The sequence below is a fragment of the Streptomyces sp. NPDC040610 genome (assembly GCF_055594065.1).
Map to the genome: position 1 here is coordinate 276,372 of NZ_JBVIXA010000001.1, position 55,994 is coordinate 332,365.

51 protein-coding genes and 2 pseudogenes (1 of these 53 only partly in view) are annotated in these 55,994 nt (G+C 72.2%); 40 read left to right on the forward strand and 13 right to left on the reverse strand.

Annotated elements, in window-relative coordinates; all coding sequences use genetic code 11:
- The 9 genes and pseudogenes from ACZ6AA_RS01420 to truA form a co-directional block, all read left to right on the forward strand.
- Window positions 1-95, forward strand: a pseudogene (locus ACZ6AA_RS01420) (type I methionyl aminopeptidase); the annotation flags it as partial.
- 92 nt (window positions 96-187) lie between these two features.
- A pseudogene (locus ACZ6AA_RS01425) lies at window positions 188-346 on the forward strand (type I methionyl aminopeptidase); the annotation flags it as partial.
- 221 nt (window positions 347-567) lie between these two features.
- Window positions 568-789 carry a translation initiation factor IF-1 gene (infA, locus tag ACZ6AA_RS01430; protein ID WP_003948620.1) on the forward strand — a complete coding sequence of 74 codons (222 nt, stop codon included), beginning with the start codon at window positions 568-570 and terminating at the stop codon, window positions 787-789.
- A gap of 59 nt (window positions 790-848) precedes the next feature.
- Window positions 849-962, forward strand: a complete 114-nt coding sequence (rpmJ, locus tag ACZ6AA_RS01435; protein ID WP_003948619.1) for a 50S ribosomal protein L36 — start codon at window positions 849-851, stop codon at window positions 960-962.
- Window positions 963-1,183: 221 nt separating this feature from the next.
- Window positions 1,184-1,564 (forward strand): 30S ribosomal protein S13, encoded by a 381-nt coding sequence (gene rpsM, locus ACZ6AA_RS01440; RefSeq protein WP_030359010.1) that lies wholly within the window; start codon window positions 1,184-1,186, stop codon window positions 1,562-1,564.
- 65 nt (window positions 1,565-1,629) lie between these two features.
- The gene (gene rpsK / locus ACZ6AA_RS01445) at window positions 1,630-2,034 is read left to right on the forward strand and encodes a 30S ribosomal protein S11 (RefSeq protein ID WP_003948617.1); all 405 of its coding nucleotides are present in this window, start codon (window positions 1,630-1,632) and stop codon (window positions 2,032-2,034) included.
- Between the two features lie 170 nt (window positions 2,035-2,204).
- Complete coding sequence (locus ACZ6AA_RS01450) at window positions 2,205-3,227, forward strand: DNA-directed RNA polymerase subunit alpha (RefSeq protein ID WP_016645160.1); 1,023 nt, start codon at window positions 2,205-2,207, stop codon at window positions 3,225-3,227.
- 178 nt (window positions 3,228-3,405) lie between these two features.
- The gene (rplQ, locus tag ACZ6AA_RS01455; protein WP_087885486.1) at window positions 3,406-3,930 is read left to right on the forward strand and encodes a 50S ribosomal protein L17; all 525 of its coding nucleotides are present in this window, start codon (window positions 3,406-3,408) and stop codon (window positions 3,928-3,930) included.
- Window positions 3,931-4,002: 72 nt separating this feature from the next.
- A complete protein-coding gene (gene truA, locus ACZ6AA_RS01460) occupies window positions 4,003-4,869 on the forward strand; it encodes a tRNA pseudouridine(38-40) synthase TruA (protein ID WP_468450718.1) in 867 nt (288 codons plus the stop codon).
- Between the two features lie 21 nt (window positions 4,870-4,890).
- Here the strand turns inward: truA and ACZ6AA_RS01465 are convergent, their stop codons facing one another.
- Entirely contained in the window at window positions 4,891-5,739 is an 849-nt protein-coding gene (locus ACZ6AA_RS01465; protein ID WP_468450720.1) for a hypothetical protein, read from the reverse strand.
- Between the two features lie 74 nt (window positions 5,740-5,813).
- Between ACZ6AA_RS01465 and ACZ6AA_RS01470 the strand changes: the two genes are divergently transcribed.
- The 4 genes from ACZ6AA_RS01470 (at window position 5,814) to glmM (ending at window position 10,055) form a co-directional block, all read left to right on the forward strand.
- Window positions 5,814-7,121 (forward strand): glycosyltransferase 87 family protein, encoded by a 1,308-nt coding sequence (locus ACZ6AA_RS01470; RefSeq protein WP_471455713.1) that lies wholly within the window; start codon window positions 5,814-5,816, stop codon window positions 7,119-7,121.
- A 375-nt stretch (window positions 7,122-7,496) separates the two neighbouring features.
- On the forward strand, window positions 7,497-7,940 hold the full coding sequence (rplM, locus tag ACZ6AA_RS01475) for a 50S ribosomal protein L13 (protein ID WP_030361395.1): 444 nt from the start codon (window positions 7,497-7,499) through the stop codon (window positions 7,938-7,940).
- Window positions 7,941-7,982: 42 nt separating this feature from the next.
- On the forward strand, window positions 7,983-8,507 hold the full coding sequence (rpsI, locus tag ACZ6AA_RS01480) for a 30S ribosomal protein S9 (RefSeq protein ID WP_468450723.1): 525 nt from the start codon (window positions 7,983-7,985) through the stop codon (window positions 8,505-8,507).
- Between the two features lie 189 nt (window positions 8,508-8,696).
- Window positions 8,697-10,055: a phosphoglucosamine mutase gene (glmM, locus tag ACZ6AA_RS01485; protein ID WP_468450725.1), complete on the forward strand. Its 1,359-nt coding sequence runs from the start codon at window positions 8,697-8,699 to the stop codon at window positions 10,053-10,055.
- Between the two features lie 21 nt (window positions 10,056-10,076).
- Here glmM and ACZ6AA_RS01490 read toward each other — a convergent pair whose 3' ends face one another.
- Window positions 10,077-11,027, reverse strand: coding sequence for a DUF389 domain-containing protein (locus ACZ6AA_RS01490; RefSeq protein WP_468450727.1), 951 nt, complete (start codon window positions 11,025-11,027; stop codon window positions 10,077-10,079).
- A gap of 32 nt (window positions 11,028-11,059) precedes the next feature.
- Entirely contained in the window at window positions 11,060-12,067 is a 1,008-nt protein-coding gene (gene coaA, locus ACZ6AA_RS01495) for a type I pantothenate kinase (RefSeq protein ID WP_468450729.1), read from the reverse strand.
- A gap of 80 nt (window positions 12,068-12,147) precedes the next feature.
- On the opposite strand from coaA, the gene glmS reads away from it, so the two are divergent.
- From glmS to ACZ6AA_RS01530, 7 genes are all read left to right on the forward strand, one after another.
- Window positions 12,148-14,004 carry a glutamine--fructose-6-phosphate transaminase (isomerizing) gene (gene glmS, locus ACZ6AA_RS01500; protein ID WP_468450731.1) on the forward strand — a complete coding sequence of 619 codons (1,857 nt, stop codon included), beginning with the start codon at window positions 12,148-12,150 and terminating at the stop codon, window positions 14,002-14,004.
- 4 nt (window positions 14,005-14,008) lie between these two features.
- A complete protein-coding gene (locus ACZ6AA_RS01505) occupies window positions 14,009-14,377 on the forward strand; it encodes a holo-ACP synthase (RefSeq protein ID WP_468450733.1) in 369 nt (122 codons plus the stop codon).
- Window positions 14,378-14,491: 114 nt separating this feature from the next.
- Window positions 14,492-16,009 carry an NAD(P)H-hydrate dehydratase gene (locus ACZ6AA_RS01510; RefSeq protein WP_471455714.1) on the forward strand — a complete coding sequence of 506 codons (1,518 nt, stop codon included), beginning with the start codon at window positions 14,492-14,494 and terminating at the stop codon, window positions 16,007-16,009.
- Window positions 16,010-16,474: 465 nt separating this feature from the next.
- On the forward strand, window positions 16,475-17,635 hold the full coding sequence (gene alr, locus ACZ6AA_RS01515) for an alanine racemase (RefSeq protein WP_468450736.1): 1,161 nt from the start codon (window positions 16,475-16,477) through the stop codon (window positions 17,633-17,635).
- Between the two features lie 13 nt (window positions 17,636-17,648).
- Window positions 17,649-18,881 carry an alpha/beta fold hydrolase gene (locus tag ACZ6AA_RS01520; RefSeq protein ID WP_468450738.1) on the forward strand — a complete coding sequence of 411 codons (1,233 nt, stop codon included), beginning with the start codon at window positions 17,649-17,651 and terminating at the stop codon, window positions 18,879-18,881.
- 61 nt (window positions 18,882-18,942) lie between these two features.
- Complete coding sequence (gene tsaE, locus ACZ6AA_RS01525) at window positions 18,943-19,455, forward strand: tRNA (adenosine(37)-N6)-threonylcarbamoyltransferase complex ATPase subunit type 1 TsaE (protein WP_468450740.1); 513 nt, start codon at window positions 18,943-18,945, stop codon at window positions 19,453-19,455.
- A 235-nt stretch (window positions 19,456-19,690) separates the two neighbouring features.
- On the forward strand, window positions 19,691-19,891 hold the full coding sequence (locus tag ACZ6AA_RS01530; protein ID WP_468450742.1) for a hypothetical protein: 201 nt from the start codon (window positions 19,691-19,693) through the stop codon (window positions 19,889-19,891).
- Between the two features lie 77 nt (window positions 19,892-19,968).
- Here the strand turns inward: ACZ6AA_RS01530 and ACZ6AA_RS01535 are convergent, their stop codons facing one another.
- Entirely contained in the window at window positions 19,969-20,517 is a 549-nt protein-coding gene (locus ACZ6AA_RS01535; protein WP_468450744.1) for a hypothetical protein, read from the reverse strand.
- A gap of 103 nt (window positions 20,518-20,620) precedes the next feature.
- On the opposite strand from ACZ6AA_RS01535, the gene tsaB reads away from it, so the two are divergent.
- Genes tsaB through ACZ6AA_RS01555 form a run of 4 tightly spaced genes read left to right on the forward strand, consistent with a single transcriptional unit; the run spans window position 20,621 to window position 23,280 of the window.
- Window positions 20,621-21,286: a tRNA (adenosine(37)-N6)-threonylcarbamoyltransferase complex dimerization subunit type 1 TsaB gene (gene tsaB / locus ACZ6AA_RS01540; protein ID WP_468450746.1), complete on the forward strand. Its 666-nt coding sequence runs from the start codon at window positions 20,621-20,623 to the stop codon at window positions 21,284-21,286.
- Between the two features lie 47 nt (window positions 21,287-21,333).
- Window positions 21,334-21,924, forward strand: coding sequence for a ribosomal protein S18-alanine N-acetyltransferase (rimI, locus tag ACZ6AA_RS01545; RefSeq protein ID WP_468480581.1), 591 nt, complete (start codon window positions 21,334-21,336; stop codon window positions 21,922-21,924).
- Window positions 21,917-23,026, forward strand: coding sequence for a tRNA (adenosine(37)-N6)-threonylcarbamoyltransferase complex transferase subunit TsaD (gene tsaD / locus ACZ6AA_RS01550; RefSeq protein ID WP_468480387.1), 1,110 nt, complete (start codon window positions 21,917-21,919; stop codon window positions 23,024-23,026). The genes rimI and tsaD overlap by 8 nt, the downstream gene beginning before the upstream one ends.
- Window positions 23,023-23,280 (forward strand): hypothetical protein, encoded by a 258-nt coding sequence (locus ACZ6AA_RS01555; RefSeq protein WP_468450750.1) that lies wholly within the window; start codon window positions 23,023-23,025, stop codon window positions 23,278-23,280. The genes tsaD and ACZ6AA_RS01555 overlap by 4 nt, the downstream gene beginning before the upstream one ends.
- On the opposite strand, the gene ACZ6AA_RS01560 is transcribed toward ACZ6AA_RS01555, so the two are convergent.
- Both ACZ6AA_RS01560 and ACZ6AA_RS01565 read right to left on the reverse strand, forming a co-directional pair.
- Window positions 23,244-24,416 (reverse strand): hypothetical protein, encoded by a 1,173-nt coding sequence (locus ACZ6AA_RS01560; RefSeq protein WP_471455715.1) that lies wholly within the window; start codon window positions 24,414-24,416, stop codon window positions 23,244-23,246. The genes ACZ6AA_RS01555 and ACZ6AA_RS01560 overlap by 37 nt on opposite strands.
- Before the next feature lie 67 nt (window positions 24,417-24,483).
- Window positions 24,484-25,317 carry a TetR/AcrR family transcriptional regulator gene (locus tag ACZ6AA_RS01565; protein ID WP_471455716.1) on the reverse strand — a complete coding sequence of 278 codons (834 nt, stop codon included), beginning with the start codon at window positions 25,315-25,317 and terminating at the stop codon, window positions 24,484-24,486.
- A 111-nt stretch (window positions 25,318-25,428) separates the two neighbouring features.
- Between ACZ6AA_RS01565 and ACZ6AA_RS01570 the strand changes: the two genes are divergently transcribed.
- The 3 genes from ACZ6AA_RS01570 to ACZ6AA_RS01580 all read left to right on the forward strand — a co-directional run bounded on the left by ACZ6AA_RS01570 (window position 25,429) and on the right by ACZ6AA_RS01580 (window position 28,796).
- Window positions 25,429-26,994 (forward strand): MFS transporter, encoded by a 1,566-nt coding sequence (locus ACZ6AA_RS01570; RefSeq protein WP_468480390.1) that lies wholly within the window; start codon window positions 25,429-25,431, stop codon window positions 26,992-26,994.
- Between the two features lie 44 nt (window positions 26,995-27,038).
- Window positions 27,039-27,425 (forward strand): YciI family protein, encoded by a 387-nt coding sequence (locus ACZ6AA_RS01575; protein WP_471455717.1) that lies wholly within the window; start codon window positions 27,039-27,041, stop codon window positions 27,423-27,425.
- A gap of 147 nt (window positions 27,426-27,572) precedes the next feature.
- The gene (locus tag ACZ6AA_RS01580) at window positions 27,573-28,796 is read left to right on the forward strand and encodes an RNA polymerase sigma factor (RefSeq protein WP_468480582.1); all 1,224 of its coding nucleotides are present in this window, start codon (window positions 27,573-27,575) and stop codon (window positions 28,794-28,796) included.
- Between the two features lie 163 nt (window positions 28,797-28,959).
- Here the strand turns inward: ACZ6AA_RS01580 and ACZ6AA_RS01585 are convergent, their stop codons facing one another.
- On the reverse strand, window positions 28,960-30,156 hold the full coding sequence (locus ACZ6AA_RS01585; RefSeq protein ID WP_468451694.1) for a class I SAM-dependent methyltransferase: 1,197 nt from the start codon (window positions 30,154-30,156) through the stop codon (window positions 28,960-28,962).
- A gap of 82 nt (window positions 30,157-30,238) precedes the next feature.
- Between ACZ6AA_RS01585 and ACZ6AA_RS01590 the strand changes: the two genes are divergently transcribed.
- The 3 genes from ACZ6AA_RS01590 to groL all read left to right on the forward strand — a co-directional run bounded on the left by ACZ6AA_RS01590 (window position 30,239) and on the right by groL (window position 33,795).
- A complete protein-coding gene (locus ACZ6AA_RS01590) occupies window positions 30,239-31,201 on the forward strand; it encodes a polysaccharide deacetylase family protein (protein ID WP_471455718.1) in 963 nt (320 codons plus the stop codon).
- Between the two features lie 498 nt (window positions 31,202-31,699).
- Window positions 31,700-32,008: a co-chaperone GroES gene (gene groES / locus ACZ6AA_RS01595; RefSeq protein ID WP_004955293.1), complete on the forward strand. Its 309-nt coding sequence runs from the start codon at window positions 31,700-31,702 to the stop codon at window positions 32,006-32,008.
- A 158-nt stretch (window positions 32,009-32,166) separates the two neighbouring features.
- The gene (groL, locus tag ACZ6AA_RS01600; RefSeq protein ID WP_468450762.1) at window positions 32,167-33,795 is read left to right on the forward strand and encodes a chaperonin GroEL; all 1,629 of its coding nucleotides are present in this window, start codon (window positions 32,167-32,169) and stop codon (window positions 33,793-33,795) included.
- 257 nt (window positions 33,796-34,052) lie between these two features.
- Here the strand turns inward: groL and ACZ6AA_RS01605 are convergent, their stop codons facing one another.
- From ACZ6AA_RS01605 to ACZ6AA_RS01615, 3 genes are all read right to left on the reverse strand, one after another.
- Complete coding sequence (locus ACZ6AA_RS01605; RefSeq protein ID WP_468480391.1) at window positions 34,053-34,826, reverse strand: SDR family NAD(P)-dependent oxidoreductase; 774 nt, start codon at window positions 34,824-34,826, stop codon at window positions 34,053-34,055.
- A gap of 19 nt (window positions 34,827-34,845) precedes the next feature.
- Complete coding sequence (locus ACZ6AA_RS01610) at window positions 34,846-36,372, reverse strand: multicopper oxidase family protein (RefSeq protein WP_471455719.1); 1,527 nt, start codon at window positions 36,370-36,372, stop codon at window positions 34,846-34,848.
- A gap of 275 nt (window positions 36,373-36,647) precedes the next feature.
- On the reverse strand, window positions 36,648-37,325 hold the full coding sequence (locus ACZ6AA_RS01615; protein ID WP_468450768.1) for an MOSC domain-containing protein: 678 nt from the start codon (window positions 37,323-37,325) through the stop codon (window positions 36,648-36,650).
- Between the two features lie 80 nt (window positions 37,326-37,405).
- On the opposite strand from ACZ6AA_RS01615, the gene ACZ6AA_RS01620 reads away from it, so the two are divergent.
- Window positions 37,406-38,302 (forward strand): LysR family transcriptional regulator, encoded by an 897-nt coding sequence (locus ACZ6AA_RS01620; RefSeq protein ID WP_468450769.1) that lies wholly within the window; start codon window positions 37,406-37,408, stop codon window positions 38,300-38,302.
- Between the two features lie 23 nt (window positions 38,303-38,325).
- Here the strand turns inward: ACZ6AA_RS01620 and ACZ6AA_RS01625 are convergent, their stop codons facing one another.
- Complete coding sequence (locus tag ACZ6AA_RS01625; protein WP_030361422.1) at window positions 38,326-38,643, reverse strand: WhiB family transcriptional regulator; 318 nt, start codon at window positions 38,641-38,643, stop codon at window positions 38,326-38,328.
- 399 nt (window positions 38,644-39,042) lie between these two features.
- On the opposite strand from ACZ6AA_RS01625, the gene ACZ6AA_RS01630 reads away from it, so the two are divergent.
- The 4 genes from ACZ6AA_RS01630 (at window position 39,043) to ACZ6AA_RS01645 (ending at window position 43,633) form a co-directional block, all read left to right on the forward strand.
- Window positions 39,043-39,654 (forward strand): response regulator transcription factor, encoded by a 612-nt coding sequence (locus tag ACZ6AA_RS01630; RefSeq protein WP_003948568.1) that lies wholly within the window; start codon window positions 39,043-39,045, stop codon window positions 39,652-39,654.
- Window positions 39,655-39,920: 266 nt separating this feature from the next.
- Window positions 39,921-40,496 (forward strand): sigma-70 family RNA polymerase sigma factor, encoded by a 576-nt coding sequence (locus ACZ6AA_RS01635; protein WP_030361423.1) that lies wholly within the window; start codon window positions 39,921-39,923, stop codon window positions 40,494-40,496.
- A gap of 397 nt (window positions 40,497-40,893) precedes the next feature.
- A complete protein-coding gene (gene guaB / locus ACZ6AA_RS01640) occupies window positions 40,894-42,402 on the forward strand; it encodes an IMP dehydrogenase (protein WP_030361424.1) in 1,509 nt (502 codons plus the stop codon).
- 106 nt (window positions 42,403-42,508) lie between these two features.
- Window positions 42,509-43,633, forward strand: coding sequence for a GuaB3 family IMP dehydrogenase-related protein (locus ACZ6AA_RS01645; protein ID WP_468450772.1), 1,125 nt, complete (start codon window positions 42,509-42,511; stop codon window positions 43,631-43,633).
- An 80-nt stretch (window positions 43,634-43,713) separates the two neighbouring features.
- Here ACZ6AA_RS01645 and ACZ6AA_RS01650 read toward each other — a convergent pair whose 3' ends face one another.
- Window positions 43,714-44,307 (reverse strand): hypothetical protein, encoded by a 594-nt coding sequence (locus ACZ6AA_RS01650; protein ID WP_468450774.1) that lies wholly within the window; start codon window positions 44,305-44,307, stop codon window positions 43,714-43,716.
- Between the two features lie 101 nt (window positions 44,308-44,408).
- Window positions 44,409-45,662 carry a nucleotide sugar dehydrogenase gene (locus tag ACZ6AA_RS01655; protein WP_468450776.1) on the reverse strand — a complete coding sequence of 418 codons (1,254 nt, stop codon included), beginning with the start codon at window positions 45,660-45,662 and terminating at the stop codon, window positions 44,409-44,411.
- 335 nt (window positions 45,663-45,997) lie between these two features.
- Between ACZ6AA_RS01655 and ACZ6AA_RS01660 the strand changes: the two genes are divergently transcribed.
- From ACZ6AA_RS01660 to ACZ6AA_RS01680, 5 genes are all read left to right on the forward strand, one after another.
- Window positions 45,998-47,704 (forward strand): glycerol-3-phosphate dehydrogenase/oxidase, encoded by a 1,707-nt coding sequence (locus tag ACZ6AA_RS01660; RefSeq protein ID WP_468450778.1) that lies wholly within the window; start codon window positions 45,998-46,000, stop codon window positions 47,702-47,704.
- Window positions 47,705-48,003: 299 nt separating this feature from the next.
- Window positions 48,004-50,298, forward strand: a complete 2,295-nt coding sequence (locus tag ACZ6AA_RS01665; RefSeq protein ID WP_471455720.1) for a serine/threonine-protein kinase — start codon at window positions 48,004-48,006, stop codon at window positions 50,296-50,298.
- Window positions 50,299-50,464: 166 nt separating this feature from the next.
- The gene (locus tag ACZ6AA_RS01670) at window positions 50,465-53,704 is read left to right on the forward strand and encodes a protein kinase (protein ID WP_471455721.1); all 3,240 of its coding nucleotides are present in this window, start codon (window positions 50,465-50,467) and stop codon (window positions 53,702-53,704) included.
- Between the two features lie 188 nt (window positions 53,705-53,892).
- Complete coding sequence (locus ACZ6AA_RS01675; RefSeq protein ID WP_471456584.1) at window positions 53,893-55,683, forward strand: serine/threonine-protein kinase; 1,791 nt, start codon at window positions 53,893-53,895, stop codon at window positions 55,681-55,683.
- Between the two features lie 178 nt (window positions 55,684-55,861).
- Window positions 55,862-55,994: the 5' portion of a serine/threonine-protein kinase gene (locus ACZ6AA_RS01680; RefSeq protein ID WP_468450784.1), read on the forward strand. Its footprint extends 1,790 nt past the window's final position; only the first 133 of its 1,923 coding nucleotides appear in the window; the start codon lies at window positions 55,862-55,864; its stop codon lies off the right edge, out of view.

Here is a 55,994-nt window from a genome sequence, read left to right on the forward strand (position 1 = left end):
CCGAGCAGGGCCCGCTCGTCCTCACCGCCCCCGACGGCGGCAAGGCGAAGCTCGCGGAGTACGGGATCACGGCGGCGCCGGATCCGCTGGGCTGAGGCAGGGTCGGCGGACGGAGTCCGGCGCAGCCGCTCGAAGCTTGTGAGGCGCCCCGGCGCCGAGCCCGCGAGAGAGGCGTCGAGAATAGGTCGACTGGACCGTGATCACGACGGACGGCACCTGGTCCTCGCACTGGGAGCACTCGGTCGCGCTGACCGAGCAGGGCCCGCTCGTCCTCACCGCCCCCGACGGCGGCAAGGCGAAGCTCGCGGAGTACGGGATCACGGCGGCGCCGGATCCGCTGGGCTGAGCCTCGTCCGAGCCGACGGCCCGAGGCCGCCCCCGTCCGGCGGTTGCGCCGTGCCGGGCCCCTGACCGCGCCCTTGCTTAAGGATCTTCGTTGCCGGGCAGTCATACCCGATTCGTCTTTCCGAGTGCACTGACGTAGACTGACGCGTCGGCTCTCGTGCATTCGCATGTCTGCGTAACGCTCACAGAGTCGATCAAGGTAGTCGATTCGAAGGGCGAAGCGTGGCCAAGAAGCAAGGTGCCATCGAGATCGAAGGCACTGTCGTCGAGTCTCTTCCGAACGCCATGTTCAAGGTGGAGCTCCAGAACGGCCACCAGGTCCTGGCACACATCAGCGGCAAGATGCGCATGCACTACATCCGCATCCTCCCTGACGACCGGGTCGTGGTGGAGCTGTCTCCGTACGACCTGACGCGTGGCCGGATCGTCTACCGGTACAAGTAGATCTTGCCCGCATCCCGCCCCGGCGGGGTGGTGGCACTGACCCGGAGAACCTCACACCCATGAAGGTCAAGCCGAGCGTCAAGAAGATCTGCGACAAGTGCAGGGTGATCCGCCGTCACGGCCGGGTCATGATCATTTGCGACAACCCGCGCCACAAGCAGCGCCAGGGCTGACGCACGTACTGCACTCGCAGATTTTCGCGCGACGCACGTAACAGCACATGTGCAGGACCCGTCCCTCTTCAGATCCATCAGCGGTAATGGAGGGCGACACCCCCGGTCGGAGGCCGGGGACCCAGTTCGTACCGACTCTTCCCGGTGAATTTCCACCCGGAGGGGAACGGCGGTTGGGAGCGGTTCTGCTGAAGACCTCCGAGTATTAACAGGAGCCATGAATGGCACGCGTTGAAGGCGTTGACCTCCCGCGCGACAAGCGCATCGAGGTCGCGCTCACCTACGTGTTCGGCATCGGCCGGACGCTGTCCCAGCAGACGCTGGACGCCACTGGTATCGACCGCAACACCCGCGTTCGCGACCTGTCCGAAGAGGACCTGGTCAAGATCCGCGAGTACGTGGACCAGAACATCAAGACCGAGGGTGACCTCCGTCGCGAGATCCAGGCCGACATCCGCCGCAAGGTCGAGATCGGCTGCTACCAGGGCCTGCGTCACCGCCGTGGCCTGCCCGTCCGCGGTCAGCGCACCAGCACCAACGCTCGCACCCGCAAGGGCCCGCGTCGCGCCATCGCCGGCAAGAAGAAGCCGGGCAAGAAGTAGTCCTCGCTCAGCGGTCTATCGACAGCTGACGCTGCAGGACCGACCACCTCCCGTAGGAGTAATAGATGCCCCCCAAGGGTCGTCAGGGCGCTGCCAAGAAGGTGCGCCGCAAGGAAAAGAAGAACGTCGCTCACGGGCACGCCCACATCAAGAGCACGTTCAACAACACGATCGTGTCCATCACGGACCCGACCGGCAACGTGATCTCCTGGGCCTCCGCCGGCCACGTCGGCTTCAAGGGCTCGCGCAAGTCCACGCCGTTCGCCGCGCAGATGGCCGCCGAGTCGGCTGCCCGTCGCGCGCAGGAGCACGGCATGCGCAAGGTCGACGTCTTCGTCAAGGGTCCCGGCTCCGGCCGTGAGACCGCGATCCGCTCCCTCCAGGCCACGGGCCTCGAGGTCGGCTCGATCCAGGACGTCACCCCCACGCCGCACAACGGCTGCCGTCCGCCCAAGCGCCGCCGCGTCTGATTCGTCTTGGCGGTGCTCTCCGCGCAAGCGGAGGTGACCCGCGCCGCCGCGTCTGACGCACGGTTGTCTTAGGTTTTCGGGCGGTACGGCTCCTTGGAGGCGTACCGCCCGTACCCTTGTACTACTCAGGGCATCAAATAGTGGGTGCCCCTGACTGAAGGAATCACTTCATGCTGATCGCTCAGCGTCCCTCGTTGACCGAAGAGGTCGTCGACGAGTTCCGCTCCCGGTTCGTCATCGAGCCGCTGGAGCCGGGCTTCGGCTACACCCTCGGCAACTCCCTGCGCCGGACCCTGCTCTCCTCGATCCCGGGTGCGGCGGTCACGTCCATCCGCATCGACGGTGTCCTGCACGAGTTCACCACCGTGCCGGGCGTCAAGGAAGACGTCACCGACCTCATCCTGAACATCAAGCAGCTGGTCGTCTCCTCGGAGCACGACGAGCCGGTCGTGATGTACCTGCGCAAGCAGGGCCCGGGTCTGGTCACCGCCGCCGACATCGCGCCCCCGGCCGGTGTCGAGGTGCACAACCCCGACCTCGTCCTCGCCACGCTCAACGGCAAGGGCAAGCTGGAGATGGAGCTGACCGTCGAGCGCGGTCGCGGCTACGTCTCCGCCGTGCAGAACAAGCAGGTCGGCCAGGAGATCGGCCGGATCCCGGTCGACTCGATCTACTCGCCCGTCCTCAAGGTGACCTACAAGGTCGAGGCCACCCGAGTCGAGCAGCGCACCGACTTCGACAAGCTGATCGTCGACGTCGAGACCAAGCAGGCCATGCGGCCGCGTGACGCCATGGCGTCCGCCGGCAAGACGCTGGTCGAGCTGTTCGGTCTGGCCCGTGAGCTCAACATCGACGCCGAGGGCATCGACATGGGCCCGTCCCCGACGGACGCCGCGCTCGCCGCCGATCTGGCGCTGCCGATCGAGGAGCTTGAGCTCACCGTTCGGTCGTACAACTGCCTCAAGCGCGAGGGCATCCACTCGGTGGGCGAGCTTGTCGCCCGCTCCGAGGCGGACCTGCTCGACATTCGCAACTTCGGTGCGAAGTCGATCGACGAGGTCAAGATGAAGCTGAACGGTATGGGCCTGGCCCTGAAGGACTCGCCCCCCGGATTCGACCCGACCGCTGCCGCCGACGCCTTTGGCGCCGACGACGACGCGGACGCGGGCTTCGTCGAGACCGAGCAGTACTAAGAGCTCGGCGCTTGTTGCCGGATCTTGGGTGCGGGTGCGCTGTGGCTTGTCGCGCAGTTCCCCGCGCCCCTTCCGGGTCGCCCCTTCGGGGCTTCCCGGATCTCCGACGGGCAGCCGCTCGCTCGGACACTGACCCTGGTACCTAGTACGGCCGGGGCAGACCGCTAGGAGAAACACCATGCCGAAGCCCGCCAAGGGTGCCCGTCTGGGCGGCAGCGCCGCGCACGAGAAGCTTCTGCTGGCGAACCTCGCCAAGCAGCTCTTCGAGCACGGCCGCATCACCACCACCGAGGCCAAGGCCCGTCGTCTGCGTCCCTACGCGGAGCGTCTGGTCACCAAGGCGAAGAAGGGCGACCTTCACAACCGCCGCCAGGTCCTCCAGGTCATCACCGACAAGAGCATCGTGCACACGCTCTTCACGGAGATCGGCCCGCGCTACGAGAACCGCCCGGGTGGCTACACCCGTATCACCAAGATCGGTAACCGCCGTGGCGACAACGCGCCCATGGCCGTCATCGAGCTGGTGGAGGCCCTGACCGTGCAGCAGAACGCTGTCGGTGAGGCCGAGGCGGCGACCAAGCGTGCCGTCAAGGAAGACGCCCTGAAGAAGGACGAGGCCGTCGAGGCCAAGTCCGACGAGGCCGTCGAGGCCCCGGCCGAGCCCGCCGCGGACGCGGCTGGTGAGGGCGTCAAGGACGCCTGAGGCTGAGCCTTCGTGAGAGCGGGTCCGCCCTTCGGGGCGGGCCCGCTTTCGCATGCCTGAGAGGATTGCGGTGTGAGTGACGAAGTGGAGCCCGGGTTCGTCCGGGTGCGATTGGACCTGTCGTACGACGGCAGGGACTTCTCCGGGTGGGCCAAGCAGCGTGATGGCCAGCGCACCGTCCAGGGCGAGATCGAGAGTGCCCTGCGTACGGTCACGCGGTCCCAGGAGACGTACGAGCTGACGGTGGCCGGGCGGACCGACAGCGGGGTGCACGCGCGCGGGCAGGTAGCCCACGTCGACCTGCCGGAGGGCGTGTGGGCGGAGCACCGGGAGAAGCTGCTGCGGCGGCTCGCCGGGCGGCTGCCGCACGACGTGCGGGTGTGGCGGGTCGAGGAGGCCCCCGCCGGGTTCAACGCGCGCTTCGCGGCGATCTGGCGGCGGTACGCGTACCGGGTGACCGATCACCCCGGGGGCGTCGACCCGCTGCTGCGCGGGCACGTGCTGTGGCACGACTGGACGCTCGACGTCGACGCGATGAACACCGCCGCGGAGGCGCTGCTCGGGGAGCACGACTTCGCCGCGTACTGCAAGCGCCGCGAGGGTGCCACGACCATTCGTACGCTCCAGGAGCTGCGCTGGGAGCGGCATCCGGACGGGATCATCGAGGCGACCGTGAAGGCCGACGCCTTCTGCCACAACATGGTGCGGTCGCTGGTCGGGGCGATGCTGTTCGTGGGGGACGGGCACCGGCCCGCGGACTGGCCCGGCAAGGTGCTCGCCGCCGGGGTGCGGGACTCCGCCGTGCATGTGGTGCGGCCGCACGGGCTGACCCTCGAAGAGGTCGGCTACCCGGCCGACGAGTTGCTCGCGGCGCGGAGCGCGCAGGCGCGGAACAAGCGGACGCTGCCCGGGGCCGCGGGCTCGGCGGGGTGCTGCTGAGGGCTCCCGCGGCGGGCGGGACTACTCCGGGTTGTTCGCCGCCGCCGAGGCCTGGGCCTCGCCGCGGCGGTTGATCTGGTGGAACGTGAAGCGTGCGAGGTCGTCGCCGACCTCGTACGCCGAGCGGTCCTTGTTCGTGACGTCCTTGCCGTTCAGGAAGCCGGTCGTCGTGAAGTACGCGTAGCGCCCGTACGCGTTGTACGTGCCGCGGCAGACCGTCGTACGGCAGAAGCCGGACACGCCCTTGCCGGGCAGGGACGTGATCAGGCCCTTGTCGGCCTGCCGCTTGACCTTCTTGGCCTGGGCCTCGGTGTCGAAGACGGCGACGCCGACGGTGACCGCGATGCCCTTGCGGGCGTAGGTGGCGCGCAGCACCTCGGTGCACTTGTTCTTCGTCAGGATGTTGGCCAGGACCGGCTGGGCGACGGAGGCGCACTTCTTGGTGCTCGCCGTCGCGCCCTTCTTGTAGACCCGCTCCCCGGAGGTCAGCTTCGTGCCCGGGAAGAAGGACTCCGGGCCGAGCGGGGCCTTGTCCTTCTTCGCGCTGGAGATGTAGTCCTTCGGGTCCGGCGGGGGCGGGGGCGTGGTCGCCTCGAAGGACGGCTCGGGGGAGTCGCTGGCGCCGGGGATGTCGGCGCTGGTGGGCAGCTCGCTGGCGGGCTTGTTCGAGGCGGTGGCGTCGTCGCTGTTCGCGGAGACGACCGCGACGGCGACGGCCGCGGCGACGCCGATCGTGGCGAGCGCGCCGCCGCCGATCAGCAGCCACTTGCGGCGGCGGGCACGTGCCTCGGACGCCTCGGCGAGCGCCGCCCAGTCGGGGGTCTGCGAGCCCCCCGGGCCCCACTGGGGTCCCCCTTGCCCAAAGCTCATGGGCCGCATCTTAGACGGGGCGGTGGGGATGTTGAGCCGGGGTCGTGGGGCGATCTCGCCCTAGCCTGACCCGCATGGATTCGGGCAAATCGGATAGTGGCCGCTTTTCTGGTCTTGCCGCGTGGCTGGTGCGGCCTGCGGGGTGGCAGATGTGGGTCGTGCTCGGGGTCGTCCTCGGGGCGGCGGCGCTGCGGATCGCCTGGCGGGTGCCGGACGGCGGGATGGACAACGCGATCGTCGTGCGGGCCGCCGGGGCCTGGCTGGACGGGCGCTCGCCGTACGCCGACCGGCACTTCCTCTATCTGCCGGGGGCCGTGCTCGCCGCGGTGCCGCAGGCGGTGTTCCCGGGGGTGGCGCGGGTGCTCGTGCCCGTGGGGGTGGTGGGGGCGCTGGCCTCCGGGTGGTTCTGTGCGCTGCGGATCCACGGCGTGGCCTGGGGGAGCCGGTTCGCCGCGCTCGGGCTGCTCGGGCTCGTCCTGGGCTTCGCGCCCTTCGTGCACCTCGTGGAGCTCGGGAACTGGACGGTGGCGTCGGCTGTGGCCCTGCCGGTGGCGTTGCTGTGTGTCTGCCGGGGGCGGTGGGTGGTCGCCGGGGCGGTGATCGGGGTGGCTGTCGCCGTGAAGCCGCTGCTTGTGCCGGTGCTGCTGCTCTTCGTGTTCGCGCGGAAGTGGCGGGCGCTGGGGGTGGCGGTGCTTGTGCCGGTGGTCGTCTCGGTGCTCGCCGCGCTCGTCCTGCCGGATCCGGGGGGCTTCTTCACCCGGACCCTGCCGTTTCTGCTGCGGGGTGAGGATCGGTTCGTGCGGCTGTACGAGGCGTCGCCTGGGGCTGTGCTGCCTCGGGTGGGGGTGCCCGCGGTGGTGGCTTCGGTGCTCGCGGGCGGGGGTGCGTGTGTGGGGGTGTGGTGTGCGTGGCGGCGGTGGCTGGCCCCTGGGCCCTGGGCGGGTGCGGGGGCTCGCCCGGGTGTGGGGGAGCCCGGGGCGGGGCGGGTCGTGGAGACCGCGGCCGCGTTGATGCTGGCCGCGTTTCTCGTGTCCCGGCCTTCGTACGACCACTATCTGCTGGTCGTGCTGCCGCTGCTGCTGGCCGGGGGCCTGGGGGTGGGGGGTTCCGTGGTGCGGGTGCCGTGGTTCTGGGTGGCGCTGGTGCCGCAGGTGCCGGGGTTCGTGTGGGTGGGGGTGGAGGCGCTGCCGCAGCGGGCCTTTAAGGATGCGTTCACGCTCTGCGTGCTGGCGGGGGTGGTGTTCTGGTGGTGCGCCGCCGCTGGGCGCCGCCGGGGGCCTGTGCTGCCGCCGTCCGTGCCGGCGCCGTCGGTCGGGGGAGTCGATTCCGTGGCGGGTGGGCGGGCCCTGCCGGGGGCTCCCCAATCCCGCCCCTTCCCGTAACCAGGGGGCTGCCGCCCCCTGGACCCCCGCAGTCGCCGCTCCGGGGCTCGTCCTCAAGCGCCGGACGGGCTGGATGGGGGCGTGGCGGAGGCGGGAGGTGGCTCCTCGTTGTGAGGGTGGGGGGCATCGTTTTGACCCGTACGGGGCACGGCGGGTATTCTGCCTGTTCGTTATGTGTATTGGCTTTCTCATTCTCACGTGAGGGGCTCTTACACCGGCCCACCGGGCCGATGACCAGCGGCAGGACTCGGTTGCGTCACCGAGGTCCGCCAAGGCTGTCGTCCATCGTCCGAGGTGGCCTTGTCAGGACCCTTTCCCTAGGTCCGAGCTGGACCCTGGGAAACCCCACCTCTGAAGAAGCGAAGGCTACGAACCGTGCGTACGTACAGCCCCAAGCCCGGCGATGTGACCCGCCAGTGGCACGTCATCGACGCCCAGGACGTCGTCCTGGGACGCCTGGCGACCACTGCCGCCACCCTCCTGCGGGGCAAGCACAAGCCGATCTACGCGCCGCATGTCGACGCTGGTGACTTCGTCATCATCATCAACGCCGACAAGGTGCACCTGTCCGGCAACAAGCGGACCCAGAAGATGGCCTACCGCCACTCCGGCTACCCGGGCGGCCTCCGCTCGGTCCGCTACGACGAGCTGCTTGAGAAGAACCCCGAGAAGGCCGTCGAGAAGGCCGTCAAGGGCATGCTCCCCAAGAACACCCTGGGCCGTCAGATGCTCTCGAAGCTGAAGGTCTACGCGGGCGACCAGCACCCGCACGGCGCTCAGCAGCCGGTCCCGTTCGAGATCACCCAGGTCGCGCAGTAGTTCCGGCCACCCCCTAAGACGAAAAAGAATCTGAGGAGCATCGTGGCCGAGACCACCGCTGAGCAGCCGCTCGACGAGAACGCCGAGAACATCGACATCGAGTCGTACACCACCGAGTCGGACGCGCCCGTGGAGGGCGAGTACACCTCGGAGTCCAACGCCGCGCGCTTCGGCGACCCGCAGCCGGCCGCCGGCCTGGGCCGTCGCAAGAACGCCATCGCCCGCGTCCGGATCGTCCCGGGCTCCGGCAAGTGGAAGATCAACGGGCGTACGCTCGAGGACTACTTCCCGAACAAGGTCCACCAGCAGGAAGTCAACGAGCCCTTCAAGGTGCTCGAGCTTGACGACCGCTACGACGTCATCGCCCGCATCGCGGGTGGCGGCGTCTCCGGCCAGGCCGGCGCCCTGCGCCTCGGCGTGGCCCGCGCCCTCAACGAGGCCGACGTGGACAACAACCGCGGCGCCCTCAAGAAGGCCGGCTTCCTCAAGCGCGACGACCGTGCGGTCGAGCGCAAGAAGGCCGGTCTGAAGAAGGCCCGCAAGGCCCCGCAGTACAGCAAGCGCTAATCACCGCTGCCTGCTAGTACTTCTCGAACGCCCCGGCGGCACCCTGTGTGCCGTCGGGGCGTTCGTTTATCAGCACCCCATGATCTGGGGTAGAAGTTCGACAGGCTGAGCGTCCGGGACCGTGCGGTGGAGCCGCTGACGTCACCGCGTCCGCAGGACCAGCCGACACTCAATGTTCGGAGGACACCAGTGGGACGACTCTTCGGCACGGACGGTGTGCGCGGTGTCGCCAACGCGGATCTGACGGCCGAGCTCGCGCTCGGGCTCTCGGTCGCCGCGGCGCATGTGCTCGCCGAAGCGGGCACCTTCGAGGGCCATCGCCCGACGGCGGTGGTCGGGCGTGACCCGCGCGCTTCCGGGGAGTTCCTTGAGGCCGCGGTGGTCGCGGGCCTCGCGAGCGCGGGCGTGGACGTCCTGCGCGTCGGTGTGCTGCCCACCCCCGCGGTGGCGCATCTCACCGGTGCGCTGGGCGCCGACCTCGGCGTGATGCTCTCCGCGAGCCACAACGCGATGCCCGACAACGGCATCAAGTTCTTCGCCCGCGGCGGCCACAAGCTCGCCGACGACCTCGAGGACCGCATCGAGGCCGTGTACGACGAGCACCGCACCGGCGCCCCCTGGGAGCGCCCCACGGGCGCGGGCGTCGGCCGCGTGAAGACCTACGACGAGGGCTTCGACCAGTACGTGGCCCACCTCATCGCCGTCCTCCCCAACCGCCTCGACGGCCTCAAGGTCGTCCTGGACGAGGCCCACGGCGCGGCCGCGCGGGTCTCGCCCGAGGCGTTCGCCCGGGCCGGCGCCGAGATCATCACGATCGGCGCCAAGCCGGACGGCCTCAACATCAACGACGGCTGCGGCTCCACCCACCTCGACCTGCTCAAGGCCGCCGTCGTCGAGCACGGCGCCGACCTCGGCATCGCCCACGACGGCGACGCCGACCGCTGCCTGGCCGTGGACCACACCGGCGCCGAGGTCGACGGCGACCAGATCCTCGCGGTCCTCGCCCTCGCCATGCGTGAGCACGGCGTGCTGCGCAAGGACACCGTTGTCGCGACCGTCATGTCGAACCTGGGCTTCAAGCTGGCCATGGAGCGCGAGGGCCTGTCCCTGGTGCAGACGGCCGTCGGCGACCGGTACGTCCTGGAGTCGATGAAGGAGCACGGCTACGCCCTCGGCGGTGAGCAGTCCGGCCACGTCATCGTCCTGGACCACGCCACCACCGGCGACGGCACCCTCACCGGCCTGCTCCTCGCGGCCCGCGTCGCCGAGACCGGCCGTGGCCTCGCCGACCTCGCCGCCGTCATGGAGCGTCTGCCGCAGGTCCTCATCAACGTCCCCGACGTCGACAAGTCCCGGGTGAAGACCTCCGCGGAGCTGTCCTCGGCCGTCGCCGACGCCGAGCGCGAGCTGGGCCAGACCGGCCGGGTGCTGCTTCGCCCCTCCGGCACCGAGCCGCTGGTGCGCGTGATGGTCGAGGCCGCCGACATCGAGCAGGCCCGCTCCGTCGCCGGGCGCCTCGCCGACGTGGTGAAGTCCGCGCTGGGCTAGGGCCGATCCGCCGGACCGGTCCTAGGCCAGTTCGTTCTTGCGCGCGGTGCGTTCGCGCTGCCACGCCCAGAGCAGCTTCTGGGCGAGCAGCGTGAGCGTACCGGCGACGACGATGCCGAGCAGGTTGAGCAGCAGTTGTTCGGTGGAGCCCCAGGCCTGCTTGTACTCGTCGTAGCTGAAGGCGACCGCGGCGTTCGCCGCCGCGGGGACCGTCGTCACCGAGATCGCGACGCCCACCAGGGCGCCCGACTTCGCCGAGGTCAGCGAGAGCATGCCGGCGGCGCCCGCGAGGACGGCCACGACGAAGGAGAACCAGTCGGGCCGGTAGATGAAGTTGGTGTTGGGGCGCTCCGCCTCCAGCTGGGCCAGGTGGAAGAGGTCCACGCCGTCCATGAAGCGGCTGAAGCCCACCGTCACCACCATCGCCACGGCGAAGCCCACGAGCAGCGCGATCATCGAGCGCAGGGCGAGCCGGGGCGCGCGCTGCACCAGCGCCGTGCAGAAGCCCGCGAGCGGCCCGAACTCCGGGCCGACCGCCATCGCGCCGACGATCAGGATGGCGTTGTCGAGGACCACACCGCACGCGGCGATCATCGTGGCGAGCGTGATGAAGGCGACGTAGGTGACGGAGAGCGTGGACTCCTCGTGGGTGGCTTCCTCCAGGTGCTCCCACAGGACCGCGTCCGCGCCCTCGCCCGGTGCCTCGTCCTCCGCCTTGTCGGCGCGCAGCGACAGCGACAGGTCGATGTTCTCCAGGGCGATCGACCCGAACTTGTCGATCTCCAGGCCGCGCAGGTGGTCGATCAGCTCGTCGCCCGCCTCCCGGGCGACGTCGCACATGACGATGTCGCCCGAGGGGTTGCGCGCGGCGCCCGCCACGACGGCCAGGTGCGTGGTGCCCGGGGTCTTCTCGATCAGGCGCACCACGTCGTCGGTCTTGTCCGGCGGGGTGATCAGGCGCAGATGCAGCATGTCCGCACCTTAACGTGGCCCTGACACGCCCCTCAGAGCTTGCGCAGGCTCAGCCGCTGCACCTTGTGGTCGGGTCCCTTGCGGACGACGAGGGTGGCGCGGCCGCGGGTGGGGGCCACGTTCTCCAGGAGGTTGACCTTGTTGATGGTGCGCCAGGTGGTGCGGGCGTAGTCCAGGGCCTCCTCCTCGGAGACCTGGGTGTACTTGCGGAAGTACGAGGACGGGTTCTGGAAGGCCGTGGCGCGCAGCTTGCGGAAGCGGTTCAGGTACCAGCGCTCGATGTCCTCGGGGCGCGCGTCCACGTACACACTGAAGTCGAAGTAGTCGGCGAGGCCCACGCGGGTGCGGCCGTCCTTGCCGGGCAGGGCGGGCTGCAGGACGTTCAGGCCCTCGACGATGAGGATGTCCGGGCGGCGGACGGTGAGGCGCTCGCCGGGCACGATGTCGTAGATCAGGTGCGAGTAGACGGGGGCCGTCACCTCGTCCTTGCCCGCCTTGATGTCGGCGACGAAGCGGGTCAGGGCCCGCCGGTCGTAGGACTCGGGGAAGCCCTTGCGCGACATCAGGCCGCGGGCCTGCAGTTCCTTGGTGGGCAGCAGGAAGCCGTCGGTGGTGACCAGCTCCACGCGCGGGTGCTCCGGCCAGCGCGAGAGCAGGGCCTGCAGGAGGCGGGCGACCGTCGACTTGCCGACGGCCACCGAGCCCGCGACGCCTATGACGAACGGCGTGCCCGACTGCGCCGCCTTCTCGCCGGTCTCGCCCAGGAACGTGTTCAGGGCGCCGCGCAGGCCGTCCGTCGCGCCCACGTACAGATTCAGCAGGCGCGACAGCGGCAGATAGATGTCACGGACCTCGTCGAGGTCGATGACGTCGCCGAGGCCCCGCAGCTTCTCGACTTCGTCGGCTGTGAGGGGGAGCGGCGTCTTGTTGCGCAGCGCGCTCCACTCGGATCGGGTGAGGTCGACATAAGGGGTCGCCTCCGGCTTGTGCCGGTGGGCGCCCCGTGGCGCCTTCGTGGGCGCTGAGACCGAAGAGATCACATTCCATTGTTACGGCTGTTTGAACAGCTGGGCGGGTGGGGTGCGTCACCTTGGTCGATACGCGTCGTACTCTTCCCGTTATGTGCGGAATCGTCGGATACGTCGGCTCACAGTCGGCGCTCGAAGTGGTGCTCGCCGGGCTGAGACGCCTGGAGTACCGGGGATACGACTCGGCCGGAGTGGCCGTACTCGCCGACGGCGGCATCGCCTCGGCCCGCAAGTCCGGCAAGCTCGTCAACCTGGAGAAGGCCCTGGTGGACCGGCCCCTCCCGGCGGGCGCCACCGGCATCGGACACACCCGCTGGGCCACCCACGGCGGCCCCACCGACGCCAACGCCCACCCCCACCTCGACAACGCCGGGCGCGTCGCCGTCGTCCACAACGGCATCATCGAGAACTTCGCCGCCCTGCGGGCCGAGCTGGCCGGGCGCGGGCACGTCCTCGGCTCCGAGACCGACACCGAGGTCGTCGCCCACCTCCTCGCCGAGGAGTTCTCCGGCTGCGCCGACCTCGCCGAGGCCATGCGGCTGGTGTGCCGGCGGCTCCAGGGCGCGTTCACGCTGGTCGCCGTGCACGCCGACGCCCCGGACGTGGTGGTGGGCGCCCGCCGGAACTCGCCCCTCGTGGTCGGCGTGGGCGAGGGCGAGGCCTTCCTCGCCTCCGACGTCGCCGCGTTCATCGCGCACACCCGGTCCGCCATCGAGCTGGGGCAGGACCAGGTCGTCGAGGTGCGGCGGGACGGTGGCGTCGGGGTCACCGTCACCGACTTCGACGGGCGCCCCGCCGAGGTGCGGCACTTCCGCGTCGACTGGGACGCGGCCGCCGCCGAGAAGGGCGGGTACGCCTCCTTCATGCACAAGGAGATCGCCGAGCAGCCGCGCGCCGTCGCCGACACCCTGCTCGGCCGCATCGGCGCGGACGGCGCGCTCACCCTCGACGAGCTGCGCATCCCCGCCGCCGAGCTGTGCGAGGTCGACAAGGTCGTGGTCGTCGCCTGCGGGACCGCCTTCCACGCCGGGCTCATCGCCAAGTACGCCATCGAGCACTGGGCGGGGCTGCCCTGCGAGGTGGAGCTGGCCAGCGAGTTCCGCTACCGCGATCCGATCCTCGACGCCCGCTCCCTCGTCATCGCCGTCTCCCAGTCCGGCGAGACCATGGACACCCTCATGGCGCTCCGGCACGCCCACGAGCAGGGCTCCCGCGTCCTCGCCATCTGCAACACCAACGGCTCCACGATCCCGCGCGAGTCCGACGCCGTGCTCTACACCCACGCCGGGCCCGAGGTCGCCGTCGCCTCCACCAAGGCGTTCCTCACCCAGCTCGTCGCCTGCTATCTGGTCGCCCTCTACCTCGGGCAGGTGCGCGGCACCAAGTGGGGCGACGAGGTACTCGGCGTCGTCCGGGACCTGGCCGACATCGGCGACGCGGTCGAGCGGGTGCTGGCCGGGATGGAGCCCGTCCGCGCGCTCGCCCGGTCCCTCGCCGGGGCCGGGACCGTGCTCTTCCTGGGGCGGCACGTGGGGTATCCCGTCGCCCTCGAGGGCGCCCTCAAGCTCAAGGAACTCGCCTACATGCACGCCGAGGGCTTCGCCGCCGGGGAGCTGAAGCACGGGCCCATCGCCCTCGTGGAGGAGGGCCTGCCCGTCGTCGTGGTCGTGCCCTCGCCCCGGGGGCGCTGCGTCCTCCACGACAAGATCGTCTCCAACATCCAGGAGATCCGGGCCCGGGGCGCCCGCACCATCGTGATCGCCGAGGACGGCGACGACGCGGTGCTCCCGTACGCCGACCACGTCATCCGCGTGCCCGTTACGCCTACGCTGCTTCAGCCCCTCGTGACCACGGTGCCGTTGCAGGTCTTCGCCTGCGAGCTGGCCGTGGCCCGGGGCAATGAGGTCGATCAGCCTCGGAATCTGGCCAAGTCGGTGACTGTGGAGTGAGTTTGTGATCATTGGGGTCGGGATTGACGTGGCCGAGATCGAGCGGTTCGCCGCCTCGTTGGAGCGGACGCCCGGGATGCGGCAACGGCTCTTCGTCGAGCGGGAGTTGTTCCTGCCCGGCGGGGAGCCTCGCGGTGTCGCCTCCCTCGCCGCCCGCTTCGCCGCGAAGGAGGCTCTCGCCAAGGCCCTTGGTGCGCCTGCCGGGCTGCGGTGGACCGATGCCGAGGTGTACGTCGAGGACAGTGGGCAGCCTCGGCTGCGCGTCTCGGGGACCGTTGCCGCTCGGGCCGAGGCCCTGGGCGTGCGGGGGTGGCATGTTTCCTTGAGTCATGACGCGGGGGTGGCTTCTGCTGTGGTGATTGCCGAGGGGTAGGGGGCGGGAGGGAGGGGGGGGTAGAGAGCGGGGGCGGGGGAGGCGGTTGGTGGTTGGGGAGGGGCTGGGTCTCTCTTTGAGGCGTGGCGTTCCTCCTTGCGGGAGACTTGGGGGATGCGTACTGCGTACTGCGTGGAGAGTGTCCGGGCCGCCGAGCATGCGTTGATGGCCCGCGTGCCGGACGGCGCCCTGATGCAGCGGGCCGCCGCCGGGCTCGCCGTCGCCTGCGGGCAGTTGCTCGGCAAGGTGTACGGGGCCCGTGTCGTCCTTCTCGTCGGCAGCGGGGACAACGGGGGTGACGCCCTGTACGCCGGGGCCCGGCTTGCTCGGCGCGGGGCCGGGGTTACTGCCGTGCTGCTTGCTCCGGAGCGGGTTCATGGGGGTGGGCTTGCTGCGTTTCGGGGGGCTGGGGGGCGGGTTGTTGATGCTTTGGGGGGTGCAGGGGGTGCAGGGGGTGCAGGGGGTGCAGGGGGTGGCGGTGGTGCCGGGGGCTCTGTCCCCGGGGAAGTCGCGCTCGGCGCTGTCGGGCGGGCCCAGCTCGTCGTCGACGGGATCGTCGGCATCGGTGGCAAGGGTGGGCTGCGGCCCCTCGCCGCCCGGCTCGTGCGCGCCGCCGAGGACTCCGGCGCCCTGATCGTCGCCGTCGACCTGCCCAGCGGCGTCGACGCCGACACCGGGCAGGTGTCCGGGGACGCCGTGCGCGCCGACGCGACCGTGACCTTCGGGACGTACAAGCCCGGGTTGCTCGTCGACCCCGGGCGCGAGTACGCCGGGGCCGTCCGGCTCGTCGACATCGGGCTCGACGGTGAACTCGCCCCGCGCGACGCCGCGCTCGAAGCCCTTCAGTACGTCGACGTCGACCGGCTGCTGCCCGTGCCCGGACCCGCGAGCGACAAGTACCGGCGCGGGGTCGTCGGCATCGTCGCCGGGTCCGCCCGCTACCCGGGCGCCGCCGTCCTCTCCGTCGCCGGTGCCCTGCGCGGTGGGGCCGGAGCCGTTCGGTACGTCGGGCCCGCCGCCGACGCCGTCATCGCCCGCTTCCCCGAAGCCCTCGTGTCCGACGGGCCGCCCGCCAAGGCCGGGCGGGTGCAGGCCTGGGTGGCCGGGCCCGGGCTCGGGGACGACGCGGGGCGGCTGCGGGACGTCGTCGCCGCCGATGTGCCCGTCCTCATCGACGCCGACGGGCTGCGGCTCGTCGACCCCGACGCCGTGCGGGGGCGTGCCGCGCCCACCCTGCTCACGCCGCATGCCGGGGAGGCGGCCGCGTTGCTCGGGGTGTCGCGGGGTGAGGTCGAGGGGGCTCGGCTCGATGCTGTGCGGGAGCTGTCGGTTCGGTACGCGGCCACGGTGCTGTTGAAGGGGTCGACCACGTTGGTCGCCTCGCCGGGTGGGGGCGGGGCGGTGCGGGTCAATCCGACGGGGACGTCGTGGCTGGCCACGGCCGGGAGCGGGGATGTGCTCTCGGGGCTTGCCGGGTCGTTGCTGGCCGCTGGGCTGGATGCTCGGGACGCGGGGGCCGTGGGGGCGTTCCTGCACGGGCTCGCTGCGCGGCTCGCGGCTGAGGGGGCGCCGGTGGGGGCCCAGGATGTCGCCGACGCGGTGCCCCTGGCCTGGCGGGACGTACGGGGGTAGCTCGGGCGGCGGATGTGTGTGGTTGCTGTCCTTCGCCTCCTGTCCGGTTGGTGGGGCGGGGCCGTGCCGGTATGTCCGTGCTCGCGTGTGCGTCATCGCCAACGTTTTGCTTTACGCCCATCGTGGTGGGCCGAGCTGCGCGCGGACATACCGGCACGTCCCCTCCGGTTCGGATGGCGGGGATCGGTCCGGTGGGGGTTCCCCGTTCGGCCAACGGTCCGGTGGGGCCGGGCGTCCGGTCTTCGGTCCGGTGGGGTTCCCCTTCCGGCCTTCGGTCCGGTGGCGGGCGGCGGCCACTGTCCGCCCCCACCCTGTGGGCACAGCCCCGGCCGACGGTGCCCATGATGTGGGGAGGGCTCCGTCCGGTCTCCGGACCCAGGTCGAGGGTGGGTGTGAGGCCCACGGGGCGGGGGTGGGACGGGTGTGGGCCCCCGGCCAGGTTTGGCTCTGAGAGACTTGGGGGCGATGACTGAGACTGGACTGCCGCGCGTGCGCGCCGAGATCGACCTCGCCGCCCTGAGGGCCAACGTGCGTACGCTCCGCGCCCACGCCCCCACGGCCGCCTTCATGGCCGTGGTGAAGGCGGACGGCTACGGCCACGGAATGATCCCGTGCGCCCGTGCGGCCCTGGAGGCGGGCGCCACCTGGGTGGGCACCGCCACCCCGGAAGAGGCCCTGGCCCTGCGCGCGGCCGGCATCGGCGGCCGCGTGATGTGCTGGCTGTGGACCCCGGGCGCCCCCTGGCGCGAGGCCGTCGAGGCCGACGTGGACGTGTCGGTGAGCGGCATGTGGGCCCTGCGCGAGGTCACCGCGGCCGCCCGCGCGGCGCAGCGTACGGCCCGCGTCCAGTTGAAGGCGGACACCGGCCTCGGCCGCAACGGCTGCATGCCGGAGGACTGGCCAGAGCTGATCGCGGCGGCCCTGCGCGCCGAGGCGGACGGCCTGGTCAAGGTCACCGGACTGTGGTCCCACTTCGCCTGCGCCGACGAGCCCGGGCACCCCTCCATCAAGAGCCAGCTCGATGTCTTTCGGGAGATGGTCGCGTACGCGGAGGAGGAGGGGATAAGGGCCGAGGTCCGGCACATCGCCAACTCCCCGGCCACGCTCTCGCTCCCCGAGACCCACTTCGACCTCGTCCGGCCCGGCATCGCCATGTACGGCGTCTCGCCGAGCCCCGAGATCGGCACCCCGCAGGACTTCGGGCTGCGGCCCGTCATGACGGTCGCCGCCGCCCTGGCCTCGGTCAAGCACGCCCCGGCCGACCACGGCGTGAGCTACGGCCACCACTACACCACCCCCGTCGCCACCACCCTCGGCCTGGTCCCGGCCGGGTACGGCGACGGCATCCCCCGGCACGCCTCCGGCTCCGGCCCCGTCCTGGTGGCCGGCAAGTGGCGTACCGCGGCGGGCCGTATCGCCATGGACCAGTTCGTGGTCGACCTGGGCGGCGACGAGCCCGAGGTCGGGGCGGAGGCCGTGCTCTTCGGGGCCGGGGACCGGGGCGAGCCGACCGCCGAGGACTGGGCGCGCGCGGCGGGCACCATCGCGTACGAGATCGTGACTCGCATCGGTTCCCGCGTCCCGCGCGTCTATGTCGACGAGCGGCACAGCGGCAGCGACGACTGAAGAGGAGCGGCACGTGGGCGAGGGCAGCACGGGGGCGGCCGCCGCGGACTTGGCGGCCGAAGTGGCCGAGGCCGCCGGTTCGGCGGGCAGCAACTGGCGGCGGGCCGGTCTCGCGGGCGCCGCCATAGGAGTCATCGCCGCGGGCGCCGCGGCCGGCGTCGCCATCGAGCGGATGACGGTCGGGCGCGGCATGCGCAAGAAGGCCCGCCTCGCCCTCGACGCCTCCGGGCCCTACGGCTCGCTCCGCGGCATGCCCGGCAAGGCCTACGCCGACGACGGCACGGAGCTCGCCTACGAGGTCGACGAGGTGGGGGACGGGAGCGGCGAGGGGGCCGGCGACGCGGCGCAGGTGCCCCGGCGGCTGCGGCTCTTCGGGCGCAAGGCCCCCGACCCCGTCACCGTCGTTTTCAGCCACGGCTACTGCCTCAGCCAGGACTCCTGGCACTTCCAGCGCGCCGCGCTGCGCGGTGTGGTGCGCTGCGTCTACTGGGACCAGCGCAGCCACGGCCGCTCCGGCCGCGGCATGGCCCAGATCCACGACGACAAGCCCGTCTCCATCGACCAGCTCGGCCGGGACCTGAAGGCCGTGATCGACGCGGCCGCGCCCGCCGGGCCGCTCGTGCTCGTCGGCCACTCCATGGGCGGCATGACCACGATGGCCCTCGCCGACCAGTTCCCGGAGCTGATCCGGGAGCGGGTCGTGGGTGTGGTCCTCGTCGGTACTTCGTCCGGGAAGCTCGGCGAGGTCAGCTTCGGGCTTCCCGTCGCGGGGATGAACGCCGTCCGGCGTGTGCTGCCCGGGGTCCTGAAGGCCCTCGGCTCGCAGGCCGACCTGGTGGAGAAGGGGCGCCGCGCCACCGCCGACCTGTTCGCTGGCATCATCAAGCGCTACTCCTTCGCCTCCAGGGACGTCGACCCCGCCATCGCCCGGTTCGCGGAGCGGCTCATCGAGTCCACACCGATCGACGTGGTCGCGGAGTTCTACCCGGCGTTCGCCGAGCACGACAAGGCCGAGGCCCTCACCCACTTCGCGGGGCTGCCCGTGCTCGTCCTCGCGGGTGACAAGGACCTGGTCACCCCGAGCGAGCACAGCGAGGCCATCGCGGACCTGCTGCCGGACGCCGAACTCGTGCTCGTCCCCGACGCCGGGCACCTGGTGATGCTCGAACACCCCGAGGCGGTCACCGACCGCATCGCCGATCTGCTGGTCAGGGCCAAGGAACAGGCGCGCAGCGCGGCCATGTGAGACGCCGGGCGCGGTGTCGGCGGGACCGGAGCGGGCGCGCCGAGCGGCTAACGTTTCCGTCATGGAAGCACCGCACAGCCCGGCCCCCGCCACCGCTCTCGAGCTCACCGTGAACTCGCCCGGGCAGATGGGCGAGTTGGGCCGCCGCCTGGCCAAGATCCTGCGCCCCGGAGACCTCGTCATGCTCACCGGTGAGCTGGGCGCGGGCAAGACGACGCTCACCCGCGGGCTCGGGGAGGGCCTCGGCGTGCGCGGCGCCGTCACCTCCCCGACGTTCGTCATCGCCCGCGTCCACCCGTCCCTCGGCGACGGTCCGCCGCTGGTCCACGTGGACGCGTACCGCCTGGGCGGCGGGCTCGACGAGATGGAGGACCTGGACCTCGACGTGTCCCTGCCGGACTCCGTGATCGTCGTCGAGTGGGGCGACGGCAAGGTCGAGGACCTCTCGGAGGACCGGCTGCACGTCCTCATCCACCGGGCCGTCGGGGACACCACCGACGAGGTGCGCGAGGTGACGCTGCGCGGGATCGGCGACCGGTGGGCCGGGGCCGATCTGACGGTTCTCTCGGCCTGAGGGTTTTCGTACGGCTGTTTGCGGAGTCGCGGGCGCGTGGGCGTCCTGTGTGGCTGCGGGTGTCGGGAGTCTCGGGGGTGTCGGCGCGGTGACGCGTTCTCGTCGGTTCGCCCGAACTTTCCGACAAGCCGTCGGCAAGATGTTGCGCGCCGAGCGTCGTACGTGGTCACATGGATACCAGGTACGGGTTAGGTCTACCTAACCACGTCTGCCCCCGGAGCCCCAGGAGGCGTCCATGCCGGCTTCAGAACGCGATGCGCAGCCCCGGCCGCACGGCCCCTCGGCGCGGCCGGTGCCCTCCCACGCGTACTCGATGAGCGACCTGCTGGCGTCCTGCGCCGCCGCGAGCGCCGTCTCCACGCCGCCCGCGCCCCCGAAGGCCCCGGCGCGCCCGGCGCCCGTGCACACGGACGAGCGACGCCGCGACGCCGCTTGAGCGGGCGCCGCGGCGCGTGAGTGGACCGGGTGGTTGTTGTGAGTGGATCGGGCCGTGTGTGAGTGGGGCGCGGGGTCCTAGCGGACCACTACGACCTTCGTCTTCCACAGCGCGAAGTCCCACATCACGTTGCCGTCCTCGCGCGAGGACCGGATGCCGCCCGTCTTCTTCGCCGGGTCCGGCTTCTGCGTCGAGCCGCTGAGCGCCGCGCTGAACCCGATCGCTATGCCGTCGACGCTCGTGAACCGCACCACGTGCTCGATCTGCACGCCGTCGGACCCTATGACCTGCCCCGTCCGCGAGCCGACGGTGTACGACCCCGGCGCGGGGTCCACGGTGCTCGGCGTGACCTTGTACGTGCGCTTCACCTTGCCGGACTCACCGACCAGCCACACCCGGTCCCCTTCGAGGGAGTACACGACGCGCCTGCCCGCGCCGGATCCGGCGGGCAGCTTCAGCGGGTCGGCCTTGTCGTCGGGGGAGCGCGTGGGGGCCGTGGGGGACTTGTCCGGGCGGGCGTTGAGGTCGTCCGGGGCGTTCGCGGAGGCCTGGTAGGCGAGGAAGCCGACCACGGCGAGCGCCGCCGCGGTGAGCCCGGCCACGAATCCCGAGCTGCTCCTTGACACCTGGCCCACCTCTCCTACGTACGGCTATGGGGTGACGGTAGCAGCAGGCGCGGCCCGTGCCGGGGCGGCCGTGCGCCGGGCGTCGGAGCCGTAGGCTGTTCGCGTGCTCTTGCTCGCTCTGGATACCGCCACCCCCGCCGTCACCGTCGCCCTGCACGACGGCACGGCCTCCTTCGGAACAGTCGCCGAATCGAGCCAGGTCGATGCCCGCCGCCACGGCGAGCTGCTGCTGCCCGCCGTGGACCGGGTCCTCGCCGAGGCGGGCCTGGGGCTCGACGCGGTCACGGACGTCGTCGTCGGCGTCGGCCCCGGCCCCTACACGGGCCTGCGCGTCGGCCTGATGACCGCCGACACCTTCGGCCTCGCGCTCGGCGTCCCGGTGCACGGGGTGTGCACCCTCGACGGGCTCGCGTACGCGGCGGGCATCGAGGACGGGCCGTTCGTCGTCGCGACGGACGCCCGCCGGAAAGAGGTCTACTGGGCGCGCTACGAGGACGCCCGTACGAGGGTCGGCGGCCCCGCCGTGGACCGGCCCGCGGACATCGCGGAGCAGGTCGCCGGGCTCCCGGCGGTCGGCGCGGGCGCCGCCCTCTACCCGGACACGTTCGCGGACGTGCGCGGCCCCGAGCACGTGTCGGCCGCGGCGCTCGCCGCCCTCGCGGCGGAGCGGCTCGCCGCGGGCGAGGAACTCCTCGAACCCCGCCCGCTGTACCTGCGCCGTCCCGACGCGCAGGTCCCCAAGAACTACAAGGTGGTCACCCCCAAGTGACCACCGTGCCGTCGAAGACGCCGCCCCCCGCCGTCGTGCCGCGCGAGATGCGCTGGTGGGACATCGACGCCGTGCTCGCCCTCGAGAAGGAACTCTTCCCGGACGACGCCTGGTCGCGCGGCATGTTCTGGTCCGAGCTCGCGCACGCCCGCGGGCCCGGCTCGACCCGCCGCTACCTGGTGGCGTACGAGGGCGAGCGCCTCGTCGGCTACGGCGGCCTCGCCGTCGCGGGCACCGACTCCGACGGCGGCGCCGCTGTGGCCGCCGACGTGCAGACCATCGCGGTCGCCCGCGACCACTGGGGCTCCGGTCTCGGGGCGCGGCTGCTCACCGAATTGCTGCGGCACGCCACGGCCTTCGAGGCGACCGAGGTGATGCTGGAAGTGCGGGTGGACAACACCCGGGCGCAGAAGCTGTACCAGCGCTTCGGCTTCGAGCCGATCGGCTTCCGCCGTGGCTACTACCAGCCGGGCAACGTGGACGCGCTGGTGATGCGCCTGTCCGACCCGTCCGCCGTGCCGGACTGCTCCGCGCACGGCGCCCCTGACTCCGCGGCCGACGGCTCGACCGGCGGCCCCACCGACGGCCAGGCCCCTGGCCCGCTGAACGGCGTACAAGGAACCGAGATCCATGGCTGACTCCCGTGACGAGCCCCTCGTCCTCGGCATCGAGACCTCCTGCGACGAGACGGGCGTCGGCGTCGTCCGCGGCACGACGCTGCTCGCGGACGCGGTCGCGTCCAGCGTCGACGAGCACGCCCGCTTCGGCGGCGTGGTGCCCGAGGTGGCGTCCCGCGCCCACCTGGAGGCGATGGTCCCCACCATCCAGCGCGCCCTGAAGGACGCGGGGGTGAGCGCGAAGGACCTGGACGGCATCGCCGTCACGGCGGGGCCCGGCCTCGCGGGCGCGCTGCTCGTCGGGGTCTCGGCGGCGAAGGCGTACGCCTACGCCCTCGGCAAGCCGCTGTACGGCGTGAACCACCTGGCGTCGCACATCTGCGTGGACCAGTTGGAGCACGGGGCGCTGCCGGAGCCGACGATGGCGCTGCTCGTGTCCGGCGGCCACTCCTCGCTGCTTCTGTCGACCGACATCACCTCCGACGTGCGGCCGCTGGGCGCGACGATCGACGACGCGGCGGGCGAGGCCTTCGACAAGATCGCCCGCGTGCTCGACCTCGGCTTCCCCGGCGGTCCTGTCATCGACCGCTACGCCCGTGAGGGCGACCCGGACGCCATCGCGTTCCCGCGCGGTCTGACGGGGCCGCGCGACCCCGCGTACGACTTCTCCTTCTCCGGTCTGAAGACCTCGGTGGCGCGCTGGATCGAGGCGAAGCGGGCCGCGGGCGAGGAGGTCCCGGTGCGGGACGTGGCGGCGTCGTTCCAGGAGGCCGTGGTCGACGTGCTGACCCGCAAGGCGGTGCGGGCCTGCAAGGACGAGGGCGTGGACCACCTCATGATCGGCGGTGGCGTGGCCGCGAACACCCGGCTGCGGGCGATGGCCCAGGAGCGGTGTGAGCGGGCGGGGATCCGGCTGCGGGTGCCGCGGCCGAAGCTGTGCACGGACAACGGCGCGATGGTCGCGGCTCTCGGCGCGGAGATGGTCGCCCGCAACCGCGCCGCCTCCGACCTCGGGCTCTCGGCGGACTCCTCGCTGCCGGTGACGGAGCCGCACGTGCCGGGCGCGCACGCGCACTCCCACGACCACGTGCACGAGGTCAGCAAGGACAACCTCTACTCATGAGCGTCGCGTTGATGTGGGAGGCGCGGGCGGGCGAGGGCCGGGGCCCGGAGCTCCTCGCGTGGGCGCGGGCCCAGACCCTGGCGCCCGCGCCGCTGCGCCGCGAGACCTTCCAGGCGCCGCAGGACCGCGTCCTCGTGATCACGTGGTGGGACGCGGCGTACGACGCCGATCTGCCCGAACTCGCCCAGCCCCCGGAGGAGTTGGTCTCCCGGCCGCCTCACAGGTGGCGGTTCGAGTCCCTCGGCCAGGGCTGACCTCCGTAGGCCCCCGTGCCGTCCTCCCGGGCCGCGAGCAGCGCGATCACCACCACCAGCTGGAGCGGCAGGGTGACGAGCGGCGTCAGGACGGTGAGCGTGCCGACCGTCGAGTCCCAGTACACGTCGAAGCCGTCGTCGAAGGGCGGCACCAGGGTGCGGACGTCGAAGTAGATCGAGGCGAGCGCGAGGGCGAGCGCGGCGCCGCGGGCCGCCGGGCGCCCGGCGAGCAGCAGGGCGCCGATGAGCAGGGGCGCGACTACCAGGGCCAGGGCGTAGAAGGCCTGGGCGAGCGGGATGCCGCGGGACGCGTCGACCGCCGCACGGAAGAAGTCGCCCGCGTCGGAGCCCGGTTCGCTGCCGATGAAGTAGACGTTGTCCCGGTTGAGCGTGTAGATCAGCCAGCTCGCCTCGATCGCGCCGCTCAGGAGCAGTGCGATGCCGGACGCCACGAAGGCCGGTCGGCGGAGGTTCGTGCCCGCCCGCGGGGAGTGGAGGTCGCCGTAGGGGGCGTACGCGGGCGGGGGCGGGGCGTCCGCGTACGGGGGCTGCGGTGGGTATGCCGGGTACGCCGGAGGCTGCGGAGTGCCGTCCACCGAGCCGCGGGTGCGGGCCACGGCCGCCCAGATCGCGCATCCCAGGGCGATGCCCGTGAACCGGAAGGTGAGCAGGGCCTTGCCGTAGCCGATCTCGGTGATGAGGTCGCCGTACTCGTCCGAGGCCATGAGGCCGACCACTTCCCGCAGGCCCAGGCCGATCAGGAGCGCGGCGATCAGCGCGAGGCCCCCGCGCGCCACCCGCAGCCGCCCGAGCGCGAGGGCGCCGACGACGACGGCGGTCACGAGGAACGCCCAGTCGTAGTGGGTCTGCGCGATCGGCGTGAGGAACTGCCGCGGGTCGTAGAGGGCCTTGAAGGAGAATCTGGCGTACGGGTGGTCGGCGGCCTCCTTGGCCTCGTGGCCGATCCAGATCGCCGCTGTGAGCGCGTACACGAGGACGGCCGCGCCGGTCCACTGGAGCGTCGGCGCGTCGCGCGGTGCGACGCGGCCCCCTGCTCCCTGCCCGGGTATGCCCTGCCCGGGTATTCCTTGCCCAGGTATGCCCTGTCCTGCCCCACCCTGGCCCCATGCGGCCATGCGTGCCTCCCCCGTGTGGCGTGCGTGCTGCGCAGAGCCCTGTGTAGCCGGTGGGTAACGCGGTTGTCTATGGCGTCTCCGCGCGCGGGTGCGACGGCGTCGGGCGGGTGGCCCGGCCGAGCAACCCGTCCACCACCGCGCCGAGTTGGCGGCCGAAGTCGTAGGTCTCGCGCAGCTCCGCCCAGCGGGGGGCCAGGGGGGCGACGTGGGGCAGCTCGGCGGTGTCGGCGTCGGTGAGCGTGTCGGGGAAGTAGCGCTTGCGGTCCGGCTCCTCGGCGCGGCGCGCCATCGCGTTCCGGAAGGCGAGGTCGCCGTACACGCAGTGCCAGACGGTGCGGTAGGTGTGCGCGGCCTCGACGGGGGAGAGCCCGCAGGCCACGCCCGCGCCGATGATCTCGTCGACCATCCACATCGCGCCCTTGTCGCTGAGGTCGCCGAGGCTCAGGACCTCCACCACCCAGGGCAGCTTCAGGAGGACGCCGTGCATGTGCAGGGCGACGGCGAGCAGCCGGTCGCGGGGGTCGGCGGGCAGGTCGGGGCGGGGCAGGGTCGCGGCCGTCCCGGCCAGGGTGAGCATCAACAGCTCGTCCTTGTCGCGCACATGGTGGTAGAGCGCCATGGGGGTGGCGCCGATCTCCTTGGCGACGCGCCGCATGCTGAGCGCCGCGACGCCCTCCTCCTGGAGGATGCGCCGCGCCACGTCGACGATCGCCTCCGGCTCGATTCGCCGGGGCCGCCCGACGCGCCGCTTCGACCCGGCGGGGTTCGGTCCGGCGGTGCCCTTCTCGCCGGTGTCCTTCCCGGCTGTGTCCTTCCGGGGCGTGCTCTTCGCAGCCGTGTCCTTCCCGGCCGTGTTCTTCCCGTCCGGACCGGGTTCCTCGTCGTTCGCTCGCGCTGCCACGCGCTCATTGTCGCGTCCTGGCGTGCGGGGGCCGACCTCCGGGGGCCTCGGTCCGGGCAATTTCTGTACGCGTATAGCGAGTTTCTGTACGCGTATAATAATGTGCGACGCATGACGATCCCTCCGACCGGGCCGACCGGCCCGCCGCCCACGCGCGGCCCGCTGCTGCTCCCCGTCCTCCTCACCGTCCAGTTCCTCGTCTCCCTCGACATGTCCGTCGTCAACATCGCCCTGCCCGACATGGGCGACGACCTCGGCTTCGCGCCCGAGTCGCTGACCTGGGTCGTCAACGCGTACGCGCTCGCGTTCGGCGGACTGCTCATGCTCGGCGGCAGACTCGCCGACCTCGTGGGGCGCAGGCGCACGCTGGTCGCCGGGTTCCTGGTGTTCGGCGCCGCGAGCCTCGCCGGGGGGCTCGCGCAGAGCCCGGGGCAGCTGATCGCGGCGCGGGCGGTGCAGGGGGCGGGCGCCGCCGCCCTCGCGCCGGTGGCGCTCGCGCTGATCACCGTCCACTTCGCGGCGGGCCGGGAGCGGGCCCGGGCCCTCGGGCTGTGGGGCGCGTCGGGTGCGCTCGGCGGTGCCGTCGGGATCATGGCGGGCGGACTGCTCACCGACTGGGTGGGCTGGCGCTCGGTGATGCTCATCAACGTGCCGGTCGTGCTCGTGGCGCTCGCGGCGAGCCGCTCCGGCATCCCCGCCGACCGGCGCACGGGGACCGCGCCGCGCCTGGACGTGACGGGCGCGCTCCTGGTCACGGCGGGTACGAGCCTGCTCGTCCTGGGCCTGGTCCGCACCGAGACATACGGCTGGGGCTCGGCGGCGACCGTGGGCACGCTGGCCGCGGCGGCTGCCCTGCTGGTGGCGTTCTGCGTGGTCGAGCGCCGCGGCGAACGGCACGCGCGGGGCCCGCTGCTCCGCCTCGGCCTGCTCACGCACCGCCCCGTGCTGTCCGCGAACGTCTTCGCGCTCCTGATGTCATCGGGCCAGTTCGCCGCGTTCTACTTCACCTCGCTCTACCTCCAGGAGGTCATGGCGTACGGCCCCACGCGCGCCGGGGCCGCCTTCCTGCCGTTCTGCGCGGGCGTCGTCGCGGGCACGGTGATCGCGACCCGGACGGTGGGCCGGGTCGGGGAGCGGGCGCTCCTCGTGGCGGGCGGGCTGCTCGGCGCGGCCGGGTTCGCGTGGTTCGCGCTCGCGGTGGAGGCGGGCGGCACGTTCGTGGGGTCGATCCTCGGTCCCTCGCTCGTGGCCAGCGTCGGCATCGGCATGTGCTTCGTACCGCTCGGCGCGGCGGCGACGGCGGGCGTCGCGGCGGGGGAGACCGGTATGGCGTCCGGGCTGCTCAACACCTCGCGCCAGCTCGGCGGTTCGATCGGGCTCGCGGTGCTGGTGACGGTGGCGTCGCGTGCGACGGGGTCGGGGGCGGCGGCGGAGGCAGGCCCGGGTGCGGGGCCGGGGGCGCTCGCGGACGGGTACGCGGCGGCCTTCGCGGTGGCGGCGGGACTCCTGGTGGCGGCGGCGCTGGCGACGGCGGTGCTGCACGGCCGGCGTGCGCCAGTGCCCTCGTCCGGGACGCCGACACCCACGCGACCTGCGGAAACGTACACGCCCGAGAAAACTTCGAAGAATCTCGGCGAGGGTGTCGATCCGGGCGTCTCCCGTTCGACGCATCAGTGAAGGCGGGGAGAGCCCCCGCCCACCCACTGGACGGAGACACGGCCATGCCGCGCTACCTGACGATGATCCGCATCAACGAGAACGACCTGCCGGAGAGCGGTGGCCCCAGCGCCGAGCTGGAGGAGCGCATGGGTGAGCTGCTCCAGGAGATGACCAAGGCCGGTGTGCTGCTCGACACCGCGGGCCTCGCGCCGAGCGCCGAGGGGGCCAGGGTGCGCTGGGAGAAGGGCAGGCTCTCCGTCACCGACGGGCCGTTCACCGAGGCCAAGGAGGTCGTCGGCGGCTACTCCATCGTCCAGGCCAAGGACCGGGCCGAGGCGGTCGAGTGGACGAAGCGGTTCCTGAAGGTCCACGAGGACTACTGGACGATCACCGTGGAGGTCAGGGAGATCTCCGAGCCCGACATCCCAGGGGTCGGCCCGCGGGCCTGACGGGCCTCGCCAGGTCGTCCTGTCCGCCCGGCTGTCGGGCGGTTCCTTTGCGGAGGTGTCGCGGGGGTGCTCTGATGTGTGGCCGTGGACCCTGTGCCCGAGTACCCCCGCCGCGCCGTCGAGGAAGACGTGGAGACCGTCTTCCGCATGGAGGCCCCGCGCGTCATCGCCGGTGTCGCGCGGATCGTACGAGACGTCGGCATCGCCGAGGAACTGGCGCAGGACGCCCTCGTCGCCGCCCTGGAGCAGTGGCCGGAGTCCGGCGTGCCCGACAACCCGGGCGCCTGGCTCATGGCCGCCGCCAAGCACCGCGCCATCGACCTGGTCCGCCGCCGGGAGCGCTACGCGCGCAAGCTCGCCGAGGTCGGCCGGGACCTGGAGGCCGCGCCGCCGCACCTCGACGAGATCCCGGAGCTCGTCGAGGACCCGGACGCCATCGACGACGACCTGCTGCGCCTCGTCTTCACCGCCTGCCACCCGGTGCTCTCCGCCGAGGCCCGCGTCGCCCTGACGCTCCGTCTGCTCGGCGGCCTCACCACCGCCGAGATCGCCCGCGCGGTGCTCGCCCCCGAGGCGACCGTCGCCCAGCGCGTCGTCCGCGCGAAGCGCACCCTCGCCGCCAGGAACGTCCCCTTCGAAGTCCCCTACGGGCCCGACCGCGAGGCCCGGCTCGGCTCCGTCCTCGACGTCATCTACCTCATCTTCAACGAGGGGTACGCGGCCACGGCCGGGGACGACCATGTGCGGCCCGCCCTGTGCGAGGACGCGCTCCGGCTCGCCCGGCAGCTCGCCGCCCTCATGCCCGAGGAGCCCGAAGTGCACGGCCTTGCGGCCCTTTTGGAGCTGCAGGCGTCGCGCACCGCCGCCCGGATCGGGCCCGGCGGGGAGCCCGTGCTGCTCAAGGACCAGAGCCGGGGGCGGTGGAACGGGCTGCTGATCCGGCGGGGGTTCGCCGCGCTCGCCCGGGCCGAGGAGGTGGCCCGTGGGGTGCGCGGGCCGTACGTCCTGCAGGCCGCCATCGCCGCCTGTCACGCCCACGCGCGCTCCTACGACGAGACGGACTGGGGGCGGATCGCCGTCCTGTACGGGCTGTTGGCCGAGCGGGCGCCGTCTCCCGTCGTCGAGCTGAACCGGGCCGTCGCCGTGTCCATGGCCGACGGGCCCGAGGTCGCGCTCGCCCTCGTCGACGCCCTCGCCGCCGAACCCGCCCTCCGCTCCTACCACTTGCTCCCCAGCGTCCGGGGTGACCTCCTCGCCCGGCTCGGGCGGGGTGCGGAGGCGCGGGCCGAGTTCGAGCGGGCGGCGGCGCTTACGCACAACGTGCGGGAGCGGGAGTTGTTGCTGGGGCGGGCGGGGCGGTGCGGGGGGTAGGCCCTCGCGGGGGGCGCCCCAGTCCCGCCCCTTCTCCGAAACCGGGGGCTGCGCCCCCTGGACCCCGCTGATCGGCGCTTCGCGCCTCGTCCTCAAACGCCGGACGGGCTATCTATAGCCCCAGGTTCGGGAAAGGGGTGGGACTGGGGCGCCCCGCGAAGGCCTACCCCGTCGGGTGCCCCACCAGCATCGTGGGTGCGCCCCCGACCCGGGTGAGGAACACCGTGGCGGACCCAGGCCCCTGGGGCTTCACCTTGCGGCGGAGTTCCTCGGGCTCGACGGCCGAGCCCCGTTTCTTGACGGTGAGGATGCCGACCCCCCGCTCCCGGAGCAAGGCCTTCAACTTCTTGACGTTGAAGGGAAGTTGGTCGGTGATCTCGTAGGCGGTGGCGTAGGGCGTGGCGACGGCGGCGTCGGAGGTGACGTAGGCGATGGTCTCGTCGACGAGCCCACCGCCGACACGGGAGGCGACCTCGGCGACGAGGTGGGCGCGGATGACGGCCCCGTCGGGTTCGTAGAGGTAGCGGCCGACGGGCCGGACGTCCGGGTCGGGGAGCATCGTGGCGAGGGGGGAGGCAAGGGTGTCCCCGGCGGGCAGCAGCGTGGCCCGGTGCGAGCCGGGCACCCCGGCGCCGAACCACAGCACGGCCTCCTTCACATCGCCTCCGTCCGAGATCCACTCGGCCTCGACCTCGCCGGGCACGGCGTCGTGCGGGATGCCGGGGGCGATCTTGAGGGCGGCGCGGGGCGCCTTGCGGGCGGCCTCGACGGCCCAGGAGAGGGGCGGCGAGTACGCCTCGGGGTCGAAGATCCGGCCACGCCCACCGCGCCGCGCGGGGTCGACGAACACGGCGTCGTAGGGCGAGGTGTCGATGTCGGTCACGTCCGCCTCGCGGACCTCGACGAGGTCGGCCAGGCCCAGCGCCTCCGCGTTGGCGCGGGCGACCGCGCAGGTCAGCGGATCGCGGTCGACGGCGAGGACGGCGATCCCGGCGCGCGCGAGGGCGATGGCGTCGCCGCCGATGCCGCAGCAGAGGTCGGCGACGGAGCGTACGCCGAGAGCCTCGAAGCGCCGCGCGCGGTACGCCGCCACGGACGTGCGCGTGGACTGCTCGACGCCGTTCGGCGTGAAGTACATGCGGGCGGCGTCCGCCGCGCCGAACTTCGCGACCGCCCGCTGCCGCAGCCGCGCCTGCGCGAGCGCGGCGGAGACCAGGTCGGCGGGGTGCTCGCGGCGCAGCCGGGTGGCCACCGCGAGCTCCTGGCTCGGTTCGACGTCGCGTACGGCGTCGAGGAGGGAGCGGCCCTCGTCGGTGCGGAGCGCGGCGAAGGAGGCAAGCGGATCGTTCACGTCGCCCATTGTGGGCCAGTCGGTGGAAGGTGCGCGTACGGCGGCGGTGTCGGCCCCGGGCAGGGCGCCTGAGCTGCGAGGATGCGGCGCCATGCGACTAGTACGACAAAACGAACAATTTGGCCAAGGGGGCAGGTGGGGCGGTGCGCGCGGTCGGCGCGGGCGCGCCCGCCTCGCCTCCCTGGCCGTCAGTGCCGCCGTCGTGGCCACCGCGATCGCCTCCGGCTGTGCCGCCGACGGCGACGAGCGGGGCGGCTCCGGCGCGCACGGCCAGCAGCCGCGCCTCGGCCCGCCCGCCCAGGCGCTGCGGGACTACGCCGACGCGCTGCGCGCGAAGCAGGCCGCGCGGGCCGCCGCGGCGAAGCGCTGGGGGCTCGTGCAGGCCCCGCTGGCCGCGCCCCCCGCGCCCGCCGTCAAGCCCCGCATCACCACCCGCAAGGGCTTCGAGGTCGAGGGGCAGGCGCAGCTGCCGCCGGTGTTCACCACCGTCCCGACCAAGGACAAGGTCGTCTTCCTGACGATCGACGACGGCGCCGAGAAGGACCCGGCGTTCCTGCGGATGATGCGCGAGCTGAAGATCCCGTACACCGCCTTCCTCAGCGACTACCTGGTCAAGGAGGACTACGGCTACTTCAAGCGGATGCAGCGGAACGGCGTCGTACTGAACAACCACACGCTCAACCACCGCTATCTGCCGGGTCTTTCCTACGAGGGGCAGCGGCGGGAGATCTGCGGGATGCAGGACACCATCCAGAAGCGGTACGGGAAGCGGCCCGAGCTGTTCCGGCCGCCGTACGGGAACTACAACCGCGACACCCTGCGCGCCGCCAAGTCCTGCGGCGTCAAGGCGGTGCCGCTGTGGGCCTCCGAGGGCTTCGCCCGGCACATGGAGTGGCGCGAGTGGGACAAGGACCTGCACCCGGGGGACATCATCCTCACGCACTTCCGCGGCCGTGAGGACTGGAAGGGCACGATGCCCGACATGGTCCGCACGGTGCTCAGGACGGTCACGGCCAAGGGGTACGCCGTGGCGCGGCTGGAGGACTACCTGTGAAGCGGCCCGCGCGGGGCCGGCCCGCGCGGGCCCGGGTGGCTCGGGTCCGGAGGGCTCGGGTCCGGGTGGCGGCGGTCGCGGCGGGGGTGCTCGCCCCCGTGCTGTTGCTGACCGGCTGCGCGCAGTCGGTCGACCCGATCGAGCGCCTCGGCCGGAAGGCGGCCGAGAAGATCCCGCGGAAGGTCCCGCGCAAGCTGCCGCAGGCGGAGCACCAGTGCGGGCCGGGGCCGCTCGGAACCCTGCGCCCGGGCGGGACGTTGTCCGAAGGCGTGAGCCCGGGTCTCGGCCCGGGCGACCCGCCCCGACCCCCCGTGACACCGCCTGCATTGGCACTCCGCTTGACCGAGTGCTAATCGTCGTCCTAGTCTCGGGCCTGGCACTCCCCACTGGAGAGTGCCAACAGCGACGGGCAGGTCCGGCACCCGCGACGACGGATCCACCTGGTCGCCACCTCAGATCAGTTAACCCCGCGAGATCTCCGAAGGGGGAGGTCGGATCGTGACGACCGCCAGCTCCAAGGTTGCCATCAAGCCGCTTGAGGACCGCATTGTGGTCCAGCCGCTCGACGCCGAGCAGACCACGGCCTCTGGCCTGGTCATCCCGGACACCGCGAAGGAGAAGCCCCAGGAGGGGGCTGTCCTCGCCGTGGGCCCGGGCCGCTTCGAGAACGGCGAGCGCCTGCCGCTCGACGTGAAGGTCGGCGACGTCGTGCTCTACAGCAAGTACGGCGGCACCGAGGTGAAGTACAACGGCGACGAGTACCTCGTCCTCTCGGCCCGCGACGTGCTCGCGATCATCGAGAAGTAGTCGAGAAGTAGTCGTCTGCTTCACCGGCAGATTTGCTTGAGCTGCGCCCCTGGTCACCCCGCTGATTGCCGGGCGGCGAGGGGCGCAGTTCGTTTGCTGCACGTTTTCCGGGGCGAACCCCCGGACCCCCGAGTTTCCGAGAGGGCTGAACCGCTCCCATGGCGAAGATCCTGAAGTTCGACGAGGACGCCCGTCGCGCCCTCGAGCGCGGCGTCAACAAGCTTGCCGACACGGTCAAGGTGACGATCGGCCCCAAGGGCCGCAACGTCGTCATCGACAAGAAGTTCGGCGCCCCCACCATCACCAACGACGGTGTCACCATCGCCCGTGAGGTCGAGGTCGAGGACCCGTACGAGAACCTCGGCGCCCAGCTCGTGAAGGAGGTGGCGACCAAGACCAACGACATCGCTGGTGACGGCACCACCACCGCCACGGTGCTGGCCCAGGCCCTGGTCAAGGAGGGCCTGCGCAACGTCGCCGCCGGTGCTTCCCCGGCCGCCCTGAAGAAGGGCATCGACGCCGCGGTCAAGGCCGTCTCCGACGACCTGCTCGCCACCGCGCGCCCCATCGACGACAAGTCCGACATCGCCGCCGTGGCCGGGCTCTCCGCCCAGGACACGCAGGTCGGCGAGCTCATCGCCGAGGCGATGGACAAGGTCGGCAAGGACGGTGTCATCACCGTCGAGGAGTCCAACACCTTCGGCCTGGAGCTGGACTTCACCGAGGGCATGGCCTTCGACAAGGGCTACCTGTCGCCGTACATGGTGTCCGACCAGGAGCGTATGGAGGCCGTCCTCGACGACCCGTACATCCTGATCCACCAGGGCAAGATCTCCTCCATCCAGGACCTGCTGCCGCTCCTGGAGAAGGTCATCCAGGCCGGTTCCTCCAAGCCGCTCCTGATCATCGCCGAGGACGTCGAGGGCGAGGCCCTCTCGACCCTGGTCGTGAACAAGATCCGCGGCACCTTCAACGCCGTCGCGGTGAAGGCCCCCGGCTTCGGCGACCGCCGCAAGGCGATGCTCGGCGACATGGCCACCCTCACGGGCGGCACCGTCATCGCCGAGGAGGTCGGCCTCAAGCTCGACCAGGTCGGCCTCGACGTGCTCGGCTCCGCCCGCCGCGTCACCATCACCAAGGACGACACGACCATCGTCGACGGCGGCGGCAACTCCGCTGATGTCGAGGGCCGCGTCGCCCAGATCAAGGCCGAGATCGAGGCCACGGACTCCGACTGGGACCGCGAGAAGCTCCAGGAGCGCCTCGCGAAGCTGGCCGGCGGCGTGTGCGTCATCAAGGTCGGCGCCGCCACCGAGGTGGAGCTGAAGGAGAAGAAGCACCGTCTGGAGGACGCCATCTCCGCGACCCGCGCCGCGGTCGAGGAGGGCATCGTCTCCGGTGGTGGCTCCGCGCTCGTCCACGCCGCCAAGGTCCTCGAGGGCAACCTCGACCTGACCGGCGACGAGGCCACCGGTGTCGCCGTCGTGCGCCGCGCCGTCGTCGAGCCGCTGCGCTGGATCGCCGAGAACGCCGGCCTCGAGGGCTACGTCATCACCACCAAGGTGGCGGAGCTGGACAAGGGCTTCGGCTTCAACGCCGCGACCGGCGAGTACGTCGACCTGGTCAAGGCCGGCGTCATCGACCCGGTCAAGGTGACGCGCTCCGCCCTGGAGAACGCCGCCTCCATCGCCTCCCTGCTGCTCACGACCGAGACCCTGGTCGTCGAGAAGCCGGCCGAGGAAGAGGCTGAGGCCGGTCACGGCCACGGTCACGGTCACGCCCACTGAGCGGTGAGCTGACTCCCGGTCGGCCCTGGTCGGCCTGAGCTGCCTGAGCTCGGTCGAAGGCCCGGCATCCCGTCGCGGGATGCCGGGCCTTCGCGTCTTCGGCTTCGCGCCGCGCGGTTCGGCTTCGCGTCTGCCGGGTGCTGTCCGCGTTGCCGGGTGCGGGTTGTGGTCCGTCCTCGCGCAGTTCCCCGCGCCCCTTCGGGGCGCTCCTCGTGCGGGGCGCTTCTCCTTCGGGGCGTAGCCCCTGCGGAGCTTGCCTACTTGGGGCCGTACTTTCTGCCCGTCCTCGATGTCACTCCGCCCAGGAGCGCCCTCGGGGTTACCTTTACCACGCCCATCAGGGCCTTGTAGCGCGGGTCCGGGATGGACAGGGACTTGCCGCGGGACAGGTCGGTGAGGGCCGCGGCCACCAATTTGTCGGCGTCCAGCCACATCCACTTGGGGATGTTGTCCGTGCCCATGCCCGCCCGCTCGTGGAACTCCGTGCGGACGAAGCCGGGGCACAGTGCCATCAGCCGCACCCCCGTGCCCGCCAGGTCCCGCGCCGCGCCCTGCGTGAACTGCACGACCCACGCCTTGGACGCGCCGTACGTCCCGCGCGGCACGAACGCCGCCACCGACGCGACGTTGACGACCCCGCCCCGGCCCCGCTCCCGCATCGCGCCCGTCGCCGCCGACGTCAGCCGGAGCACGGCCTCGCAGTGCACCTTCAGCATCGTCAGCTCGTCGGCGAGCGACACCTCCAAGTAGCGGCCCTTGTTGCCGAATCCGGCGTTGTTGACCAGCAGGTCGACTCCGTCGCGGCGACGGGCGAGCCGCTCCTCGACGGCCGTGATGCCGTCCTCCGTGGCGAGGTCGGCGGTCAGGACCTCCGCCTCGATGCCGTGCCGGTCGTGCAGCTCGGTCGCCTGCTCGCGCAGCCGCTTCGTGTCGCGCGCCACCAGGACCAGGTTGTGCCCGTCACCGGCGAGCCGCCGCGCGAAGGCGGCGCCGATACCGGCGGTCGATCCCGTAATCAGAGCCGTAGTCATGGACCAAGGCTAGTGAGCCTCAGTGCCCGCTGTGTCGTCCGGACGGCTTGCCCGCCTTCTGGCCCTTCTCGACGACCACGAACTGTCCCATCATTCCTCCGTCCTCGTGACTCAGCAGATGGCAGTGGTACATGTACGGAGTCCTGGGGTCGGCGGGGCCCTCGAAGCGCAGGGCCAGCTTCATGGTCGTGCCGTTCGGTATGAACACCGTGTCCTTGGGGCCGCGCAATTCGGGCGGCGGCGTGTCGCCGTTCATCTCCAGGACCCGGAACTGCACGTCGTGCACATGGAAGTTGTGCGGCATGCCGTTGTTGTTGCGCACGGTCCAGGTCTCGGTCGCGCCCCGCGTCACCACCTCGTCGATCCGGTCCATCCGCATCGCCCGGCCGTTGATCCCGGACCTCTTCAGGTCGAAGAACCGCGCCCGGCTCGCCCCCGCGCCGTCCGGCACCTCCAACTCGCCCAGCTCCGAGGGCAGTGCGGGCGAAGGGCGCAGCCGCTCCGCCGCCCGCAGCTGGAGCACGTCGAAGGAGTCGTCGCCCCCGCTGAACCGCTGCTGCCAGGCACCCCCGTAGTTGTCCTGCGGGAAACTGCGCAGCACGGTCCTCTCGCCGGGCCGCATCCGCACCACGATCTCGGCGCGCTCACCCGGCGACAGCTGTATCCGCTCCATCCGCGCCGGCCGCTCCAGGGCGCCGCCGTCCGTGCCGACCAGGGAGAACGCCCGGTCGTCCGGGAAGCCGAAGTCGTACGTACGCGCCGTCGAGGCGTTCAGGAGCCGCAGGCGTATCAGCTCGTCGCCCACCTCCTGGTACGGCTGGAGGGTGCCGTTGACCATGGTCCGGTCGCCGAGGAAGCCGACATCGCGCATCATCCTGTGGCCGTGGTCGAGCTTCGCGCCGTCGAACTTCACGTCCTGCACGATCACCGGCAGGTCGTCGACGCCGTACTTCTTCGGCAGCGCGAGGCGTTCACCGCGCCGGTCGTCGAGGAGGAACAGGCCCGCGAGGCCGCGCTGCACATGCTTCTCCGTCGCGCCGTGCGGATGCGGGTGGTACCAGAGCGTGGCCGCGGGCTGGTCCACCTTCCAGTGCGGGCTCCAGCTGCCGCCGGGCCGGATCATCTGGTGCGGGCCGCCGTCCATCTTCGCGGGCAGGTGCATGCCGTGCCAGTGCACGGTCGATGCCTCGTCGAGGCCGTTGCGTATCCGCACGCGGACCTTCTCGCCGCGCTTCGCACGCAGGGTCGGGCCCAGATGGTCGCCGTTGAAGCCCCAGGTCGGCGTGGTGCGCCCGGCCCTGAACTCCTTCTCGCCCCGCTGCATGCGCAGGTCGAAGACGCGGGTGCCGTCCTTGTCCAGGCGGGACTCGGCCAGCGGCGGTATCGCCAGGGCGTTGTCGAAGGATTCCTTGCCGACGGTGCTGATCTCGGCGTCCTGCCACAGCCACAGCAGGCCGCCGCCGAGTGCCAGCGCGACGACGGTGACGACGCTGCCGAGGATGATGAGGACACGCTTGAGGCGCGGCCTGCTCGTGAGTCGGGACATGATTCGAGAGTCGCGCCTCGGCCCGCCCGGGAGTATCGGGGACGGCCCCCACCCGACCCCGAATCAACTCCCGTGCCCCCCTAGGGACTTCCCCCATACCGCCGGGGCCTCGACGGCGCATCGGCGCTCCGCCCCTGCCTCGGCGCTCCACCCTTGCCCCGACGCTCCGCCCCTGCTTCAGCGCTCCGTCCGTGCCCCGGCGGTCCCGCTCCTGCCCCTGCGGCCCGCCCGCACTGCCCCCGCCGCCCGTGCCCCCCCGGCACCACCCGCGACGCTCAGGCTCCCTGCGCGCCGAGCTTCTCCACGTACTTGCGTGCCTTCTTCACCGTCTCCGGGTGCAGCGCGTCACCGGCCGCGAGCAGCGACGGGAGCAGTGCGCGCTCCGTGGTCACGGCCCGGAACTGCACGGCGACGGTGACCTCGTGGTCCGGGCGGTGCACGATCTCGACCGCGTCGCCCGCCTGGATCTCGCCCGGCTCGATGACCCGCAGATAGGCGCCCGGCAGCACGGTCTGCGTGAACCGCCGCACCCAGCCCGTCTCGCCCACATGGCCCTGGAACGTGCGGCACGGGATGCGCGACGAGGTCACCTCGAGGAGCAGGTCCGGACCGACGCGCCAACGCTCGCCGATCAGTGCGCCGTTCACGTCCACGCCGGACGTCGTGAGGTTCTCGCCGAAGCCGCCGTTGGGCAGCGTCCGGCCGAGCAGCCGCTCCCACGCGTCCAGGTCCTCGCGGGCGAAGGCGTACACCGCCTGGTCGTTGCCCCCGTGGTGGCGCAGGTCGCAGATGGTGTCTCCGGTGAGGCCGCTGCCGCCGGTGCCCTTGGGGCCCGGCGCGGTCACCCGGACGGACCCGTCGACGGGCTGCTTGTCGATCCCGGTGCGGCCGCCGGGAGCGTCGGTGTAGTCGACGGACTTGGGCCGGCCCACATTCACGGAGAGAAGCTTCATACGGCCAGGCTAAGCGAGCGCTACTCAAAGCGGCCACGCATTATTGGGCGACGGACCCAAGAGTCGCTTATGCTCGGATCATGATCGAGGCCCGTCATCTCCGTGTCCTGCGCGCCGTGGCCGCCACCGGCTCCTTCTCGGCGGCGGCCCGCGAGCTCGGCTGCACACAGCCCGCCGTCAGCCAGCAGATGAAGGCGCTGGAGGCGTCGGTGGGCACGCCGCTGCTGATCCGCACCGGCCGCGAGATGCGCCTCACGCAGGCCGGGGAGGCCCTGGTCCGGCACGCCGCGGGCATCCTCGCCGGGCTGACCGCGGCCGAGGAGGAGGTCGCCGCCATCGCCGGACTGCGCGCGGGCCGCGTCCGCCTCGTCTCCTTCCCGAGCGGCTCCTCCACCCTCGTGCCGGGCGCGCTCGCCGCGCTGCGCGCCGCGCACCCCGGCACCCGCGTCTCCCTGGAGGAGGCCGAGCCCCCGCGCTCGGTGGAGATGCTGCGCGAGGGCGACTGCGACGTGGCGCTCGCCTTCCGGTACGCGGGGGCCGCCGCCGCGGACGAGTGGGACGACCTCGTCGTACGGCCACTGCTCGACGACCGGCTGGTCGGCCTCGTACCGGAGGAGCATCGCCTGGCGAAGGCGGAGAGCGTCACCATCGGTGAGCTTGCCGACGAGTCGTGGATCGCGGGCTGCCCGCGCTGTCGCCGCCAGTTGGTGGAGGTCTGCGAGAGCGCGGGCTTCGCACCCCGCATCGACTTCGCCACGGACGACTATCCGGCGGTGATCGGCCTGGTCGGGGCGGGTCTCGGGGTCGCGGTGCTGCCCGAGCTCGCGATCGAGTCGGTACGCCCCAAGGGTGCCCGCGCCGTGACGGTGGAGCCCGCCGTGCGCCGGGAGATCGTGGCGCTCACGCTGCCCGATCTGGCGCAGGTGCCGGCCGTCGCCGCCACGCTGGACCACCTCGCGCGGGCCGCCACGCGCTGAGGCGCGTACGAAGAAACGTTCCTTCAGGGGGTCGCGCCGCTGCCCGCCGCCGTGACCAGGCGATTGCGGGCCCGGCCCATCAGTTCCTCGCGCTCGTCCTCGGTCAGCCCGCCCCACACGCCGTAGGGCTCGCGGACCGCGAGCGCGTGCGCCGCGCACTCCGCGCGCACCGGGCAGCGCATGCAGACCTCCTTGGCCGAGTTCTCACGTGCGCTCCGTGCCGCACCGCGCTCGCCCTCCGGGTGAAAGAAGAGCGAGCTGTCCACCCCGCGGCAGGCCGCGAGGAGCTGCCAGTCCCACAGATCTGCGTTCGGTCCGGGAAGGCGGGAGAAATCTGCCATTGCGTGTCTCCTGGTAGCCGTTCTGACGCCGATACGGTGCCCATGACCGTACATCTACTGTCTAAGGAGATGAAAATATGACTCATTGCGAATCTAGCCACAGACACCAGGAAAAGGGAAGAAAAGCCGCTAAATGGGGCATAGCTCTTGATGGCGCTCGTCGGGGCCCGTTGGGAGGGCGCATCCGCCCGCGCCGCCTGTGCCGTGTCCGCGCCCTCACGTAGAGTGCCGAAGACGGCTGACTGACCCGTAACTCTTTCGAGTGACCGTCGTTGAGAGTGCGGAGGCGGTTGAAAGAACAAGTGCTCGGGCAGGTGTCCGAGTGCGTCAACCGCACAGGTGACGACTTGTACCAGCCTGGAGGCTCAAGGTGACGCGCATCAGCTGCGGAGGACGGCCATGACATCCGTCCTCGTCTGCGACGACTCCCCGCTCGCCCGAGAGGCGCTGCGCCGCGCGGTCGCGACCGTGCCCGGCGTCGAGCGCGTGACGACAGCGGCCAACGGCGAGGAAGTCCTCCGCCGCTGGGGCGCCGACCGCTCGGATCTGATTCTGATGGACGTACGCATGCCCGGACTGGGCGGCGTGGAGACCGTGCGGCGGCTGCTCTCGGCCGACCCGGGAGCGCGCATCATCATGCTCACGGTCGCCGAGGACCTGGACGGGGTCGCGCTCGCGGTCGCCGCCGGGGCCCGCGGCTATCTGCACAAGGACGCCTCGCGCGCCGAGCTGCGCGCGACCGTCACACAGGCGCTCGCCGACCCGACCTGGCGGCTGGCCCCGCGCCGTCTTCGCTCGGCCGAGATGGGCGCGGCGCCCACGCTCACCGCGCGTGAGATCCAGGTGCTCGAAGGGATGAGCCACGGCCGGTCGAACGCCGAGATCGGCCGCGAGCTCTTCCTCTCCGAGGACACGGTGAAGACGCACGCCAGGCGGCTGTTCAAGAAGCTCGGCGCCTCGGACCGTGCGCACGCGGTGGCGCTCGGCTTCCGCTGGGGCCTGGTTCGCTGAGTGTGCTGTGGCGGGGCATGGTGATTCCCGTCCGCCGTGTGGCGGACGGGGCCATGGAGGCCCCGCAAGCACCCGCCTCGGGAGCGGCTTGTGGCGCTTCGCCGCCGATGCCGCATCCTTGAGGTGTGGAGTTCCTTGGGGACGAGTCGGCCGAGCGGGAGGGGAGGGTGCGGGAGATGAGTTCCGGCGCACCCGCTCATAACGCTTCGATGCACAACTATGGACGCGGTGCCACAGATCAGTCAGCACCAAGGCACCATGGACCGATGCGCGATGACAAGACGACGGTGATCGGTGCCCTCGTCCTACGCGCCGTCGAGGGGGACGAGCAGGCCACGCACGACCTGTTGGCCCACGTCCACCCGCTCGCGCTGCGGTACTGCCGCACCCGGCTCTCCCGACTTCCCGGTGACGCGCGGCACTTCGTCGAGGACCTCGCGCAGGAGGTCTGCGTCGCGGTGCTGCTCGCGCTGCCGCGCTACCGGGACACCGGACGGCCCTTCGAGGCCTTCGTCTTCGCCATCGCCGCGCACAAGGTCGCCGACCTGCAGCGGGCCGCGATGCGCCACCCCGGTTCCACCGCCGTGCCCTCGGACGAGATGCCCGAGCGGCCCGACGACTCCCTCGGGCCCGAGGAGCGGGCGCTGCTCAGCAGTGACGCCGAGTGGGCCAAGAAGCTGCTCGCCAACCTGCCGGACAACCAGCGCGAGCTGCTGCTCCTGCGCGTCGCCGTCGGCCTCACGGCCGAGGAGACCGGGCAGATGCTGGGGATGTCGCCGGGGGCGGTCCGGGTGGCCCAGCACCGCGCGCTGAGCCGCCTGCGGGCGCTGGCCGAGCAGTAGGCCCTTCCCGCCCGCCCACCCGCCCGCCCGCCCGGACGCCCGCCCTTCCCGCCAGCCCTTCCTGGCGCGCCCGCACGCCGGACGGGCTGAACGGAGCACCTGGGCCTCGTGCGGGTGGAGACTTTCGCCACCCCGTGGTGCGGTGACGCGCCCTCCCGGCTCCGCCGGGATTCCTTCCCCCGGCGGAGCCGGGATCCTTTTTCCGCCGCAGCGGTGCCCAGCCCGCACGGCGCATCCCGGTGGTGCCAAGCCGACCCCGGCCCAAGGGAGCCACCCCGCCACAGTGCAGCTGTAGAAACCTACGAACCCCCGCCCCCGCCGGCACTGTGGAATGAGAGAGCCATGCTTCCCGTTAGCATGGACATCCGCACCGATCAAGGCCATTGGGGAAGGTGTCATGACTGCAAACGTCGACGGAGTGCCCGAGAAATTCGCGACACTCGGGCTGACCTACGACGACGTGCTGCTGCTGCCGGGCGCGTCCGACATGGCACCCGGCGACATCGACACCGCCTCGTCCATCTCGAAGAACGTCCGGGTGAACGTCCCGCTGCTTTCCGCGGCGATGGACAAGGTCACCGAGTCCCGGATGGCCATCGCCATGGCCCGCCAGGGCGGCGTCGGCGTGCTGCACCGCAACCTCTCCATCGCCGACCAGGCCAACCAGGTCGACCTGGTCAAGCGCTCCGAGTCCGGCATGGTCACCGACCCGATCACGGTGCACCCGGACGCGACCCTCGCCGAGGCCGACGCGATCTGCGCCAAGTTCCGCATCAGCGGCGTCCCTGTGACCGACGGCGGCGGCAAGCTGCTCGGCATCGTCACCAACCGCGACATGGCCTTCGAGGCCGACCGCACGCGCCAGGTGCGCGAGGTCATGACCCCGATGCCGCTCGTCACCGGCAAGGTCGGCATCTCCGGCGTGGACGCCATGGAGCTGCTGCGCCGCCACAAGATCGAGAAGCTGCCGCTGGTCGACGACGCCGGTGTGCTCAAGGGCCTCATCACGGTCAAGGACTTCGTGAAGGCCGAGAAGTACCCGAACGCCGCCAAGGACTCCGAGGGCCGCCTCCTCGTCGGTGCCGCCGTCGGCGTCGCCGGGGACGCCTTCGACCGCGCCCAGGCGCTGATCGAGGCGGGCGTCGACTTCATCGTCGTCGACACCGCGCACGGCCACTCCCGGCTCGTCGGCGACATGGTCGCCAAGATCAAGTCGAACGCGGGCGGCGTGGACGTCATCGGCGGCAACATCGCCACCCGCGACGGCGCCAAGGCGCTCATCGACGCCGGTGTAGACGGCATCAAGGTCGGCGTGGGCCCCGGTTCCATCTGCACGACCCGCGTCGTCGCCGGCATCGGCGTACCGCAGGTAACGGCCATCTACGAAGCGTCGCTCGCCGCCAAGGAAGCCGGTGTCCCGGTGATCGGCGACGGCGGCCTGCAGTACTCCGGAGACATCGCCAAGGCGCTCGTGGCCGGTGCGGACACGGTCATGCTGGGCTCGCTGCTCGCGGGCTGCGAGGAGTCCCCGGGCGAGCTGCTCTTCATCAACGGCAAGCAGTTCAAGTCCTACCGGGGCATGGGTTCGCTGGGTGCCATGCAGTCGCGCGGCGAGCAGCGGTCGTTCTCCAAGGACCGGTACTTCCAGGAGGGCGTCGCCTCCGACGAGAAGCTGGTCCCCGAGGGCATCGAGGGCCAGGTGCCCTACCGGGGCCCGCTGTCGGCGGTCGTGCACCAGCTGGTGGGCGGTCTGCGCCAGTCGATGTTCTACGTGGGCGGGCGCACGGTGCCCGAGCTCCAGGCCAACGGCCGGTTCGTACGGATCACGTCCGCGGGCCTCAAGGAGAGCCACCCGCACGACATCCAGATGACGGTCGAGGCGCCGAACTACAGCCGTAACAAGTAGCCGATTCACCGGCGCGACGTGAGTCGCCGTGACCGGTGGCCACGCGCGTGTCGGGGATACTGGAACGGCATACGGAGCGCCATAGGAAAGCTGAAGGGCCACACACGTGACTGAGATCGAGATCGGCCGCGGCAAGCGCGGCCGCCGGGCGTACGCCTTCGACGACATCGCCGTCGTGCCGAGCCGGCGCACCCGGGACCCCAAGGAGGTCTCGATCGCCTGGCAGATCGACGCCTACCGCTTCGAGCTGCCCTTCCTCGCGGCCCCCATGGACTCCGTCGTCTCGCCGCAGACCGCCATCCGCATCGGTGAGCTCGGCGGCCTCGGCGTGCTGAACCTCGAAGGCCTGTGGACGCGGTACGAGGACCCGCAGCCGCTGCTCGACGAGATCGCGGAGCTGCCCGCGGAGGCGGCCACCCGCCGCCTCCAGGAGATCTACGCCGCTCCCATCAAGGAGGAGCTGATCGGGCAGCGCATCAAGGAGGTGCGCGACTCCGGAGTCGTCACCGCCGCCGCCCTGTCGCCGCAGCGCACCGCGCAGTTCTCCAAGGCCGTCGTGGACGCGGGCGTGGACATCTTCGTGATCCGTGGCACGACGGTGTCGGCCGAGCACGTCTCCGGTGCCGCCGAGCCGCTGAACCTGAAGCAGTTCATCTACGAACTCGACGTCCCCGTGATCGTCGGCGGCTGCGCCACGTACACCGCCGCCCTGCACCTGATGCGCACCGGCGCGGCCGGTGTCCTCGTCGGCTTCGGCGGCGGCGCCGCGCACACCACGCGCAACGTCCTCGGCATCCAGGTGCCGATGGCCACGGCCGTGGCCGACGTCGCGGCGGCCCGCCGTGACTACATGGACGAGTCCGGCGGCCGGTACGTCCACGTCATCGCCGACGGCGGCGTCGGCTGGTCCGGCGACCTGCCCAAGGCCGTCGCCTGCGGCGCGGACGCCGTGATGATGGGCTCCCCGCTGGCGCGCGCCACGGACGCGCCCGGCAAGGGCCACCACTGGGGCATGGAGGCCGTCCACGAGGACGTGCCGCGCGGCAAGAAGGTCGACCTCGGCACCGTCGGCACCACCGAGGAGATCCTCGCCGGTCCCTCGCACATCCCGGACGGCTCGATGAACTTCTTCGGGGCGCTGCGCCGGGCCATGGCCACGACGGGCTACAGCGAGCTGAAGGAGTTCCAGCGCGTCGAGGTCACGGTGGCGGACTCCCAGCACCGCCGCTGACGTCCGTACGGAGCTGCAACGGCCTGGGGCCGGCCACCCGAAGGTGGCCGGCCCCAGGCCGTTTCGCGTGCCGCGTGCCGCTACTGGGCGGCGCGCTTGGCGCTGCCGAAGGCCGCGACGGCGGCTATCGCGAAGAACACGTACGTCATCGCGTCGGCGTCGTGCTTCCACGCCTCCTGCACGAAGTCGAAGTGGTCGAAGAACACTTCGGTGAAGTCGAGGTTCAGCTTGTCGGCGATGACGATGGAGGCGCCGACCAACTGGCCCAGGTACACCGCGCCGAGCGAGAAGACCGCGGCGAGGGCGCCCAGCGCCGGGTTGGGGCCGCCCACCTTGCCCGCGACCAGACCCACGACGAAGCCGACGCCGACCGCCGCCCAGCCGATCTCGTGCTCGGTGGCGCCGATGATGCCTCCGTAGACGCCCGCGGCGACCAGGGCGGCGACGAGAGCGACCACCACGCCGAGGCCGACGTTGCCCCGCGCGGCCGGGGGCGGCGGCGGGAAGCCACCGGGCTGCGGCTGCTGCGGGAAGGGGTTGTACGGCTGCTGCGGCTGCTGGCCGTAGGGCTGTTGCGGCTGCTGCGGGTAGCCGTAGCCGGGCTGCTGGCCGTACGGCTGCTGCGGCTGGCCGTACGGCTGTCCGCCCTGACCTGGAGGTGGCGGCTGCGTCATCTGGTTTCCCCCTGGGATACGAGTGCACTGGTGTGCGGTAAGTGACTGGATCCGCACGGTAGCAGCAGCGGGCGAAGGGCCCCAGGGGGTTGTGTGTGGGATCAGAGGCGGTGGGCGGCGCCCGCCGGGGTCGCGCCCCTGGTGTCGAGCAGGAGCTGGGCCTTCACGGCGAGGCCTTGGAGGTCGTAGGTGCGGTGGTGCTGGAGCAGGATCGTCAGGTCGGCGTCGGCGGCCGCTTCGTAGAGGGTGTCCGCGCGGGGCACGGGATGGCCGAGAACGTTCCAGTGCCCCACGTAGGGGTCGTGGTAACTCACGGCGGCGCCGAGCTCCATCAGGCGGACCGCGATCTCCTGGGCGGGGGCGCCCTGCTGGTCGGCGACGTCCGGCTTGTAGGTGACGCCGAGGAGCAGCACGCGGGCGCCGCGCGCGGACTTGCCGTGCTCGTTGAGCAGGGTCGCGGCGCGCTGGATCACATAGCCCGGCATCCGGTCGTTGACCTGCTGGGCCAGCTCGACCAGGCGCAGCGGGCGCAGGCCGCGCGCGGGCCCGGGGACGTCCAGGGGGACGCCGTGGCCGCCGACGCCGGGGCCGGGACGGAAGGCCTGGAAGCCGAAGGGCTTGGTCTCGGCGCAGCGGATGACGTCCCACAGGTCGATGCCGAGGTCGTGGCAGAGCACCGCCATCTCGTTGACCAGCGCCATGTTCACGTGCCGGTAGTTGGTCTCCAGGAGGTGCACGGTTTCGGCCTCCCGGGGTCCGCGCGCGCGGACGACCTTGTCGGTGAGGCGGCCGTAGAAGGCGGCGGCGGACTCGGTGCAGGCGGGGGTGAGGCCGCCGATGACCTTGGGGGTGCCCGCGTAGCCGTGGGTGCGGTTGCCGGGGTCGAGGCGGGCGGGGGAGTAGGCGAGGTGGAAGTCCCGTCCGGCGCGCAGGCCCGAGCCCTGTTCGAGCAGGGGGCGCAGGAACTCCTCGGTGGTGCCCGGGTACGCGGGCGACTCCAGGATGACCGTGGTGTGCGGGCGCAGGCGGGCGGCGAGGGCGCGGGCGGCGTCGGCCACCTGGCCGAGGTCGAGCGAGCCGTCCGCGGCGGGGGGCGTGGGGGCGCAGATGACGGCCGTGCGGACGCGGCCGAGCTCGGCGGGGTCGGTGGTCGGCCGGAAGCCCCCCGAGAGCATCCGGCGGACGTCGGCGGCGGTGAGGGTCCCTTCGGTGCCGTCACCCGGAAGGCGGCCCCCGGCCAGGTCGGGTGCGCGGCCGGGGTCGTAGCCGATGGTGGCGATGCCGCCGGCGGCGGCGGCCTGGGCGAGGGGCAGGCCGAGGTGGCCGAGACCGATGACGGCGAGGTCAGCTGGCATGGCGGTGAGCCGTCCTTCCCAATAGCCGGGGCGGATATAGCCAAAGCGGGACGATCGCGCAAGCCCTGTGGACAAGATGGGCGAGCGCAATGTCAGACTAGGAGTAAATATGACCGATTTGCGGGATTGGGCCCCTCCCGGCATCGGAGTGTTGGCGGCGGTTTCCGCAGGCCGTGGAAGTTCTCGGTGGCCCCTCTGACCCCGACAGTCACAGCTGTCACGGCGGCCGCAGCGGTATCAACGTTTTCCACAGGCCGTGGCCGAACCCGGCGGGCGCGACCAGAATCTGGGCATGATGTGAGCGCGACCACACCCGAACAGCACGGGAGGCAGCGGTGAGGACAGCGACTCTTGGCCCGGCGGAGCGCGCCGAGGCACTCGCGGGCATGGCCGAGCACGAGCTGGACATTCTCGTCGTGGGCGCCGGCGTGGTCGGCGCGGGCACCGCGCTCGACGCCGTCACCCGCGGCCTGAGCACCGGCCTGGTCGAGGCCAGGGACTGGGCGTCGGGCACGTCGAGCCGGTCGAGCAAGCTGATCCACGGTGGCCTGCGCTATCTGGAGATGCTGGACTTCGCGCTGGTGCGCGAGGCGCTGAAGGAGCGCGGCCTGCTCCTCGAACGGCTCGCGCCACACCTCGTGAAGCCCGTCCCGTTCCTGTACCCCCTCCAGCACCAGGGCTGGGAGCGGCTGTACGCGGGCTCGGGCGTCGCGTTGTACGACGCCATGTCGATGGCGCGCGGCCACGGCCGCGGCCTGCCCACCCACCGCCACCTGACCCGCCGTCACGCCCACCGCGTCGCCCCGTGCCTGAAGAAGGACGCCATGGTCGGCGCCCTGCAGTACTACGACGCGCAGATGGACGACGCCCGCTATGTGGCCACCCTCGTGCGCACCGCCGCGGCGTACGGCGCGAAGGCCGCCAACCGCGCCCGGGTCACGGGCTTCCTGCGCGAGGGCGAGCGCGTCGTCGGCGCCCGGGTCCAGGACGTCGAGGCCGGCGGGGAGTACGAGATCCGGGCCAAGCAGATCGTGAACGCCACGGGCGTGTGGACCGACGACACCCAGGCCATGGTCGGCGAGCGCGGCCAGTTCCACGTCCGGGCGTCCAAGGGCATCCACCTGGTCGTGCCGAAGGACCGGATCAACTCCTCGACCGGGCTCATCCTGCGCACGGAGAAGAGCGTGCTCTTCGTGATCCCCTGGGGCAGGCACTGGATCATCGGGACCACGGACACCGACTGGGACCTGGACAAGGCCCACCCGGCAGCCTCCAGCGCGGACATCGACTATCTCCTGGAGCATGTGAACTCGGTGCTGGCGGTGCCGCTCTCGCGCGACGACGTGCAGGGGGTGTACGCGGGCCTGCGGCCGCTGCTCGCCGGGGAGTCGGACGCCACCAGCAAGCTGTCCCGCGAGCACACGGTCGCCCATCCCGCGCCGGGCCTGGTCGTCGTCGCGGGCGGCAAGTACACGACGTACCGCGTCATGGCCAAGGACGCCGTCGACGAGGCGGTGCACGGTCTGGACCAGCGGGTCGCGGACTGCGTCACGGAGGACATCCCGCTGGTCGGCGCCGAGGGCTATCGCGCGCTGTGGAACGCCCGCGCGGGCATCGCGGCCCGCACGGGCCTCCATGTGGTGCGCGTGGAGCACCTGTTGAACCGGTACGGCTCGCTGGCGGAGGAAGTGCTCGAACTGGTCACCGCCGACCCGTCCCTGGGCGAACCGCTGGCCGCGGCCGAGGACTATCTGCGCGCCGAAGTCGTCTACGCCGCATCGCACGAGGGCGCCCGCCACCTGGACGACGTGCTCACGCGGCGCACCCGCATCTCCATCGAGACCTTCGACCGCGGCACCCGCAGCGCCCGCGAGTGCGCGGAGCTGATGGCGCCGGTGCTCGGCTGGGACAAGGACCAGATCGAGCGCGAGGTCCAGCACTACGAGAAGCGGGTGGAGGCCGAGCGCGAGTCGCAGCGCCAGCCGGACGACCTGACGGCCGACGCGGCACGCCTCGGGGCGCCCGACATCGTGCCGCTGTAGCCGGACGCGGTGCCGCCGGAGTGCGGCCTCCCCCTCGGGATAAGACAGGGGGAGGCCGACCTTCCGCTTATCGGCAAGTAGTCCAAGCAGTCAAGGAGCGGTCGGGGGTTCTGGGTGGTTTGACCCGAGGAGGGTGGCCAAGGGGGGTATGGACAGCGAGGTTTGGGGTGGTGCGCCGGGGTTCACTCGGTGGGAATGTCCATGATGTGGGACGACGGACCCGCGGCGTCGGCCGGTCCCCGGGTGAGGGACAATGAAGGCTCTGTCGGGGCTGGTTGTGCGGGTAGTTGAGGGGACGCATGTCGGAGGCTGAGCGGACGGGCGAGGCTCGTCAGGATCAGAGCGCACGTCTCCTCGCGGGCCGGTACCGGCTCGGTGACGTGCTCGGCCGCGGCGGCATGGGCACCGTCTGGCGGGCCAAGGACGAGACGCTGGGCCGCACGGTCGCGGTCAAGGAACTGCGCTTCCCGTCGAGCATCGACGAGGACGAGAAGCGCCGGCTCATCACGCGCACGCTGCGCGAGGCCAAGGCGATCGCCCGGATCCGCAACACCAGTGCCGTGACGGTCTTCGACGTGGTCGACGAGGACGACCGGCCCTGGATCGTGATGGAGCTGGTCGAGGGCAAGTCCCTCGCCGAGGCCGTGCGCGAGGACGGGCTGCTCACGCCGAGGCGCGCCGCGGAGGTCGGGCTCGCCGTGCTCGACGTGCTGCGCTCGGCGCACCGCGAGGGCATCCTGCACCGCGACGTGAAGCCGTCCAACGTGCTGATCGCCGAGGACGGCCGCGTCGTCCTCACCGACTTCGGCATCGCCCAGGTCGAGGGCGACCCGTCCATCACGTCGACGGGCATGCTCGTCGGCGCCCCCTCGTACATCTCGCCGGAGCGGGCGCGCGGCCACAAGCCGGGCCCCGCGGCCGACCTGTGGTCGCTCGGCGGGCTCATCTACGCGGCCGTGGAGGGCGTGCCCCCGTACGACAAGGGCTCGGCCATCGCGACCCTCACCGCCGTGATGACCGAGGCCGTCGAACCGCCGCAGAACGCCGGTCCGTTGCTGGAGAAGGTCATCTACGGCCTGCTCGCCAAGGACCCCGAGCAGCGGCTCGACGACGCGAGCGCGCGGGCGATGCTCCGTGAGGTCGTCAACGCCCCGGACATCCCCGAGGACAAGGCCCCCGCGGAGCCGGTGGACGCGACGAAGGTCGTGCCGCTGCCCCCGGTCCCGCCGCAGGCGCCGCCGTCCGGCTCCTCCGGCGGCCGCAAGGGCGAGGAGGCCGCCGAGCGGCTGAAGGGCGCGTTCCGCTCGGTGCGCAAGAAGGCGGCGGCCGCGGCCACGTCGGCCCGTGGCGCGGGTGCGGCGGGCGGTGCAGCGGCTGGTGGGGCCGGTGGTGCCGCGTCGGTCGGCGGTCCGGCCGCCGGTGGCGGTGCGGGCAACGCCGGTTCGGCGTCGGGCGCTTCGGCCGGGTCCGGTGTGACCGGGCACGGCGGTGGTGGCGCCGCGGGTGCTGCCTCCGGGACGGCGAGCGGGACTGCCGCTTCGGGGACGGCTGCTTCCGGTGCGGTCGGTGCTGTCGGTGCGGGGGAACGTATCGGCGGTACGGCTGGGAGCGGTGGCGCCGAGCGTGGTGCTGGTGCTGGTGCTGGTGTCGCGGGGCGTGGTGGCGCGGGCTCGGCCTCGGGTGCGGGCGCGGCCTCCGGGAGCGTGGGTGCCGGAGCGGGCGCGGGCGTGGGGATGAACTCCACCGGTGCGGGCGCCGGTTCGCACGGCGCGGCGCGGATCCCGGCGCAGCCCAGCGGGCCGCCGAAGCCGCCCGCCCGGGCGCCGCTCACGGATGTGGTGCCGCGGCGCACGCTGGTGATCATCGCGGTGGTCGTCGCCCTCGCCGTGCTCGGCACGGTGCTCGCTTTCGCGCTCAACGGCGACGGCGGCGGCAAGGACGACAAGAGCGGCAGCGACAAGTCCTCGTCCAGCGGGGCGACCGCGGGCGGCGAGGGCGAGGAGAAGGGCTCCGGGAAGGACTCGGGGAAGAACGACGACTCCGGTTCCGGCAAGGGCAAGGACGGCCAGGGCGACCAGGGCAAGGAGCAGGACGACAGCTCCGGCTCGGGCAAGGACGACGACGCGGGGCAGGGCTCGCCCATCGGCGGCGGCAAGGGCGACGGCGCCGAGGAGACGTACAAGCACCCGCAGGGCTTCTCGATAGGCTTGCCGAAGGGCTGGAAGTTCCGCTCGACCGACCGCGCGGGCGCACGCTTCACCGGGCCGAACGGGCAGAAGCTGCTCATCGGCTGGACCCCGACGCCCAAGGACAACCCGGTGGCCGACTGGAAGAACCAGGAACTGGGCATGCGCCGGGCCCAGTACGACCGGATCCGCATAGAGAAGGTCGACTTCCGGGGCTGGAACACGGCGGACTGGGAATTCACCTACGTGGACGGCGGTACGAAGTACCGCTCCGTGGACCGCGGCTTCGTCGTCAACGGCAGCCTGGGCTACGGACTGATGTACACCGCGAAAGCGGACGACTGGGGCAGCGATCAGCGACGCGACGCCTGGCGGACGTTCACACGGACCTTCGAGCCGAAGAAGTGACGGTGGGGCGGGACCGGTGAGATGGCCGGGCGATGACCGGTGAGATCTCGCATCCCCTCAATACGGTTCGGTTGTGGCACGTATCGTGAGTGCTTGCGGAGGGTAAGCAGCCGCAACGAGCCGTAAGTCGAACGGAATTGACCACCGGGCGGATGGGGGAGGCATCGTGGACGACTATGCGGGACGGGTACTCGCCGACCGCTACCGCCTGCCGCTGCCTCCGGCCGACGAGTACGAACTCGCGGAGACCCGCGCCTTCGACACCTACAGCGGCCAGGAAGTCCTGGTCCGGCAGGTGCCGCTGCCCGAGATCGTCGAGGCGGAGGTGCTCGGCGACGAGGCGTACGGCGACGGCGATCTGAGCGACGTCCTGCCCGGCGGGCTGCCCGAGGGGTTCCGGAGCGCGCGCGGGAGCGCGGCCCGGGGCGGCGCCCGGCGCGCGGGCTCGCGCGCCACCCGCAGGCCCAGCGACCCCGCGGTCCTGCGGGCCATCGAGGCCGCGCAGGCCGCCGCGCGCATCCCCGACCACCCGCGGCTCGACCAGGTCTTCGACGTGTTCGCGGAAGACGGCTCGCTGTGGATAGTGAGCGAACTGGTGGCGGCCCGGCCGCTCGCGGCGTTACTGGCCGACCGGCCGCTGAACCCCTTCCGCGCGGCGGAGGTCGCGGCGGACGTCGTCACGGCCCTGCGCGTCCTGCACGCGCACGGCTGGGTGCACCGGAACATCACCGCGCGCACGGTGCTCGTCTGCGACGACGGCCGCGTGATGCTGACGGGGCTCGCCGCGGGCGCGGCGGAGGAGGCCCTGTGCGGGTACGACCCGCGGCCCGAGGAGGACGACTTCGCGGGCTTCACCGAGCCCGAGGGCGCGGTGCCCGAGCCGGTGGGCGGCGCGGGGTACGCGGCGTTGGAGGCCGCGGGGGCGGACGGGGACGCCGAGTACGGCGAGTACGACGAGGAGACCGCGTACGGCGAAGAGGCCGCGTACGACGGGGGCGAGGCGTACGGCGGGGGCGACGGGTACGGCGGGGAGCCCGCGTACGGCGAGGGCCCCGGGTACGGCGAGGGGCCGGGCTACGGCGAAGGCCCCGCGTACGGCGACAGCGGCACGTACGGCGACAACGGCTCCTACCGCGAGCACGGCGGCAACGGATCGCGTGGGCACGCCGCGATCGAGGCCGCGCGGCACGCGGACGACGGGGGTGCCGAGCCGCCGAACGGCACGGCCGAGCGGGACCTCAGGGCGGCGCGGGCCGGGGCCATCGCCGCGTACCGGGCGGGCGCGGCGCGTGCCGCGGCCCGGGTGAGCGAGCGCGGCGAGGCGGGCGGCGGCGCCGAGCGCGGTGACGGCGCGTACGAGACGTACGGCACCGAGGGCGCGGACGGCGACGGCGGCGCGGTCGGCTCCGTCGGGCACATCTCGGATCCGTACGGGGTCCGGGAGCGGCAGAAGAAGCCGTGGCACGGGGCTGTGCCGCGCACCGGGGCCGTGCCCGCGCAGGGCGGCGCGCCGGGCTCCCACGGCGCATCGGACCCCCACCGCGCACCGAACCCGCACAGCGCACCGAACCCGCACAGCGCACCGAACCCGCACAGCGCACCGAACCCGCACAGCGCGCCGGACCCGCACAGCGTCCCCAGCGGACACCGCACGCCCGGCGCCCCAGGACCGCACAGCGCCCCCGGCGCACAGGGCGGCGCACAGAGCCCCCCGCCCCACCCCTTCACCAAGCAACTCCCGTCCGCCCGTACGCAGCCCGCTCCGGACCGGCCGACCTCCGCGCACCCGGCCCCGTATCCCTCGGCACCGCACCCGTCGGCACCGCGTGAGTCGGCCCCGTACGCCTCCGCGCCCCACGAGTCCGCCCCGTACGCCCCGACGCCGTACCAGTCGAAGCAGAACCTCCCCGCCCCCGGCGCCCACCCCGCGCACGACCTCGCCAAGTCGCCCGCCCCCAGGGGCACAGCCGGCGCCCCCGAGGGCAACGCCCGCCCCCGTGAGGGCGAGTGGGACGACCCCGCGGGCGAGCTCCGCGCGCGTCGCGGCCCCACCACCGCGCTCGCCGCCGAGCGGGCCCGGCACGCCCGGATGACCGTCGTCGGCGCCGTCACGGAGCGGTGGGCACCGGAGCAGGCCGGGCCGGTGCACGACAACTGGCAGCTGGCCGCGCCCATCGGGCCCGCCACCGACCTGTGGGCGCTCGGCGCGCTGCTGTTCCGCGCCGTCCAGGGCCACGCCCCGTATCCGGAGGACAGCACCGCCGAACTGGTGCAGCTGGTGTGCGCGGAGCCGCCCGCGTTCGCGGAGGAGTGCGGACCGCTGCGGCCCGTCGTCGAGTCGCTGCTGCGTCAGGACCCGACCGAACGCATCGACTTCGAGGAGCTGAGCGGCTGGCTGCGCTCCCTGGTGCGGTCGGCGCCGGAGCCGGAAGCGGGCGCGCACGTGGTGCCCGCGCCGCCGTACGACGGCGGCAAGCTCCCCGTCGTACGCCGCCGCGGAGAGGTCGTCCGCAAGCGCCGCTCGCCCGCGCCGGTCCCGGCCGGGGACGAGGGCGGCCAGGGGCACGGCCGCCACAAGCGCGCCCGGGAGCGCGTCAAGGAGCGCGGCAGGGACACAAGGCCGGTGCGGGCGCCGCGCCCAGAGCGGGAACCGAGCGCCCGGGGGCCGCGGTCGCTGGGCCGCGTGCTGCTCGTCGTGATCCTCGCGGGTCTGGTGGCGGCCGTCGCGTACGCGATGCTGTTCATGCCCGAGTCCGGCGAGGGCGAGAACACCGGCCGCACCGGCAACGCGGGCGAGGTCAGCCCGGCGCCGGACGGCGACGGCGACCGCCCGAGCGGGGGTGACGCGCCGGACGGCGAAGGGAAGGGCACGGACGGCGGCGAGGACGGCAAGGCGTCGGCCCCGGAGAAGACCCCCGGTTCGCAGGAGCCGCAGACCACCGACCCGGATGTCGCGTCGGGCTTCACGCTGCGCAAGGACGCCGAGGGCTTCCGGGTGGCCGTGGCCGACGGCTGGGACCGGCAGCCCAAGAACGGCCGCGGCCAGGTTCTCTACACCCACGGCCGCTTCGAGCTCCTCGTCGTCCCCGGCCGCGACAGCACCGGCGACTTCGGCACGGACCCGATGAAGTACCAGAAGGAGGACGAGCGCGAACTCCAGCCGTTCCGCGACTCGTCGTGGGCCACCTCCAGCGGCCTCCGGCTCGTCGACGTGGGCGGAAAGTCCCGGGCCGAGGGCCAGTTCACCTGGCAGGACACCGACGGCACCGAGGTCTTCGTACGCAATCTCGCGATGGCCGTGGACGGGAAGTACCACGTGCTCCAGGTGCGTGGGCCCGAGGCCGAGCGGGACGAGGTGACGCGCCTGTTCGAGCAGGCGTCGACGTCCTACCGGCCCTCCGGCTGACCACCGACCCGCCGGTACGGGCACGTCAACTGGCCCTCGCCGGGCAGGTGTCCGCCCCTGCCCGCGTCACAGTGCGGTCTCTGATGACCCCCTCCCGTTCCCTGCACGCGCCCCCCTCCTTAACCTGGCTCTGGCAAACCTCAAGAACCTGGCCCTGTCAAGACCAACTGCGGGGGAACGTGAATCAGATGCAGGGCCTGCTCCTCGCCGGCCGCTACCGGCTCGGCGAGTCCATCGGCAGCGGTGGCATGGGCCGCGTGTGGCGCGCCCGGGACGAGGTGCTGCACCGCGTCGTCGCCGTCAAGGAACTGACGGCGGCCCAGTGGGTGCAGGAGGCCGACCGCGAGGTGCTGCTCACCCGGACGCAGACGGAGGCGCGCGCCCAGGCCCAGATCAACCACTCCGCGGTCGTCACGGTCCACGACGTCGTCGAGTACGACGACCGGCCCTGGATCGTGATGGAGCTGGTCGAGGGCAACTCGCTCGCCGACGCCGTCCGGGACCGGGGCCGCATCGAGCCCCGCGAGGCCGCCCGCGTCGGCCTGTGGGTGCTGCGGGCCCTGCGGGCGGCGCACGGCGCCGGGGTGCTGCACCGCGACATCAAGCCGGGCAACGTGCTGCTTTCCGAGGACGGCCGGGTGCTGCTCACCGACTTCGGGATCGCCTCGATCGAGGGCGACTCGACGATCACGCGCACCGGTGAGGTCGTCGGCTCCGTCGACTATCTGGCGCCCGAGCGGGTCAGCGGCGCCAACCCCGGCCCCGCCGCCGACCTGTGGGCGCTCGGTGCCACCCTGTACACGGCGGTCGAGGGCAACTCGCCGTTCCGGCGTACGTCGCCGCTCGGCACGATGCAGGCCGTGGTGACCGAGGAGCCCGACCCGGCGCGGTACGCGGGGCCGCTCGGACCCGTCATCTCGGCGCTCCTGGCCAAGGACCCGGACGCGCGGCCGGACGCGGCCGAGGCGGAGCAGATGCTCGCGGAGGCGGCGGAGGGACGGCGTCCGGGGGCGGCACAGGCGTACGTACCGACGACGGTGAACGAGGCGCCGACGGCCCACACGCCCCCGCACCACCCGTCCACCACGCCCCCCGCACCACCCGCCGCGGCGCACACCCCGTCCTCCGCCACGCCGACCCCGCACGCCCAGGGCCCGCACACCCCGGCCTCGGCCACCCCGGTCCCGGGAGCGGCGCATTCCGGCCACGTGGACCCCGGCGGGCGGACGCCGGGACAGGCCGCCGATCCGTCCGGCCACGCCACACCGCCCCCGTACGGCACTTCCCAGACGCACGCCGCACCGACCTCCTACGGCACTCACGGCCCGTACGACACGGGCGCCACCGCTCCCACGCCCTTCGGGCCCGGACGGCGGCGCCTGCTCCGAGCCGTCGCGCCGATCGTGGCGGCCGCGGCGATCGGCGGGGGCGCGGTGTTCGGGTATCTGTACCTCGGTGGCGGCGGCGACGGCGGCAGTGAGGGCAAGGGCGGGAACGGCAAGGGGGACAAGGCCGGTGAGGTCGTCGGCGCGATCCCCAAGAGCTGGGTGCGCGTGCACGACGCGGAGGGCTTCAGCCTCATGCTGCCCAAGGGCTGGCAGCGGCAGGTGGACGGCTCCCAGATCGACTACACCCCGGACAACGGCCGCCACTTCGTGCGCATCAGCGTCGACCCCAGCCCCGACTTCGACAGCCCGTACGCCCACCAGCTCGACCTGGAGAAGCAGGTGAAGAGGCTGCCCGACTACCGGCGGCTGCACCTGAACTCCAACACCTTCCGCGACCGGCCCGGCGCCCTCTGGGAGTTCAGCTGGACGGCGGGCGCCAGCGACACCACAAAGGGCCCGCGGCAGGCCATCTCGCAGAGCTACATCAACCGCGCCGGCACCGAGTACGTGATCTACATGTCGGCGCCGGAAGGAAGCTGGAACAAGACGCGGCAACAGTTCGACGCGGTGCTGCGCGGCTGGCGCGACTGACCTCGGCGCGCTCGCCGACCGGCCCCGGTGTGCCCGGCGACTGACCCCGGCGCGCCCGTCGACGGCTTCGGCCCGCTCCCCCGACGGGCACGGCCCGAACTCCGCGGGATACGGCCTGAACTGGCCCTTGTCCGGGCGGAGAGGATCCGTGACCACACCTCTGGGGCATGATGGCCGCATGGGGAGCCTGGGTGACAGCACCCGTGTGATCGCCGGCCGTTACCGCCTGGAGGTGCGGGTGGGTCAGGGCGGCATGGGTGTCGTGTGGCGCGCGACCGACCAGCTCCTCGGCCGTCGCGTCGCCGTCAAGG

Excerpts from the sequence above, each read along its gene's own strand:
- rpmJ (WP_003948619.1), top strand. The coding sequence starts at position 849 with ATGAAGGTCAAGCCGAGCGTCAAGAAGATCTGCGACAAGTGCAGGGTG.
- rpsM (WP_030359010.1), top strand. The coding sequence starts at position 1,184 with ATGGCACGCGTTGAAGGCGTTGACCTCCCGCGCGACAAGCGCATCGAG.
- rpsK (WP_003948617.1), top strand. The coding sequence starts at position 1,630 with ATGCCCCCCAAGGGTCGTCAGGGCGCTGCCAAGAAGGTGCGCCGCAAG.
- ACZ6AA_RS01450 (WP_016645160.1), top strand. The coding sequence starts at position 2,205 with ATGCTGATCGCTCAGCGTCCCTCGTTGACCGAAGAGGTCGTCGACGAG.
- rplQ (WP_087885486.1), top strand. The coding sequence starts at position 3,406 with ATGCCGAAGCCCGCCAAGGGTGCCCGTCTGGGCGGCAGCGCCGCGCAC.
- ACZ6AA_RS01465 (WP_468450720.1), bottom strand. The coding sequence starts at position 5,739 with ATGAGCTTTGGGCAAGGGGGACCCCAGTGGGGCCCGGGGGGCTCGCAG.
- ACZ6AA_RS01470 (WP_471455713.1), top strand. The coding sequence starts at position 5,814 with ATGGATTCGGGCAAATCGGATAGTGGCCGCTTTTCTGGTCTTGCCGCG.
- ACZ6AA_RS01490 (WP_468450727.1), bottom strand. The coding sequence starts at position 11,027 with ATGCTGCATCTGCGCCTGATCACCCCGCCGGACAAGACCGACGACGTG.
- glmS (WP_468450731.1), top strand. The coding sequence starts at position 12,148 with ATGTGCGGAATCGTCGGATACGTCGGCTCACAGTCGGCGCTCGAAGTG.
- ACZ6AA_RS01510 (WP_471455714.1), top strand. The coding sequence starts at position 14,492 with ATGCGTACTGCGTACTGCGTGGAGAGTGTCCGGGCCGCCGAGCATGCG.
- alr (WP_468450736.1), top strand. The coding sequence starts at position 16,475 with ATGACTGAGACTGGACTGCCGCGCGTGCGCGCCGAGATCGACCTCGCC.
- tsaE (WP_468450740.1), top strand. The coding sequence starts at position 18,943 with ATGGAAGCACCGCACAGCCCGGCCCCCGCCACCGCTCTCGAGCTCACC.
- ACZ6AA_RS01530 (WP_468450742.1), top strand. The coding sequence starts at position 19,691 with ATGCCGGCTTCAGAACGCGATGCGCAGCCCCGGCCGCACGGCCCCTCG.
- rimI (WP_468480581.1), top strand. The coding sequence starts at position 21,334 with ATGCGCTGGTGGGACATCGACGCCGTGCTCGCCCTCGAGAAGGAACTC.
- tsaD (WP_468480387.1), top strand. The coding sequence starts at position 21,917 with ATGGCTGACTCCCGTGACGAGCCCCTCGTCCTCGGCATCGAGACCTCC.
- ACZ6AA_RS01555 (WP_468450750.1), top strand. The coding sequence starts at position 23,023 with ATGAGCGTCGCGTTGATGTGGGAGGCGCGGGCGGGCGAGGGCCGGGGC.
- ACZ6AA_RS01560 (WP_471455715.1), bottom strand. The coding sequence starts at position 24,416 with ATGGCCGCATGGGGCCAGGGTGGGGCAGGACAGGGCATACCTGGGCAA.
- ACZ6AA_RS01570 (WP_468480390.1), top strand. The coding sequence starts at position 25,429 with ATGACGATCCCTCCGACCGGGCCGACCGGCCCGCCGCCCACGCGCGGC.
- ACZ6AA_RS01575 (WP_471455717.1), top strand. The coding sequence starts at position 27,039 with ATGCCGCGCTACCTGACGATGATCCGCATCAACGAGAACGACCTGCCG.
- ACZ6AA_RS01580 (WP_468480582.1), top strand. The coding sequence starts at position 27,573 with ATGGAGGCCCCGCGCGTCATCGCCGGTGTCGCGCGGATCGTACGAGAC.
- ACZ6AA_RS01585 (WP_468451694.1), bottom strand. The coding sequence starts at position 30,156 with ATGGGCGACGTGAACGATCCGCTTGCCTCCTTCGCCGCGCTCCGCACC.
- ACZ6AA_RS01590 (WP_471455718.1), top strand. The coding sequence starts at position 30,239 with ATGCGACTAGTACGACAAAACGAACAATTTGGCCAAGGGGGCAGGTGG.
- groL (WP_468450762.1), top strand. The coding sequence starts at position 32,167 with ATGGCGAAGATCCTGAAGTTCGACGAGGACGCCCGTCGCGCCCTCGAG.
- ACZ6AA_RS01605 (WP_468480391.1), bottom strand. The coding sequence starts at position 34,826 with ATGACTACGGCTCTGATTACGGGATCGACCGCCGGTATCGGCGCCGCC.
- ACZ6AA_RS01610 (WP_471455719.1), bottom strand. The coding sequence starts at position 36,372 with ATGTCCCGACTCACGAGCAGGCCGCGCCTCAAGCGTGTCCTCATCATC.
- ACZ6AA_RS01615 (WP_468450768.1), bottom strand. The coding sequence starts at position 37,325 with ATGAAGCTTCTCTCCGTGAATGTGGGCCGGCCCAAGTCCGTCGACTAC.
- ACZ6AA_RS01620 (WP_468450769.1), top strand. The coding sequence starts at position 37,406 with ATGATCGAGGCCCGTCATCTCCGTGTCCTGCGCGCCGTGGCCGCCACC.
- ACZ6AA_RS01625 (WP_030361422.1), bottom strand. The coding sequence starts at position 38,643 with ATGGCAGATTTCTCCCGCCTTCCCGGACCGAACGCAGATCTGTGGGAC.
- ACZ6AA_RS01630 (WP_003948568.1), top strand. The coding sequence starts at position 39,043 with ATGACATCCGTCCTCGTCTGCGACGACTCCCCGCTCGCCCGAGAGGCG.
- ACZ6AA_RS01635 (WP_030361423.1), top strand. The coding sequence starts at position 39,921 with ATGCGCGATGACAAGACGACGGTGATCGGTGCCCTCGTCCTACGCGCC.
- guaB (WP_030361424.1), top strand. The coding sequence starts at position 40,894 with ATGACTGCAAACGTCGACGGAGTGCCCGAGAAATTCGCGACACTCGGG.
- ACZ6AA_RS01650 (WP_468450774.1), bottom strand. The coding sequence starts at position 44,307 with ATGACGCAGCCGCCACCTCCAGGTCAGGGCGGACAGCCGTACGGCCAG.
- ACZ6AA_RS01655 (WP_468450776.1), bottom strand. The coding sequence starts at position 45,662 with ATGCCAGCTGACCTCGCCGTCATCGGTCTCGGCCACCTCGGCCTGCCC.
- ACZ6AA_RS01665 (WP_471455720.1), top strand. The coding sequence starts at position 48,004 with ATGTCGGAGGCTGAGCGGACGGGCGAGGCTCGTCAGGATCAGAGCGCA.
- ACZ6AA_RS01675 (WP_471456584.1), top strand. The coding sequence starts at position 53,893 with ATGCAGGGCCTGCTCCTCGCCGGCCGCTACCGGCTCGGCGAGTCCATC.